This window comes from Bacteroides sp. ET225 (assembly GCF_024733745.1).
In the GTDB taxonomy this organism is placed as follows: domain Bacteria; phylum Bacteroidota; class Bacteroidia; order Bacteroidales; family Bacteroidaceae; genus Phocaeicola; species Phocaeicola excrementipullorum.
On record NZ_JANRHN010000001.1, the window covers coordinates 173,015 to 230,685 of the forward strand.

The 57,671-nt window shown below is 47.4% G+C and carries 40 protein-coding genes (1 of these 40 cut by a window edge); 21 read left to right on the plus strand and 19 right to left on the minus strand.

Annotation, left to right across the window (positions count from 1 at the left end; all coding sequences use genetic code 11):
* Positions 1 to 20: 20 nt before the first annotated feature.
* The 8 genes from NW212_RS00825 (at position 21) to NW212_RS00860 (ending at position 10,620) form a co-directional block, all read left to right on the plus strand.
* A complete protein-coding gene (locus NW212_RS00825) occupies positions 21 to 743 on the plus strand; it encodes a phosphatase (RefSeq protein WP_258336751.1) in 723 nt (240 codons plus the stop codon).
* 43 nt (positions 744 to 786) lie between these two features.
* Positions 787 to 1,263: a low molecular weight protein-tyrosine-phosphatase gene (locus NW212_RS00830; RefSeq protein ID WP_258336752.1), complete on the plus strand. Its 477-nt coding sequence runs from the start codon at positions 787 to 789 to the stop codon at positions 1,261 to 1,263.
* A gap of 61 nt (positions 1,264 to 1,324) precedes the next feature.
* The gene (locus NW212_RS00835) at positions 1,325 to 2,545 is read left to right on the plus strand and encodes an anaerobic sulfatase-maturation protein (protein WP_258336753.1); all 1,221 of its coding nucleotides are present in this window, start codon (positions 1,325 to 1,327) and stop codon (positions 2,543 to 2,545) included.
* A gap of 426 nt (positions 2,546 to 2,971) precedes the next feature.
* Entirely contained in the window at positions 2,972 to 3,490 is a 519-nt protein-coding gene (locus tag NW212_RS00840) for an RNA polymerase sigma factor (protein ID WP_258336754.1), read from the plus strand.
* Positions 3,491 to 3,568: 78 nt separating this feature from the next.
* Positions 3,569 to 4,798 (plus strand): DUF4959 domain-containing protein, encoded by a 1,230-nt coding sequence (locus tag NW212_RS00845; RefSeq protein ID WP_258336755.1) that lies wholly within the window; start codon positions 3,569 to 3,571, stop codon positions 4,796 to 4,798.
* A gap of 26 nt (positions 4,799 to 4,824) precedes the next feature.
* Positions 4,825 to 8,142: a TonB-dependent receptor gene (locus tag NW212_RS00850; protein WP_258336756.1), complete on the plus strand. Its 3,318-nt coding sequence runs from the start codon at positions 4,825 to 4,827 to the stop codon at positions 8,140 to 8,142.
* A 24-nt stretch (positions 8,143 to 8,166) separates the two neighbouring features.
* Entirely contained in the window at positions 8,167 to 10,194 is a 2,028-nt protein-coding gene (locus tag NW212_RS00855) for a RagB/SusD family nutrient uptake outer membrane protein (RefSeq protein WP_258336757.1), read from the plus strand.
* Between the two features lie 39 nt (positions 10,195 to 10,233).
* Entirely contained in the window at positions 10,234 to 10,620 is a 387-nt protein-coding gene (locus NW212_RS00860; protein WP_258336758.1) for a hypothetical protein, read from the plus strand.
* Between the two features lie 87 nt (positions 10,621 to 10,707).
* Here the strand turns inward: NW212_RS00860 and NW212_RS00865 are convergent, their stop codons facing one another.
* The 5 genes from NW212_RS00865 to NW212_RS00885 form a co-directional block, all read right to left on the minus strand.
* Complete coding sequence (locus NW212_RS00865) at positions 10,708 to 12,999, minus strand: hypothetical protein (RefSeq protein WP_258336759.1); 2,292 nt, start codon at positions 12,997 to 12,999, stop codon at positions 10,708 to 10,710.
* Positions 13,000 to 13,205: 206 nt separating this feature from the next.
* A complete protein-coding gene (locus tag NW212_RS00870) occupies positions 13,206 to 15,419 on the minus strand; it encodes a hypothetical protein (protein ID WP_258336760.1) in 2,214 nt (737 codons plus the stop codon).
* A gap of 12 nt (positions 15,420 to 15,431) precedes the next feature.
* Positions 15,432 to 17,156: a hypothetical protein gene (locus NW212_RS00875; RefSeq protein WP_258336761.1), complete on the minus strand. Its 1,725-nt coding sequence runs from the start codon at positions 17,154 to 17,156 to the stop codon at positions 15,432 to 15,434.
* Between the two features lie 341 nt (positions 17,157 to 17,497).
* Positions 17,498 to 18,484: a DUF362 domain-containing protein gene (locus NW212_RS00880; RefSeq protein ID WP_258336762.1), complete on the minus strand. Its 987-nt coding sequence runs from the start codon at positions 18,482 to 18,484 to the stop codon at positions 17,498 to 17,500.
* Positions 18,485 to 18,542: 58 nt separating this feature from the next.
* Positions 18,543 to 20,372, minus strand: coding sequence for a TonB-dependent siderophore receptor (locus tag NW212_RS00885; RefSeq protein WP_258336803.1), 1,830 nt, complete (start codon positions 20,370 to 20,372; stop codon positions 18,543 to 18,545).
* Positions 20,373 to 20,812: 440 nt separating this feature from the next.
* Between NW212_RS00885 and NW212_RS00890 the strand changes: the two genes are divergently transcribed.
* On the plus strand, positions 20,813 to 21,700 hold the full coding sequence (locus NW212_RS00890) for a helix-turn-helix domain-containing protein (RefSeq protein ID WP_375337929.1): 888 nt from the start codon (positions 20,813 to 20,815) through the stop codon (positions 21,698 to 21,700).
* A 36-nt stretch (positions 21,701 to 21,736) separates the two neighbouring features.
* Positions 21,737 to 22,246: an ECF transporter S component gene (locus NW212_RS00895; protein ID WP_258336764.1), complete on the plus strand. Its 510-nt coding sequence runs from the start codon at positions 21,737 to 21,739 to the stop codon at positions 22,244 to 22,246.
* Positions 22,247 to 22,620: 374 nt separating this feature from the next.
* On the opposite strand, the gene NW212_RS00900 is transcribed toward NW212_RS00895, so the two are convergent.
* Complete coding sequence (locus NW212_RS00900) at positions 22,621 to 24,000, minus strand: alkaline phosphatase (protein ID WP_258336765.1); 1,380 nt, start codon at positions 23,998 to 24,000, stop codon at positions 22,621 to 22,623.
* Positions 24,001 to 24,272: 272 nt separating this feature from the next.
* Between NW212_RS00900 and NW212_RS00905 the strand changes: the two genes are divergently transcribed.
* The 6 genes from NW212_RS00905 (at position 24,273) to murI (ending at position 31,188) form a co-directional block, all read left to right on the plus strand.
* Entirely contained in the window at positions 24,273 to 25,664 is a 1,392-nt protein-coding gene (locus NW212_RS00905; protein WP_258336766.1) for a DUF6242 domain-containing protein, read from the plus strand.
* Between the two features lie 28 nt (positions 25,665 to 25,692).
* Positions 25,693 to 26,424: an isoprenyl transferase gene (locus NW212_RS00910; protein WP_258336767.1), complete on the plus strand. Its 732-nt coding sequence runs from the start codon at positions 25,693 to 25,695 to the stop codon at positions 26,422 to 26,424.
* Positions 26,425 to 26,433: 9 nt separating this feature from the next.
* Positions 26,434 to 29,085 (plus strand): outer membrane protein assembly factor BamA, encoded by a 2,652-nt coding sequence (gene bamA / locus NW212_RS00915; RefSeq protein WP_258336768.1) that lies wholly within the window; start codon positions 26,434 to 26,436, stop codon positions 29,083 to 29,085.
* Positions 29,086 to 29,097: 12 nt separating this feature from the next.
* Positions 29,098 to 29,613: an OmpH family outer membrane protein gene (locus tag NW212_RS00920; RefSeq protein ID WP_258336769.1), complete on the plus strand. Its 516-nt coding sequence runs from the start codon at positions 29,098 to 29,100 to the stop codon at positions 29,611 to 29,613.
* Positions 29,614 to 29,683: 70 nt separating this feature from the next.
* Positions 29,684 to 30,250, plus strand: a complete 567-nt coding sequence (locus NW212_RS00925; RefSeq protein ID WP_258336770.1) for an OmpH family outer membrane protein — start codon at positions 29,684 to 29,686, stop codon at positions 30,248 to 30,250.
* A 92-nt stretch (positions 30,251 to 30,342) separates the two neighbouring features.
* A complete protein-coding gene (murI, locus tag NW212_RS00930; protein WP_258336771.1) occupies positions 30,343 to 31,188 on the plus strand; it encodes a glutamate racemase in 846 nt (281 codons plus the stop codon).
* A 19-nt stretch (positions 31,189 to 31,207) separates the two neighbouring features.
* Here murI and tatC read toward each other — a convergent pair whose 3' ends face one another.
* From tatC to NW212_RS00975, 9 genes are all read right to left on the minus strand, one after another.
* Positions 31,208 to 31,999 carry a twin-arginine translocase subunit TatC gene (gene tatC, locus NW212_RS00935; RefSeq protein ID WP_258336772.1) on the minus strand — a complete coding sequence of 264 codons (792 nt, stop codon included), beginning with the start codon at positions 31,997 to 31,999 and terminating at the stop codon, positions 31,208 to 31,210.
* 1 nt (position 32,000) lies between these two features.
* Positions 32,001 to 32,189 (minus strand): twin-arginine translocase TatA/TatE family subunit, encoded by a 189-nt coding sequence (locus tag NW212_RS00940; protein ID WP_258336773.1) that lies wholly within the window; start codon positions 32,187 to 32,189, stop codon positions 32,001 to 32,003.
* A gap of 297 nt (positions 32,190 to 32,486) precedes the next feature.
* Positions 32,487 to 33,512, minus strand: a complete 1,026-nt coding sequence (locus NW212_RS00945) for a BACON domain-containing protein (protein ID WP_258336774.1) — start codon at positions 33,510 to 33,512, stop codon at positions 32,487 to 32,489.
* 2 nt (positions 33,513 to 33,514) lie between these two features.
* Complete coding sequence (locus tag NW212_RS00950; protein ID WP_258336775.1) at positions 33,515 to 34,795, minus strand: DUF4302 domain-containing protein; 1,281 nt, start codon at positions 34,793 to 34,795, stop codon at positions 33,515 to 33,517.
* A gap of 14 nt (positions 34,796 to 34,809) precedes the next feature.
* On the minus strand, positions 34,810 to 35,688 hold the full coding sequence (locus tag NW212_RS00955; protein ID WP_258336776.1) for a putative zinc-binding metallopeptidase: 879 nt from the start codon (positions 35,686 to 35,688) through the stop codon (positions 34,810 to 34,812).
* Positions 35,689 to 35,705: 17 nt separating this feature from the next.
* Positions 35,706 to 37,295, minus strand: coding sequence for a RagB/SusD family nutrient uptake outer membrane protein (locus NW212_RS00960; RefSeq protein WP_258336777.1), 1,590 nt, complete (start codon positions 37,293 to 37,295; stop codon positions 35,706 to 35,708).
* A 24-nt stretch (positions 37,296 to 37,319) separates the two neighbouring features.
* Positions 37,320 to 40,637: a SusC/RagA family TonB-linked outer membrane protein gene (locus tag NW212_RS00965; protein ID WP_375337926.1), complete on the minus strand. Its 3,318-nt coding sequence runs from the start codon at positions 40,635 to 40,637 to the stop codon at positions 37,320 to 37,322.
* Between the two features lie 548 nt (positions 40,638 to 41,185).
* On the minus strand, positions 41,186 to 41,791 hold the full coding sequence (locus tag NW212_RS00970) for an SIS domain-containing protein (protein ID WP_258336778.1): 606 nt from the start codon (positions 41,789 to 41,791) through the stop codon (positions 41,186 to 41,188).
* 22 nt (positions 41,792 to 41,813) lie between these two features.
* Positions 41,814 to 42,350, minus strand: a complete 537-nt coding sequence (locus NW212_RS00975) for a TIGR00730 family Rossman fold protein (protein ID WP_258336779.1) — start codon at positions 42,348 to 42,350, stop codon at positions 41,814 to 41,816.
* A 114-nt stretch (positions 42,351 to 42,464) separates the two neighbouring features.
* On the opposite strand from NW212_RS00975, the gene NW212_RS00980 reads away from it, so the two are divergent.
* The 5 genes from NW212_RS00980 to NW212_RS01000 all read left to right on the plus strand — a co-directional run bounded on the left by NW212_RS00980 (position 42,465) and on the right by NW212_RS01000 (position 49,204).
* A complete protein-coding gene (locus tag NW212_RS00980; protein ID WP_258336780.1) occupies positions 42,465 to 43,694 on the plus strand; it encodes a pitrilysin family protein in 1,230 nt (409 codons plus the stop codon).
* A 139-nt stretch (positions 43,695 to 43,833) separates the two neighbouring features.
* Positions 43,834 to 44,181 (plus strand): AraC family transcriptional regulator, encoded by a 348-nt coding sequence (locus NW212_RS00985; protein WP_258336781.1) that lies wholly within the window; start codon positions 43,834 to 43,836, stop codon positions 44,179 to 44,181.
* A gap of 689 nt (positions 44,182 to 44,870) precedes the next feature.
* A complete protein-coding gene (argS, locus tag NW212_RS00990) occupies positions 44,871 to 46,688 on the plus strand; it encodes an arginine--tRNA ligase (protein ID WP_258336782.1) in 1,818 nt (605 codons plus the stop codon).
* 10 nt (positions 46,689 to 46,698) lie between these two features.
* Entirely contained in the window at positions 46,699 to 47,319 is a 621-nt protein-coding gene (locus tag NW212_RS00995) for a ribonuclease H family protein (RefSeq protein ID WP_258336783.1), read from the plus strand.
* Positions 47,320 to 47,386: 67 nt separating this feature from the next.
* On the plus strand, positions 47,387 to 49,204 hold the full coding sequence (locus NW212_RS01000) for an LTA synthase family protein (protein WP_258336784.1): 1,818 nt from the start codon (positions 47,387 to 47,389) through the stop codon (positions 49,202 to 49,204).
* Between the two features lie 85 nt (positions 49,205 to 49,289).
* Here NW212_RS01000 and NW212_RS01005 read toward each other — a convergent pair whose 3' ends face one another.
* From NW212_RS01005 to NW212_RS01020, 4 genes are all read right to left on the minus strand, one after another.
* Positions 49,290 to 51,515 (minus strand): polysaccharide lyase 8 family protein, encoded by a 2,226-nt coding sequence (locus NW212_RS01005; protein WP_258336785.1) that lies wholly within the window; start codon positions 51,513 to 51,515, stop codon positions 49,290 to 49,292.
* Between the two features lie 100 nt (positions 51,516 to 51,615).
* Positions 51,616 to 53,223, minus strand: a complete 1,608-nt coding sequence (locus NW212_RS01010) for a glycoside hydrolase family 16 protein (RefSeq protein ID WP_258336786.1) — start codon at positions 53,221 to 53,223, stop codon at positions 51,616 to 51,618.
* Positions 53,224 to 53,238: 15 nt separating this feature from the next.
* The gene (locus NW212_RS01015; protein WP_258336787.1) at positions 53,239 to 54,915 is read right to left on the minus strand and encodes a RagB/SusD family nutrient uptake outer membrane protein; all 1,677 of its coding nucleotides are present in this window, start codon (positions 54,913 to 54,915) and stop codon (positions 53,239 to 53,241) included.
* Positions 54,916 to 54,926: 11 nt separating this feature from the next.
* A protein-coding gene (locus tag NW212_RS01020) for a SusC/RagA family TonB-linked outer membrane protein (RefSeq protein ID WP_258336788.1) crosses the window boundary here: on the minus strand, positions 54,927 to 57,671 show its 3' portion. 249 nt of this gene lie beyond the right edge of the window; only the last 2,745 of its 2,994 coding nucleotides appear in the window; the start codon falls outside the window, past its right edge; its stop codon occupies positions 54,927 to 54,929.

Genomic DNA, 57,671 nt, shown 5'->3' on the forward strand with positions numbered 1-57,671 from the left:
GAACGCTAAAAAAGACAGATATGAAAATCGAGTTAGACGTACATACACACACCATCGCTAGCGGACATGCCTTCAGCACGATTCAGGAAATGGCGCAGGCAGCCGCAGACAAAGGACTGAAACTGCTGGGCATCACAGAGCATTCGCCCGGCATACCGGGAAGCTGTGCTCCTATTTATTTCCGCAACCTTTACATTGTTCCGCGAAACATGTACGGCATCGAACTGATGCTGGGAGCCGAAATCAACATACTCGACACGGAAGGAAATCTCGACTTTGACGAACATTACCTGAACATGCTCGATATCCGTATAGCCGGAATCCATTCGCTCTGCTATACGCCGGGCACTCCCGAAGAAAACACACAGGGGATGATAAACACTATAGCGAATCCTTATATTCACATTATCAGCCATCCGGGGGATGGTACGGCCAAACTGCTGTTTGAACCGATCGTACAGGCTGCAAAAGAGCACCATACCCTGCTTGAAATCAACAACAGCTCACTGCGCCCAAGCCGGCATAAGGTGGAGGCCAGGCCCAACAACCTGGAAATACTCCGCCTGTGCAAACAGTACGAAGTACCGGTTATCTTAGGAAGCGACGCACACATTTCGTTCGATATCGCCACATACAATTTCGCGATGGAACTGGTCAACGAGGCGGAGTTTCCTGAAGAACTGATAATAAACACGGACGTAAAGAAATTCAAAGAGTATCTGAACATGAACAATCAGGTATGACATTCCATTATTCATTATCAATTGCCAATTATTTGCTGCTTACATGAAATATAAAATACTTTTTGTCTGCCTCGGAAACATATGCCGCTCGGCATCTGCAGAAGAGATCATGAGAACGCTCCTCAAGAAGGAAGGACTGGAGAATGAAATCGGAGTAGACTCCGCAGGTATCAGCGGCTACCATGAAGGTGACCTGCCCGATGCAAGAATGCGTGCGCACGCTGCAAGAAGAGGCTATCGCCTGACTCATCGTTCACGCCCTGTACGGACCGACGACTTCTACTATTTCGACCTGATTCTGGGAATGGATGACAGCAACATTGATGCCCTGCGCGAAAAAGCTCCCGACTTTGAAACGGAGAAGAAAATAGGCCGCATGACAGATTTCTGCAAGGTCAAGATCGCTGACCATGTTCCTGATCCTTATTACGGCGGGGCACAGGGCTTCGAAAATGTGCTTGACATCCTCGAAGACGCTTGCCGGGGGCTGCTCGACAAGATAAAAGAAATGCCGGACTGACGATGCCTCTCCGAGTATGCTTAACCATTAATTACTAACGCTTAAATTCCAACTACCCCAAATGATTACTGCTCCATTTGCCAGACCGATGTATATCATGACGAAACCGATAGGTGCCGTCTGCAACCTGGCTTGCGACTATTGCTATTACCTCGAAAAATCCAACCTGTATAAAGACATCTCAAAACACATAATGAGCGATGCGCTGCTGGAGAAATTCATCCGCGAATACATTCAGTCGCAGACAATGCCGCAAGTGCTCTTCACATGGCACGGCGGAGAAACGCTGATGCGTCCGCTGAGCTTCTACAAGCGCGTTATGGAATTGCAGAAAAGATATGCGGAAGGACGGACCATCGACAACTGCATCCAGACAAACGGCACATTGCTGAACGATGAATGGTGCGAATTTTTCCGGACGAACAACTGGCTGGTAGGAGTTTCAATCGACGGTCCGCAGGAGTTCCACGACGAATACCGGAAGAACCGGCAGGGACGTCCTTCGTTTGTCAAAGTAATGCAAGGCATCCGCCTGTTGAACAAGCACGGAGTGGAATGGAACGCACTGGCGGTTGTGAACGACTTCAACGGCGATTATCCGCTTGACTTCTACCATTTCTTCAAAGAAATAAACTGCCGCTATATCCAGTTCACGCCCATCGTAGAAAGAATCAGTCCCCATGCCGACGGCAGACATCTGGCCTCTCCGCTTGAGGAAAACGAGAAGCTGGCCGATTTCTCCATCTCACCCGAACAATGGGGAAACTTTCTCTGCACCATCTTTGACGAATGGGTACGCAACGATGTGGGCAACTATTTCATCCAACTCTTCGATTCAACGCTGGCCAATTGGGTCGGAGAACAGCCGGGAGTATGTACGCTGGGAAAATGGTGCGGTCACGCCGGAGTAATGGAGTTTAACGGAGATATCTATTCGTGCGACCATTTTGTTTTCCCTGAGTTCAAGCTAGGCAACATTCACGAAAAGACGCTGGTAGAAATGATGTACGGGGAAAAGCAGCAGAGATTCGGACGGATGAAACAAGAGGGACTTCCTTCGCAGTGCCGGGAATGCGAATACCTTTTCGCCTGCAACGGGGAATGCCCGAAGAACCGTTTCATGCGGGCTGCTTCCGGAGAACCGGGACTGAACTACCTTTGCAAAGGGTATCATCAGTTTTTTAAACATGCCGCCCCCTACATGGACTACATGAAAAAAGAATATCTGGCACAGCGCGCTCCCGCAAATGTGATGGAAGCCATCAAAAAGGGAGAAATCTGAAACATAAAAAAACATCATGCCTTAACTCAAATCTCGCAAACTTTCATAAACGAAAACCAGCCTTTATTTTGTCATTAATAGCACAGCGAAGAATCTCAAAAAACATAATCAGATGTACACGAGATTCTTCGCCATACTAACTATGACTTCATTCTTTAATAGTTATTTTCTATTTTAAAATAGCCTCCCTGTCAGATATCCAGACTTTTCCGCAGACAAAAAACTCTTTCCGAAACAGTCCCCCTCTTCACCCAATAAGGCTTACGATAACACTAGAAGAGCTAGCCGAAAGAGTCCGACAGTACGTTCAAACCTGTAGGATTCAACTATTGTAGAACATTTGTTACAGATGTTATATCATCTGTTACATATATTACAACTAAGCTGAGGGTTAAATCCTAATTTTGCCGCATAATTTATAATATTATGAAAGGCAAGCACCCTGAATCCACCAAACTTATCATAATAGAAGCATACCAAAAATATCGTATGCCCATCTATCATTATATCTCAAGAAGATTAAAATGCAAGATTGACGCAGAAGACTTGACACAAGACGCATTCCTGCGCCTGATCACTCATGAGCAAAAGATTCAGGAAAAAACTGTGCATCACCTCCTTTTCACTGTAACTAAAAATCTTGTAACCGACTATTTGCGCAGAAACTATAAAAGACAGGAAATATGTGCTACTCTGACAAAAGAGATTCCAACCACAGAATCCGATGCGGGAAACGACATTGTCGCAAAGGATATACAGCGTCTGGAATTGTTTCGGGTAAACAAATTGCCTCCGAGATGCAAAATCATCTATTATAAGTCACGTTTCGAAGAAATGAGCGCAATTGAGATCGCCCAAGAAATGAATATATCACGACGCACCGTAGAAGGACATATTCTGCTGGGACGCAAACAGGTACGTCAGTACATCAGCCGTCACATCTGAATCAGCAAAACCAACATAACTAAATTTAATCACATGAAAAATGTATGTTTTATGAAAAGAAGTTCATTGAAATTAGTTATGGCAAAGAGATTTCTTGCCATAACAATTTTAGGCACCTTCCTGACAGGGATGTCTTCCTGCCTGGACGAAGCAGACAAACGGGTGGAAATAGACAATTCTGCTCCTGCCCAAGTAACGAATGTACAGACCTCTGCCGGACCAGGCGAAGTGCATCTGACATGGAACATTCCTCCCAGTCCAAGTTTTATGTATACAAAAATCGAATATCTGGATGCCAAAGGAGAACAGCAGTATGAGATTATTTCAAAAGAGCGGGCAAACGAACAAGGCGAATGCAATGCCATTATAAAAGGCTTCACATCCACCGCCCCCGTCAAGTTCTCTCTTTACGCATGTGCAGTAAAAGGTGGAAATCTAGGCCCCATTGAAACGGAAGCCGCTCCAGGAGCACCGGCTTTTACAGGTGTAGCACAAAGCGTAACCATAGATCCAGACGAAGGAGGAGTGCTTGTAAACTACAACAATGAATATAGCGTGTCTGCTTTCATCGAAATAGACTATCAGTCTGCAAATGATGCCTCAAAATCCGGGACTGCAAGTTTTGAGGCAGCCGCAAATTCTGCAGGCAGTCAATGGGTCCGCCTTTCTTACGGAAACCAGTTTATTGCGGGAGAAGAATGTATCATCAACATAAAAGGAAAAGATTCGGCAGGGAATACTTCTGAACCGAGAGAAGTAAGAGTGACGCCGCAAATGGTAGCAAAAGTCGATAGAGCATCCTGGACATTTCCCGGATATGACGACAATTCCGATGCAGAAACAATAGGATACAGCTCTCAAGAAACAAAAGGCGAAGGCGGGGGAGTATCTCCAGCAGGACGTGTAATAGCCATGATTGACGGAAACCTGAATACATTCTGGCACGCTACATGGAAAAGCCAAGGAACCAAATATCCGCACTGGTTTATCCTTGACATGGGGAAAAACGTAAAAGTCAGCAGCATCGAACTGATCCGCCGCCAAGGTAAAGACGGAGCGAAATGCCAGACCGGGCAACAGTTCTATTTGTGTTCTGGAGAAAATGCAGCCAACCCGACAACCCCAGATACATGGAGCTGGGATGACAGAGGCGAATACTCGTTCAATGCAAACCTAGAAACGCCGCAAGCCTATCGCATGACGGGCAGCCCCAATGTCCGCTACATCAAAGTCTATTTTGGAGAAAAATATAAAGGCACCGGCGATCAGGCCATGCTTGCAGAAATCAATGTGTACACAGCAGAATGAGAATCTAATGCTAAAAAATACATAATATGAAGAAGAAAGTATTATTTGCAACAGCATTGTGTCTGGCGGTATCTTTACCCCCAGCCAACGCTGCCGATGGGACAGGCTCGGCAGAAACGCAGAGCACACAACAGACCAGAAGAACCATTACCGGAAAAGTGGTTGACAGCAACGGAGAACCGGTGATAGGTGCCAGTGTCACAATTAAAGGAACTTCTAACGGTGTTATCACCGATATGGACGGAAATTTCACGCTGAACAACGCTTCGGGAACGTTGGTCGTTTCATTCATCGGTTACAGTCCCGTTGAAGTTGCGATAGGTAACAAACGCTCGTTTACTGTCACTCTAAAAGAAGATGACAAATTGCTGGACGAAGTGGTAGTCGTAGGATATGGCGTACAGAAGAAAGCATCATTGACCAGTGCAATCAGCCAGGTGCGAGGAGAAGAAGTTTTCGCCAACCGCGGCATCACCAACGCCACCACAGCCTTGCAAGGTGAAGTGCCGGGTCTGACAATCACTCGTTCTTCATCACGCCCCGGCAGTGAAGGAGCCGCCATGAAAATCCGCGGTGACATTTCTATCAATGGTGACGGAGCTCCTTTGGTAATCATTGACGGTATGTCAGGATCTTTGGACGACTTGAATGCAATGAACCCGAATGACATAGAGAACATTTCAGTCTTGAAAGATGCCTCTGCCGCCATCTACGGTGCCCGCTCCGCAAACGGCGTCGTACTGGTAACAACCAAACGCGGTAAAAAAGGAAAGGCACAGATTACCTACAACGGTTCCATAAGCCGTACGATAACAGGTATCGAGACACCTTATACCAACAATTACGAGTGGCTTGACATGTTTTTCGAGGCCCAATATTGGGACACCGCAAGCAGTAATCCAAGCTTCAAGGATCCTCGCCAGATTTACCAGAACATCAACTGGTGGATTTTCAATAATGCGGACAACGGAGGAACTGCCATTGATGGCCATATGTCGCCAGGAGGAGTACCGACATTCTACCGTGGAGCAAACCTTTTCAACGCCATGCGCAATGGAGAAGTTCTGACCCTTGACAACGGAACATTCATAGAGCGCTGGGATCCCAATGTATATCTGGAAGATGCCATGTATGGACATGCAACCTCCAACAAACATGCTATCACCATTTCCGGGGCAGACGACAAGTTCGGCTATTATGCCTCACTGAGCTATTCGAACGAACAGTCCCAACTGAAAGTTGCCGATGACGGACAAAAGAAATACGGCGGCCGCCTGAACATGGATTATCAGGCATACGATTTCTTGAAGTTTGAAGTAGGCATGTCATACGAGAAACAAGATGTATCTACTCCGTCATCAGGCGTAGGGGAAGGCTACATGGATGCCTGGTTCTGGCCTGTCTACAATGCGAACGGTGATCCGCTAGACGTATTCAGCGGCAACCGTAACCCCATCGGAAAAATCACCAAAGGTGGACAGAACACAAATACATTCAGCAACTTCCGTGGAAATGCACGGGCAATTCTCGACCTTTCGAAATGGGTGACATCCGGACTGAAATTCTCTGTAAACGGCAACTACAAAATGGCAAGAAGAGAATATCAGGAGGTAAAGCTCCCAGTCGAGTTCTACGACTGGTCAGGCGAACAGGTAATGGGAAGGTTCCAGTCGCCAGGGTCGCTGAAAGAAGAAATACAACGATGGGAAAACATCAATGTAGGCGCTCAGTTCGACTACAATCGTCTGTTTGCTGATGTACATCAGGTTTCGGCTATGATTGGTATGACAGCGGAACAAGAAACTTGGAAAAAAGTAACAGCTGCGCGCAACAAGGGAGAAATTTATCCTGGTGCAAACTTGACAGACCTTGAAGTATGGACAAACGGTGACAACAATACTGCCGGGGGAGGCCAAACCTCATGGGGATTCGTATCTTACCTGACAAGACTGAACTATATCTATGACGACAAATACTCAATCGAATTCTTGGGACGCAGGGACGGATCATCCCGTCTATCAGAGAAACAACGCTGGAAAAACTTCTTTTCGGTATCTGGCTTCTGGAGAATTTCAAGAGAGAATTTCCTCAAGAACCTGAATTGGTTAAGCGACTTGAAGGTACGTTACAATTATGGTAGAACCGGTAGTGTGACAGGCATAGGCGAATACGAACGCTATGCACTGATCAAGACAGGCAACGCATTCTTCGGAAGAGGTGACGCAACACAATACACCTCAATGTGGCTGGATGGAATCAGGTCTGACGACCGTACATGGGAAACTATCCTCAGTCACAATATCGGCGTAGACTGGGCATTCCTGAACAACCGACTGAGAGGTTCGTTCGACTATTTCATAAAAACAAACGACAATATGTTCATTCCTATCACCTATCCGGCCGTATTAGGTGCAAGTGCCCCGTTAAGCAACAACGGCAAACTGCGCACCAAAGGATGGGAAATCACCGCCGGATGGTCTGACCAGATCAACGGAATCAGATACAGCATCAGCGGTTCGCTTTCCGATGCATCCACTGAACTGTTGGAAATGAGCGGCAATACAAACATTCCAGTAGCAGGTTATAACAACAATAACAACCGCCTGATTGGAAAACCGCTGAACTCCATCTATGTTTATCAGACAGACGGACTGTTCCAAACTCAGGAAGAAGTTGATGCATATTATGAAATGTATTACTGGAACGCAGACCACACGGGACCGAAGCCCGACAATATCCTGCCGGCTCCCCAGGAAGCATCAACAAACACACTCCGCCCGGGTGCGCGCCGTTATGTAGACCGCGACGGTGACGGAGCAATCACACAATACGACCTGTATTACATCGGTGACGCAGCCCCACGCCTGACATTCGGGTTGAAAGGAACATTGGAATGGAAAGGCATTGACATATCTGCATTTTTCCAAGGTGTAGGAAAACAGATGTTGCTGCGAACCGGAAATGTTTATGCACCGTTCGTCACCAACTATGTGCGTCAGAACAGAAACTATCTGGGCAATACTTGGGCACCGGACAACACCGGAGCGGAATATCCGATTCTTTCACGCGACCAGAATTTCAACAAATTCAACTACAACAACGTAGATGCCAGCGTACAGAAGAACAGATACATCCGTCTGAAATCACTGGTTATCGGCTATACATTGCCACAGAAATGGACAGCGAAAGCAGGCATCAACAAGCTGAGAGTTTACTTCTCTGGTGACGACCTGTGGGAATGGACCAGTGTAAACGACGGTTATGACCCCGAACGCGGCGAGGCCTCAAACAACGGCTTCCCGTTCAGCCGACTGCTCACATTCGGTGTAGACGTTACATTCTAAAAAAACAATAAAAAGAAACGAAACATGAAAAAGACTATCAATAGCATATGCATGGCTTCTGTCGTTACTGCTTCCTTGCTACTGAGTGCATGCAGCGATTTTCTCGACAAGGAACCCTTGGCACAAGGAACGGAAGCCATAACCTTCCACACTCCCGAACAGTTCGAACAGGCAGCCAATGCACTATATAACACCGACGGCTGGAAAGACCTTAACGGCACAGCCTACACAAATATGGATAAAAATCTGGACATTTCGGGCCTAGGCTCGAACGGAGGAGGCTCCGCTCCGGAAGGCGACTGGCGGTGGGACAAAATCTACGGACATATCCGCACTTCAAATGTTTTGCTGGAAAAAGCGGAAGATTATGGGGATAAAGACGCAATCGCCGCATCAATAGGCACTGCATATTTTTTCCGGGCATGGCAATATTTCACGCTGCTCAAGACTTTCGGCGGCGTTCCTCTCATTGACCATGCACCCGACATGAGCGACGAGGTTCTATATGCACCCCGGAACAGCCGCTATGAGGTGGCGGAATTTATATCCTCTGACCTGGAGAAGGCCATTCCATTGCTGCCATTGGAGCAGGATATTCCCGATGCAGAAAAGGGGAAAGTAAGCCAACAGGCAGCCAAAGCATTCCTGGCCCGCGTACTTCTTTACGAAGCAACATGGGAGAAGTATGTGCCCACCATCAACTATGACCTGGACGGTGACGGCTCAGGTTCAGGTGCAGGCACAGCCAAACCGGAAGGCTACAAGACTGTTAATGACATGCTTTCGCGCGCAAAGGAACTGTCTAAAGAAGTGATTGACGATGCAGAGGCGAACGGCACCTATGCCCTGTGGCAGGAGTGCGACTCACTGAGCTACTACTATCTGTTCAACATCGACGACAAGGGCGGCAACATCTGCAATTTCAAAGGAGCCGGCAAGAATACAAACAAAGAATTCATATTCTTCAAGAAATACGATTATGACCTGAACCGTGGAGGAGTCAATCTGACACATACAGTCATCACGTGGCAGGCAACCAATATCAGTGCCAGCTTCGGCGAATCATTCCTTTGCCGTAACGGATTGCCCATCCGTATCAGTTATACAGGGAACATGGCAGATGCCCAGAACAATCCGCAGTTCTTCGGATACGGAGAATTCGCGAGCGAGTTCCGCAACCGCGACTATCGGTTTGTCGGTTGTGCATTTCTGCCCGACCGCGTAACATGGAGCAGCAGACCGGAAGACAACCGCCAGTGTACGGAACTGGGCAAGCCTTATCCTGATCCTGTATATCCCCAAAGCAACGATGTACGAAATGAGAACGATCCGGCCTACAGCAGTCCGTACCTGATTACACGCCCTACACTCCGCAACAACAGTACACATGCCAATTACGGAAGCCGCAAGTACCTGCCTGAGGGAGCCAACCGCCCCCAGAACACAGAATCAGCCGACTATCCGCTCATCCGTCTGGCCGAAGTATACCTGATTTATGCTGAAGCCACCTGCGAACTTAACAACGGAAGCATTTCGAATGAAGACCTGAACTATTCGATCAACAAAACACGCGCCCGGGCAGGAGTAGCTCCGCTGACAAACGAACTGATTGCCAATGTATGGGATGCAGGCTACTTCGATCATGCGACAGGACATACCATCTGCAAAAAGATGACAATGCTGGATGAAATCCGCCGCGAACGTGCCTGCGAACTCTTCGGTGAAGGTTTCCGTCTGGACGATCTGAAACGCTGGGGAATCGCACACATCAATCTGACCGGGCAAAAGCTGGGCCGACATGTATTGAATACGGCTTACACGAAATATACGGCAAACGACCTGAACTATTTCGGACAACCTTGCTATGATCCGGACAATTCTCCATTACTGTACGGTCTTTATGAAGGCAGCGGACCGAACGACCCGGACTACGGGCGTTCGATTGCCACCTTAGCCTCTAACCTGCTCTTCGAGAAGCGTGAATATCTGGCCCCCATTCCACTGGCACAAATTCGCCTGAACCCGCAATTGACACAGAATCCGGGATGGTAACCTGAATGAATAAAAAGTAATAACCAAACAACAAAAACAATGAAAAAGCTAAAATATATTTTTAGAATCTTATTGGGAATCCTCATTCTTGCTTCATGCGATGACGAGATCGGAAACCCGAATGTAGACTCACGTGACTTTATCAACGTACAAAACGCCAAGGCAACGGTAAGCAACGACGGGACATATTATATTCTCACCCAATATGAAGACCCGGATACGATCACAAAATACAATCTGCAAATGAGCGTATTCATCGTAGACCGTGAAGAGGACGCTAAAAAAGTAAAGGCACTGGAGAGCGCTGAGTACGTCAATTTTAGCGGCATCGGAATGAAAACCGACTACCGTCCTGAGGGTACAGACATGAACAAAGCACATTATAACATCATGCTTGTAAATATCAGTGCACGTACGGAACAATGATATTCCGCCCATAAGAAAAGAGGGTGTAGCAAAATGAAAATTGATTTGAATTTTGCCGCACCCTCTTTCTTGCTCTTCACACATATATCACTCACCGTTCCCGTAGATATATTCTACCGGCGATTTCTTAAATCGCAAAACACGCGAATTGTTTGCTCCTGCCCCGTTCTTGTTGAGATACAGGTTATCCAGGCCTCCTGCAATATACCACCCCTGCCCCGTTGCAGAACTCATCGCAAACAGGATGTTATTGTAATGGTCTGCATGCCTGATTCCGTCTGAATTCCACTGAGCAGAAGCGCCGTACCACGTAATTCCTTCATGCTCCGGAAAATCCGGGCTCGACATCCGGCAGATAATGATATTCTGCATCGGAACTGTGCCAAGCTGCAGGCCGTTACGCCAAAAACGCTCACGGTTTACAATCTCGTGGCCTTCCCAGGGGACTTTCAGCTTATGTGAGCCGTTCCACATCATCCAGATATAATCAGTGGCATCAAACACCCGGTTGAATTCTTCAAACGACGGAAGCTCATATCCCTCAGGCGACAAAGCGTTGGCCGGCAATTTGTTCAGATGAACCTTCTCTCCATTATTATATCCAGCAAGCACGAGCTTGCCGCCATCATCTACCACTTCCATTCCCATTCCGCTGTCGCCCATGTATTCCCATTTCCACAAATCCAGAAAGTCTTCTGCCGGACAAGACGCAAGGTAGTCATACACAGTCTTGCCTGCCATCTCTGCCGGATCCGACGACGACAGAATCTGGTCGTCGAATGATTTCGAATTTCCGCGGGCATTGTATTTGCACCACCATACCCCATGGAACCAGGTGACGGGAAGGCCGTAATTCCGGCGCTTGACTACATACTCTTCACGTCGTGAAGCATCCTCTTTATCGCTTATCACCAGGCGGGCCGCCTGCACACGCCCGTCGGCTGTTTTGTCGTTCGGCTTCCAGCCGGCTATTACACGGCAAGCACCCGAAGAATCTCTCCCGTCGATCTTTATCCAAGGATCCTCGCCTCTATCAAACTCAACAGAAAGCTGCTTGCCATCCGGCAACGACAGAACGCCAAGTTCATTATCGATATAACGCCCGAAATCGCAAGCGTAAGTTTCCGGATCAAAAGCCAGCAGGCCGGAAACTGTCACCGGATTCGGAGATGCTGAAAGCCTGATGCAATCTTCCGGGTATGCATTTGTCAGACCTTTGCGGCGAAACTGAAGCACGACCTCCTCCTGCGGATGATTCGGCACATACAGCGGCTTGCGCACCCTATACAGATTCGCACCTGTTTGCGGAACAGCCTCAACCTGCACGAGTGCACTTCCTTCGGCAGAAACCAGTTCAAGCTCGTTGTCGCAATCGACACCAAATACAAAATCCGTTGCCGCATGCGGAAGTTTCAGCGTGCTTCCTTCATCCGCTACTTCCACTCCCTCCGGCAAAACGGAGGCCGAAGCGATCTTCAGCCGGCTGCTCACCGACACATCCAGATCTATATGCTCTTTATTCCACTCTTCAATGCTAAGCAGCAGGCCTTGTTCTTCGTTTTTCACTTTCACCACATAAACTGAATTACGCCTGATGACCTCAGGCATTTTTTCTTCAAGACGGACCGGACTGCCGGACACTTTCGCATCGATGCAGACTTTCAGCTCCGGATTAGCCTGCTCGTAAACATGAACGACTCCCAGACTGTCGCTTGTCAAGGGCGAAGAGAAACGTACCACATGGTCGCCGTATACGGCATCTTCAGGTACAGTCACCGACTCCTGCGGAAAGCAATAGGCATCCTGAAGCGCATTCTTCAAAGTCAGCGACTCTACCTCTATCGACTGATCCGGTTCAATCTGCAAGTCAAAACGGGCAATGCCCCGCTTCAGTACAAGCGTTGAGGAGGACACGCGGCTTTCACCAGCGGACAAGTCCAAACTGCCGGTCGCAAAATGTTTCAATTCACCGCCTTTCATCTTCACCGTCGCCTTCAGCCATTCCTGCTCTGTCAAAGTTCCGACAACAGCATCCCGCATGTCCATAGCCAGACCGTCTTCTGCTGCCACGGCATACAAACGCCCTGAAACCTTATCCAGCTTCAGTTCATACCCTTCCCCCGAGAAAGGAATCTGCTCCCACACTTCCGACAGGATGCCGTTCTCAAAAAGCCAGGCCTTCACTGATGTCAAGCGGTCATCCCTTTCTGCCAGCGAATCGCCGGCAGAAGAGGCAGGAAAAGCGTAAAACTTTATCTTGACCGAAGAGGCAGCAGGAGGAGAAACTCCAGGAGCCTCCTCGTCGGCACACGACTGAAAAAGAAGAACTGCCAAAAACAGGCAAACGGTAACTTTCAGAAATAGTTTATTCAATTGCATGATTACTTGTTTTTTCGTTAATAAAAAATGACATGTCAGATAGACAAAGTACGATATGTCCGGATAATCTGTATCTCCAGGCTAGAGATATACATCTCCAGCTTAAGGATGTGTATCTCCAGCCTGAAGACATACATCTTTATCCTAAAGACAGACTTATCCACGAGGCAATCCGAAAATCATGCCTGCACAGGACAGACCGGCTGTCAGTCATAAATATACTCCACAGCATTCTTCACGCACCGGATGGTCCGTGTCTTCTGACTGTTCTGAGGCACAAACTTGAACCAGTTGTTACCCGGATTTTCACTCGAAGCATATCCTTCCATGCCCCATGTGTTCGACGAATGCCCATAAGTGGCGAACAAGATGTTCATCCGGGCGATACTTCCGGGCGTCGTATTCCACTGATGGCCCAGCCCGTACAAGACCCAATGGTTTCCATCCTGCTCAAAGTCATAAAAGGAAACAACGCCGAAATGATTTCCCAAAAACGACACATCACGTTCGGCAACCGTCACGTTCAGGCGCTGGCCCGTTTTGTTGTTGAACGGACGTGAACCGACACCGCCCAAATTCACATTATCTCCCCACGAAAAGAAAGCATAATCCTCATAACTCGGAATCCGGTAACCGTCAGGAGCCATTTCAGACGGATCCATCGTGCCAAAATTCTGTCCGGAAGACTTCATCCCGTCATAATAGAAGCTGTTTCCGTTATGCGACAGAGGCAGTCCGTCATTGTTTCCTCCCTGATATTGATGCCCCATCAAAGCCAGCAGTTCGCTCTCGCTACAGCTCATCAGGTATTGCGCCAGATTTTCTTGCGTCGCCGGATCGCTCTGGATGAGCACCTGATCCTCAAAACGCTTTACATTTCCGCGCAGATTATACTTGCACCACCATGTGCCATGGATGTTCACCACCGGCAATCCCCAGTTGACGCGCCGCACCGTATAGACTTCCCGATGCAGACCGTCTGTACCGGAAATCACAATCTTTCCTTCCTGCACACGCCCGTCCGCCTCCGGATCGTTCGGTTTCCATCCTCCCAGCAAACGCCAGGAGCCTTCCTCATTCTGATCCAGTTTCATCCAATGGGGCGAATCTCCGGCAAACTCCAGGCGGATTTCCCTGCCTTCCGGCAATGTGATCATCCCCAACTCACCGTCTATATAGCGGTTGAAGTCGCATATTCCATCCGAATCAAAACGGATCTGTCCTTCCAGTCTCACCGGACTTCCCTCAAAGACAAGCACAACTCTTGCAGCATATGTGTCCCGGCTATATACATCCAGATAAATGTACTCCTTTTTTGTGCCCGGCATACGCACTTTGCTTGAAACTGACACTTCAGCTACTTTTTGCAGAGTGCGCGCTGCAGTCTGGTTCACAATCACTCCGTCAACAGTGCCCTCCACTTTTATTCTGGCACCTTCTTCGCCCAATAAAGCCAGCCGAAAGTCAGAACCATAATAAGGAACATGCACCGTATCGTTTGTCGCATTGATCCGCACGCCGCCGGACAATTCAGATGCGGACGCATCAATCACTCCCAGCGGACGATTTTCAGAAACGGTTCCGTCACCAGACTCCCAATCTCCTGCAATGACATCCACTTTTGCCGAAGCCCCCAGACCGCTCACCTGCAAATCATAAACCGTGTTTCTTCTGATCGTTTCAGGCAGTCGCGCTTCCAAACGCTGCCAGGAACCGTTGCAGTTCAACAGAATCTCTACTGCCAGCCCCGCATTCTTCTGTTCGGCCATATAAAACAAAGGTTCGCTCCGGTTCATGAAACAGCCATCTTCAAACACTTTCTCAAAATCGGTCTTCTCGTCTGTTTCGGGCGTACGGACAACCTCCGACTCATTCATATAGCCGTTTGTCAAGACATTGCGCACCGCCACACTTTTTACAGACACTCCCTTGGCAAACGATGACAAATCAATCCGCGCCACGCTGCGTTTCATGAGTACGGATTTCGTATGCTTGCCTTCAACCGCCATGCTGCCGGTCATAGGAAGCACCTCCAGTGACAGTGAAGGGAAAGAAACCTCCAGCTCCATGAAATCGTCCAGTAAGGATACGCCCGGCTTCAGTTTATCCAGTCCTTCGGCAGCTCCGGCATTCGCAAGAAAATACAGATCTCCCTTCTCTCTTTTCGGAACGAAAGCACACATGCCTTCTTTATCCAACGCCAAGGACGGAAAGACCTCTGCCAGCACTCCATCCTCGAAACGGAATCCCTGCAAGTCCTTTATATCAACTTCTGCATCACTGCCACAAACGCCCGGCATACCGGATATTTTCAACTGGGCCGCTATTGTTCCTTGCGGCAACTCACCGGCCACATCCTCTTTCTGACTACAGCTAACCAGCAACAGCAAACTGAATATCAAATATAGATTGTATTTCATCAGGTTCATCTTTTAATATTTGTTCGGATTGTTCTTACTGTTCAAATAATCGGGAGAATCAACAGGCATCTCATGAATATGAGTCACATAAAACCTGTTCATCAGTTCTTGAGCCCAAGGCCCGTAGGTAAACGCGCTGCTGTGTGAATATCCCATCACATGTCCCAGCTCATGAAACATCACCTCACACGCATACGTATCTGTATAATGATTAAACCATCCTCCTTGCCATGCACCGAACACACTGCCGCCTCCCAGTCCGTACACATTGTTTCCCGTGTAAACCAGACCCACACTCAGCGAACGCTCCTGGCGCATTTGCTTCAGCACTACATCAGCCGTCACCTTATCACCCACTCCCCCATTGCCATAAAGGCGGTCTTCGTTGGCACGCAATATTTCCTCGTGCTCGGGCATATCAATCATATAAGTGAAATTAATGAACAGGGCAACCGCCTCCCGGCAATGCACCGGGCGAATGCCCATCCAGTTACCGGCCGGTCCGCCGTCAGCCTTGTCGGGGTCACCTCCATACAGGTTGAAAGAAACATTCCATCCGTGTTTAATCTTCTGGAGCTTATCCCAATAAGCATCGTCTGCCTCTATCCTCAATTCCATATTCCGAAGTTCCTCCTTCTCAAACCGGGACAGCGTAATATACCGTCCGGATTCTGTCTGATAGACCCCTTCGCGGAGCAGCAGAGGCATCTCCTGATAGAAATCAGCAAAAGCAGGCAACGATTCAAAGTATGCCAGATTGAAGAACTCATTTTCCGCAGATGGAATCCGTGCCTTCACCAGCACCTTACGAAGCTCCCGGGGCGAATAGAAACGTAAATGCAAACGGCCGTCCTCGGCAACATTTGCCTGAAGCGGTCGGGACGTATTGAACGAACGCTGCCGGGAATCCGCATAGACTTCTTTCGGCTCGCCATCCTGCAGAATCCGCTGATAGTCTCCTTCCCTGTATGCTTCTTCCGTAAAATACATAAGCCCCTGGCTGTCGTCGGGATGATCTACCGACGTATGAATCTGTCCGATCCGGTTTGCAGATACAGACACGCTGTCGAAGACAAAAACCCTGCGCACCTGATCGCCCCGGTAACCGCGCGTACAGACTTCTACTTCGCCCCTTAAAGAAGAGCCTGAAACAGCAGGCAGGAAAAGATAAGACGTTGCGGAACTCAAATCCAACTCCTGCGCAAATCTGCCGGTTTCGCCGACATAATTCCCATTGCCCGACAAGCCGGTATAGAAACGCCCTTCTTCCAGCCTGGCTTTTTGCGAAACGACTGCATTGCGCACATAAACATTATTAAAAGATAATGAAAAATCCACACGCCCTACGATACGGCGCAGCATCACATTCTGGGAGAAGGCGACCGTTTCCTCTTCTCCCGCCGGACCTTTCACTGCATTCACGCTGAAAGGCGTCCGTGAATAGAAGTATTCCGCAGACAAGGGCCGGCGCAAATCAGACGGAAAAGTTATCCATTCATCCGTTTCATCACGCAACCGATGAATCACAGCGCCATCTTCTTCTCCTTGTCCTCTGATTCCGAGCAACAGCAAATTATACTCTCCCTTTTTCAGTCCTTCAAGATGGAGTTCCGCCGAGGCAGGCTCATACATGCCTTTCAGATTCTCCACCACTTTCCCCTCATCATCGGTCACATACCACTCCACTCTGTCATAGTCAGTCTTCTGTACAGATAAGAAACGGCTTTTTTCTTCCACACACGCATTGTCATAACTGGCAGTTTGCAGACGGAAGACAAAACCTTCCTGCTCTGTTCTTGAAGAATCCCTCCAATCGGTTTGCTCACAGGCCACCAAAAATAAACTGCAAATAAAAGCACTCAAAAAACTTTTTTTCTCCATTTGTTTTTAGTCAGTCTAGTTATAAACCCCATTATTTCAAAGCTGCCGGCCAAATTCGCGCATCTGCGCCGACATTGCATTTAGAACAACAAAAAAATCCGCTTTGTTCTACAGACAAAACGGATTTCGGTTTTTAAACGACCTCCTGTATTTTTTGACATTCACGGCTCCCAGCGGATGTCAGAGCCTCATTCTCATCAGTCAAGCTTTACCAATTCATATTTCTGGCTGCCCATACCCAACTGCTCCGCATACTCCAGCGTATGCATGCCATGGCGTGAATCAATGCGCTCAATCAGGTGAATTTTTCCATGATCATCCGAAGCTCGGACAAGATCAGTGCAGGCACGGTCGAGAGCAACCGGATCAAGTGAAGCCAAAATGCCGATATCTCCCATTTTCGGATCTTCCGGCGAAGCATCACAATCGCAGTCTACCGACAGATTGTTTGCGACACTGATATAAAGGATATTCTCGCCACAATGGTCAGCTACGGCTTTTGCAGCCTCGGCCATCGATTCCAGAAAATCATCCTGCGCCGGAAGGTTGCTCCACACTTCGGCCGGATTCTTGCTCTTTCCGGCGGAATGAATCCAGGCTTTTCCTTTCGAGGAAGCAATGCCTATCGACATATTCTTGATAGCTCCGCCGAAACCTCCCATGGCATGCCCTTTAAAATGGGACAAGATCACCGTAAAATCATAATTCAGATAATCCTTTCCTACAAAGTCTTCCTTCAAATGCCGGCCTCCATTCACAGGAATAGCCACCTCCCCTCCGGCATCCATGATTACGACCGGAGCGATTGCCGTAAACCCGTGATCCTTAGCTGCCTTCAGATGGCTTTCCGTATCTGCGCGTCCGCCTCCATAAGCCGTATTGCATTCTACAATTGTCCCGTTCACCAGCTTCACAAGATCCTTGATCAATGACGGCTGCAGAAAATTGTGCCCGCCCGGTTCTCCGGTACTGACCTTCACGGCAACCTTTCCCTTAGCCTCACGCCCAAGCGCCTTATAGATCTTTACCAGATTCTCAGCGTTTATATCCTTATACATATACACTTTCGGAAGACCGCTTTCCGTTTTCCGAGTCCCAGCTTCTGCCGACTGGGCACATGCGCTGCCCGACACGGCCATACAAACGAAGGCCCCGCACAAAAACATTCTGAATAACTTTTTCATAAACGACATAATTAATTCATTCAACAAATGGATATTTAGTATTTCTTCAGATTCACGATTAAAGTCTGATGCTTATTCCACCCAGGAACGTAGCTTTCGGCATCGGATAGCCCAGCATGATTTCATAACGCTGCGCCAGCAGATTCTCGCCGCGTACATACAGTGAGGCCCAACGGCAAAGGCGATAGTCGGCACGAACATTCCACAGCACGAAATCTTCTGTAACCTCCGGAGAAATGGAAGTATAAAGTCCCCTGATATACTGCACCCCTGTCGAAACACCCCAACGTCCTTTGCGGAAATCCGCTCCTGCATACAGCTTATGCTCGGGTGCCGAAATTACAGGATTTTCCATATGCACCCAACTGTAATTGGCATTCACATTCCACCACGGACTGATGCGGTAAGACACATTGCCTTCCAGTCCCCAGTTTTCTATCTCCCCGCTGTTCACATTCATCGGCCTGCCATCCACACGGGTTGTCATGATCAGATTATCTCCGTTGATATAATACAAGTTGGCACCGTACCTCAAATCACCGTCCAGCAACTGGTGAGTGAATGAAAGTTCATAGTTCATCATCCGTTCAGGCATCAGATCCGGATTCTGCGGAGGGAACATATACATTTCGCGGATAGTCGGATTGCGGAAGCCTTTGCTCACCATCGCTTTCAGCTCTGCATGCCTCGGGAGATGAAAGGCAAGGCCGCCTTGCGGAACCCATTCCGTACCCACATGCGAATGATGGTCAACACGTACTCCTGCATTCAACGACAGCCACGCGCCGATATCCTGACGGAAATCCACATAGCCTGCAAATTCATCCTGCTTCTTGTCCACCCCCGGCACCCGGCTTCCGTCGGCAATCACCTCATTCCACGACTCGCCTCCGAAATGCTGATAGTCAAACCCCACGGTCAAGCGGTTTCCCTCATACAATTCTGCACTCTGATACCATGACACTCCCATCATCAGATCCTTTGAATGGAACAATGATTCCTGCGGCTGTTCGCCCGGGTGATAACCGTCGTCTATCTTGTGACGACCCCAATTATAGAAAAAGCTCAACGCTCCGGAAGTACGCCCGTAATGGTTTTCCAGCATGGCAGAAGCCATACCCCGCGTAATATGCGAATCGTTGTCAATCAGCGGAGAAGTTATTTCTCCCGGATTTGAAGCGTTGAAATGGGTTACGTTTACATCTCCCCACAGCTTCCAGCTGTCTGTGAAATCATATCCCAGTTTGGCATAGCCACCGTATTGTTCAAATCCCATATCAGCCCGATGTCCGTCAGTACGGTTATACGAAGCGGAAACCACACTGCTGAACCGTCCTTTCTTCACCCGGTTTACAGCCTCCGTCTGCAATGTTCCATACGAACCGGCACCTATATTAATATGTGTATCTGTTCCATCCTCGCGTTTCTTCTTTGTCACGATATTAATGACTCCTCCCATCGCATTCGAGCCATAAAGCACAGAAGCCGGACCGCGCAGCACCTCCACCCTATCTGCCAGCATGGTCTGATACGAATCGGAAATGGGATGGCCGAACAGCCCCATATACTGCGGATGCCCGTCAATCAGCACCAGCATCTGTGCGCTTCCCGACATTCCCCGCAAGCTGAGTCCGCCGGCGGCTCCGGTCGACACGCCATAGCCCATCACCCCACGGCTGGTAACAAACAGCCCGGGAACCTGCTCAGCCAGAGCCGGCAGGACAGAAGGCTGGTAACGGCGGGCGAGCTGGTTTTGCCCGACAACAGAAACCGTCATAGGCAGATGCCGAACATCTGCTTCATTCCGCGTGCCGGTGACAACTACCTCATCCAAAGGAAGCACCTTCTGAAAAGAAAGCGAATCAACCGGTTCTTCCGCCAACGCCATTCCCGGAAAAACGATACATACAAAAGCAAACACAACAACAGAACGTTTTTGCAAACCCATAAAATCAAATCAAATTAAATCAATGAATAATAAAAGAGAGCGTGCCAAACCATCACCTGCATCATCATACCGATGAAGTCTGGCACATCTCTCCGTCAGAGCTATGAAGAATCTGGCGGACCATTTGCGTGAGCCCGCTTTCCATTCTGGAACATTGCAAAAATAAGGCATTTGAACCAGGCGGAGCGTACATAAATTACTGAAAAAACAACCCCATTTACAGAAAATCCCGATTCCTTGCGTGAAAAAACGAGAAACTCTGTAAGCAAGGTTGTTTAATCAGTAATTCTGGTAATGCATATTCCAAAATATCCCCTTATTTTTGTAACTGCAAAATAACGATAGGGTTTTATCTGTTTGAGATGAAAACTGTGAATGATATTTTAGACATAAAAGACGTGTGCGAATGCAACCGCTGCCTCGGAAGCAAGACCTTGCATCCGCAGGCAAGCCTCATCAACCTGGAGAATCCCGATTTTGAAGAGAATTTCGTAAAGTTCGAGTTTTACGCCATTCTGCTGATCGAGGACTGCACGGACAACTGCAACTGCTGCGGACGCAGGGATTATGACTTCTCGAATGCCACAATGGTGTTCCTCACGCCCGGCGAAGTGTTTCGGATGAACACCGAAAACACATTGCCGGACAAGGGACTGCTGCTGGCATTCCACCCCGACCTGCTGTTCCGGACCACATTAAACAACCACATTGACAACTATACGTTCTTCTTCTACCGCAAGGAAGAGGCTCTTCATCTTTCACAGCGCGAAAAATCGACCGTTGCACGCTGCTTCGATGCCATCGGGCAAGAACTTCACCACGACATCGACTCGCACAGCAGTACGCTGATATCACGCCTGATCGAACTGCTGCTCGACTATTGCTCGCGCTTTTACGAACGGCAGTTCATCACCAGAGAGGAAAAGAACAAGGCCATTATAAAGAAGTTCAACAGCTTCATCGACAACTATATCGCTTCGGGGCAGATGCAGGAAGGAAAGTTCCCCACGCCGGAATACTGCGCGACTCCACTGAATCTCTCTGCCGCCTATTTCAACGACCTTCTGAAATTCGTGACAGGAAAGACATTGGACGAATATCTACAGTTCAAACGGCTGGAAGCTGCCCGACAGATGCTGGCCAAGTCTGAAAACACCCCTGCTTCGGTAGCGAAACTGCTGGGATTCCCCAACGTCAGCCGGTTCTGCTACATCTTCAAGCAGATTACGGGGATGTCACCCAACGAGTACCGGAACTCCAGGAACTGACAATTATTTTCTAACCTCCAATAAAACACTGTTATTATGGAAACAACTGTAAAACTTTATTCATTGCCTTACAACAATGTAAAAACTTACCTGACAGCATTGCTGTTCATTGCAGGCAACCTTGTTCTTCCACAACTCTTCCACCTGATACCTCAGGGAGGAACAACATGGCTGCCCATTTATTTCTTCACCCTCGTTGGAGCCTACAAATACGGATGGAAAGCCGGACTGCTGACTGCCGTTGCGTCACCGCTGCTCAATTCATGGCTGTTCGGCATGCCTATGCCTGCCGTACTTCCAGCCATTCTGCTGAAATCAGTGATCCTGGCTATTGCCGCAGGATATGCCGCCCGCCGCTTCCGGAAAATCACCCTGCCCCTTCTGCTTGCAGTCGTACTCACTTATCAAATTCTGGGAACATTAGGCGAATGGGCCATGACTGGCAATTTCTATGATGCCGTTCAGGACTTCCGAATCGGCATACCGGGGATGCTACTGCAAATTGCCGGCGGCTATGCCGTAATCAGATACCTCATACGCAAGTAAAGGCAAGCGTCTGACAAGCCCCAAACCGAAAACAAACAAAAGGCGCAAGCCCGCTGACAATCTATTCTTCAGCGGATTTGCGCCTTTCGGTTATGCCGGCATTCAAACGTTCAACACCGCACATCCGATATAAACGGGGAACGGTCTGCTCTCCCTATCAGAAAGCTTCTTTGCCCGACTCATGGAAAAAAGCGGCCATTCTCGGAGAAATCTGCATCTCTAAGCTGGAGATATAAATCTCCAGACTGAAGACGTACATCTCGAGGCTGAAGCTGCATGTATTTAACTTGAAGACCAACTTTTCTAACTAGAAATCCGGCTTTGCCTCCCGCACACAGAACAACGGCTTTCACATCGGGAAAATCCGAATCTCCTTATTTATACCCGCCGGCTTCAGCGATGCGCTTCGGAATGTCCGTATTGTCCATCTTGCCCATAAACTTCTCCGAGCCTGCCCCTACAGCATAAACGGGTACGTATTCGGCCGTATGGCTTCCCGTGGTCCAGCCCAATCTGGCAATCTGGCTCATCACTTTACGGGCAACAGCTGCCAAAGACTCAGAGCGGGCATACAACGTTTCGGTAAATTCTACCTTATGCTGCACAAACGACTTTTCGTATTCATCACGCAATGCACGCTCCTGCGACCAGTTCAGCGGCAGTTCCGTCCAGAATCCCATCGTTTCAGAAAGGAGTGCCTTCACCTGCTCCCAACTGACATCCTTGTTTCGGCGGAGATCCGTAATGCGCCGCGAAAGTTCTTCTTGAGATACCTTTTGATTTTCAAGCGCCTTCAAATTCAGAGTATATCCGCTTATGCCCATTCCCAGTCCGCCGGTTTCATGGTCGGCAGAAATCACGATCAATGTTTCTTTCGGATGTTTCTTATAGAACTCATATGCCACTTTCACGGCATTGTCAAAGTCAATCACTTCCTTTACAACCGTAGCCAAATCATTATTATGGCATGCCCAGTCGATCTTTCCGCCTTCCGCCATCAGGAAAAAGCCTTTGTTCTTCTCCTTCATCAGAAAGCCGACGGCAGCCTCAGTCATCTGCGCCAGCGTCATATCCCCATTCTTCCGGTCTATCGCATAAGGCAGGCTGTTCACATCATCTCCGGATTCCTGCAAAAGAAGGATTTTATCCGACTGAACCGATTTTGCCGCATATTCATCCATACCGTGCGCAATGGCATATCCGCCCTCCTCAATGACAGGCTCCAGCGAAACAGCCTTATCGCCCGACCTCAAGATTCCGGCTCCCGCAAAAAAGTCGAAATTGCTGGCCGGCAGCTCTTTCGCAAGCTCATCATACATGCCGCGGTCGGGCTGATGCCCGTAGAAAGCCGCCGGAGTGGCGTGGTTGATTCCCACCGTAGTCAGAACAGCCACCTTCTTTCCGCTCGCCTTCGCGCGCGTGGCAATGCTCCGGAGCGAACGCTTGCCGGCATCCACGCCGATCGCTCCGTTATAAGTTTTCGAGCCTGTGGCCAGAGCGGTGCCTCCGGCTGCGGAATCCGTTATGGGGTTCGAGGCCGAAAAGGATGTGGCGATACCTGCAACGGGGAAGCTTCCAAACATCAGCTTCTCAACTCCGATACGCCCCTGACCTGCCGCCAGATACATTTCGGTCGTATTCACCTGATTCACCCCCATTCCATCTCCGATAAAGAAGAACACATACTTGGCCTGCTGGGCATAAGTGCAGACACCTGCCAGCAGAAACAAAAACACATAAAAAATCCGTTTCATAAAAGTTATTGTTAAAGATTAATCGTCTGATGCAAATCTCTACAAAGATAAAGGAAATATAAAGTCTGTCCAAGCAAAGGAAACGAACACTTGAAGAACAAACGCATCTTGATTTTATCATAAACACAGAAAACGAATGAAAAAAAGTTTCGCAATACCTCATGAAACCATCTTCTACAATATAATTTTATATAAAACTTGCCTTAAAAGTACCAATCAGAGAAAAAACTTTCTACTTTTGCAACTTGTAAATAATTAGAACTCATTTGCAAATGAAAATAAGACTCTTGCCATTGATTGCGGCATTCATTGCGGCAACTCCCTTAGTGACTTCATGTCTTGACAGCGAGGAGCAACAAATCTTGTACGACCCGGAAAGCAGCATCACAGGATTTTCTGTGGGTACGCTCCATATTGACCGGATGGGTAAAGACAGCAACGGAGAGGACAGTGCATATATAGACACGATCAACTGTTCCGAATATCCGTTTACAATCGACCAAATAAACCGCACTATCGAGAATAAAGATTCTTTTCCCGTTGGAACATATATAGATAAGGTAGTGACAAGCATCACTTACGATAGCGGAACGGGAATTCTGGTATACCGCCCGAAAGGTTCTTCCAATGATACGATCTGGTCTTCGACCGACTCAATCGACTTTACCGAGCCTCTGCAGTTTAAAGTATATATGTACAGTGGTTCGATGGGAAGACCTTACACTGTCAAGCTCAACGTGCATCAGATGGAACCGGATACCATCGCATGGAAAGACTTTACCGGCTTGTCATTCGGCGAGGGCGTAAATCTGTCTAATCAGAATGCTTTGTCCATTAACAAAAACATCTATGTTTTTGGAGAAAGGAATGGAAACTCATCTGTTTGGTATACAACAACAAGCAATGGAAACCCAAGCCAATGGAGTGAGCTGACATCATTGACATCATCCGTTCCTGCCGATATAATAACCGAATCGGCAAAAGTGTGGAAAGAGAAAATTTATTTCTTAAGCGGAAACGAATTGTACAGCCTCGACCCGGAAACTAATCTGTGCGCACCAGCAACGGACATCACAGGCATTACGAGTCTAATCGCCCCAGATGACAAGCTGGAAAGACTTTATGCGGCTAAGGACGGCGAAGTGGGATACTTCAACAGCAGCATGGAATGGACAAGCGACAGCCCCGCAACTGCAATATTCGGAAATGCGGAAGGCCGGATTTCATCTTATTCCGAACCGCTCTCATACAACGACGGAATCACACGCACAACCATTCTCGTAAACAGCAAGGTTGAAACAGATTCTGCACTTGTGTTCCAACGCCTGTCAAGCGAAAGCGCATGGACTGAAATAAAGCAGAATCAGGCAATGCCCAATCTGGAAAATATCTCTATGATACACTATGACGGCAAACTATATGCATTTGGAGGAGCAAACAGTTCACATACGGCTTTCGACTTCTTCTATAATTCAACCGACAACGGACTTACGTGGTGGAAGACAACAGAATGCATGTATTTTCCTGAAACATTCAAAGGATATTATGACTACGGAAGCTACTCGGCGACCGCAGACTCCGACAACTTCATCTGGATTGTCTGGGGCAATGGAAACATGAGCCGCGGACGGATCAACCGCTTAGGATTCGCTCCCAAATGGTAACTGAACGCAACTGAAAACTGAATGAACAATGTCATATAAGGATCAACTAGACATGAACCGCATCCCAACGCACATAGCCATCATCATGGACGGCAACGGACGCTGGGCAAAAGCACGCGGAGAGGCACGCACCGTCGGCCACCAGGCCGGAGCAGAAACTGTGCATGTCATCACCGAAGAAGCTGCGCGGCTGGGAGTGAAATACCTTACGCTCTATACTTTCTCGACTGAGAACTGGAACCGCCCGGTCGATGAAGTGGCGGCGCTGATGAGCCTGCTCATGGACTCGATAGAAGAAGAAACGTTCATGAAAAACAACGTCAGCTTCCGCATCATCGGAGAAAAAGAAAAGCTCCCCCAGAATGTGCGCACAAGGCTGGAGCAATGTATAGAACGCACAGGAAGAAACACGGGCATGTGCCTCACGCTGGCTCTGAGCTATTCGTCCAAATGGGAGCTGACAGAAGCTGCCCGACAGATAGCCAAAGAGGTGCAGGAAGGAAAAATGAAACCTGAAGACATCTCAGACAAAACCATCGACGCACATCTGAGCACCAGCTATATGCCGGATCCCGACCTGCTGATACGCACGGGAGGAGAAATCAGGCTCAGCAACTACCTGCTGTGGCAATGCGCCTACTCAGAGCTGTACTTCTGCAACACATTCTGGCCAGACTTCGGCAAAGAAGAATTATATAAAGCAATCTGTGACTACCAGAAAAGAGAACGCCGATTCGGCAAAATCAGTGAACAAATATAAAACAAAACAATGCGATACCGTCTTTTATTCATCTTATTGATTTTTACCTGCATCTCCTCGTTCACGGCAAAAGGATTTGCGCAAGATAATGATTCTACGGAAGTCGGACAGAAACCGGTAATCCTCTACAACGGAACTCCAAAGAAATACGAAATTGCCGACATCAAGGTCAGCGGAGTCAAGAACTATGAAGATTATGTGCTGATAGGCATTTCCGGACTGGCTGTCGGACAAACCATCACTGTGCCGGGAGATGATATCACATCAGCCGTAAAAAGATACTGGCGCCACGGACTCTTTTCTGACGTGAAGATTCTGGCAGACAAAATAGAAGACAACAAAATTTATCTGTCAATCCAGCTGAAACAGCGTCCGCGCATCACCGACATCGTAATTCATGGAGTGAAAAAGAGCGAACGGGAAGATCTGATGGCAAAGCTGGGCATGGCAAAGGGAACGCAGATTACGCCGAACCTGGTGGACCGCGCAAAAATCCTCATCAAGAAACACTTCGACGAAAAGGGATTCAAGAATGCGGAAGTCAACATCGTGGAGCGCGAAGACCCGGAAAACGCAGAACAGGTTTACGTTGACGTGAACATCGACAAGAAAGCCAAAGTGAAGGTACACAAGATTACCATCGACGGCAACATGGTGCTTACTGACAAGAAACTGAAGCGCACCATGAAGAAAACCAACGAAAAAGGAAAGCTCATCAACTTGTTCCGCCCGAAGAAGTTCATCGAGGAACGTTATGAAGAAGACAAACAGAAGATCATTGAAAAATACAATGAGCTGGGATACCGTGATGCGCAAATCATGGAAGACAGCGTTTCGCAATACGATGAAAAGACCGTTGACGTATACATGAAGATTTATGAAGGACAGAAATACTACCTCCGCAACATCACATGGGTAGGAAATAAGGTCTATCCGTCAGACTTGCTGAACGAGCAGCTGCGCATGAAGAGCGGCGACGTATACAACCAGAAGCTGCTCAACGACCGTATTTCAAATGATGAAGACGCCATCGGAAACAACTACTATAACCGCGGTTATGTGTTCTATCACCTCGACCCGGTGGAAGTGAATATCGACGGCGACTCCATCGATCTGGAAATGCGTATAACCGAAGGACCGCAGGCAAGCATCAGTCACGTGAGAATCAACGGAAACGACCGGCTGTATGAAAACATCGTCCGCCGTGAGCTGCGTACCCGTCCGGGAGACCTGTTCAGCAAAGAAGCGCTGGAACGTTCCTACCGCGAAATCGCGCAGATGGGACACTTCAACCCTGAAAATATCCAGCCCGACGTGCAGCCGAACTATCAGGACGGTACGGTAGACATCAACTGGGGACTGGAATCGAAAGCGAACGACCAGGTAGAATTCTCTGCCGGATGGGGACAGACCGGTGTCATCGGCAAGCTGAGCCTGAAGTTCACCAACTTCTCGTTCGCCAACCTGTTCAGGAAGAACAACAACTTCAGAGGCATTCTTCCGCAAGGCGACGGACAGACACTGACCATTAGCGGACAGACCAACGGACGCTACTACCAGTCGTACAGCGTTTCGTTCTTCGACCCCTGGTTCGGAGGAAAACGGCCGAACTCGTTCTCCGTTTCTGCCTTCTATTCAATCCAGACTGACGTAAGCAGCCAGTATTACAACTCTGCATACATGAACAACTACTATAATATGCTGAGCGGATACGGCTACTACGGAGGCTACGGAAACTATTACGACAACTACGAATCGTATTACGACCCCGACAAATCAATTAAGATGTTCGGCATTTCGGTTGGCTGGGGAAAACGTCTGCGCTGGCCAGACGACTACTTCACCCTGTCGGCAGAACTTTCTTATCAACGCTTTATGCTGAAAGACTGGAGCTATCTCTATATCCGCCTGAACAACGGCGACTATATGAACACAGGCAACTGCAACAACCTGAGCCTGAACCTGACACTGGCGCGCAACTCTACAGACAACCCGATCTTCCCGCGCCGCGGTTCCGAGTTCTCGGCTTCGCTGCAGATTACGCCGCCGTATTCGCTCTTCAGCAAGAAAGACTATTCGACTTACGGAAGAGATAACTACGAAGAGGCAGCCAGCATGTTCAAATGGATTGAATACCACAAATGGAAATTCAAAGCCAAAACGTATACTGCGCTGATGGATATCCAGAAATGCCCGGTCATCATGACCCGCACGGAATTCGGACTTTTGGGACACTTCAACAAGTACAAACGCTCTCCGTTTGAAACGTTCTATGTGGGAGGTGACGGTATGACGGGCTACAGCTACAACTACGCATCCGAAACGATAGCCCTGAGAGGTTATGAAAACGGCGCGCTCACACCCTACGGCGATGAGGGATATGCCTACATCCGCCTGGGAGCAGAACTCCGCTACCCGCTTATGCTCGAAAATTCCACCAGCATCTATGCTCTGGGATTTGTAGAAGCAGGTAACGCATGGAACAACGTAACCGACTTCAACCCGTTCAAGCTCAAACGTTCGGCCGGATTCGGTGTCCGCATCTTCCTCCCGATGATCGGTATGATGGGTATTGACTGGGCATACGGTTTCGACAAAATCAACGGTTCGATGCAGTATAGCGGAAGCCAGTTCCACTTCATCATCGGACAAGAATTCTAAAATGATATGATAATGAAACGATGTATCTTTTCAGCCTTGCTCCTGATTGCCTGCATGGCAACGGCAATGGCACAAAAATTCGCACTGGTAGACATGGAGTTTATCTCCAGACAGATCCCTGCGTTCAGCCAGGCTAACCAGCAGATGGAAGCCTTGTCAAAAGAATGGCAGAAGCAGATTGACGCCAAAGCCGATGAAGCGAAAAAGCTTTATGAGGAATATCAGAATACGGCCGACAAGCTGACCGCTGCACAGCGCACGGCAAAAGAAGAAGCGATAGTGGCCAAAGAAAAGGAAGCCGCCGAACTGCGCCAGCAATATTTCGGCCCGCAGGGAGAAATGATGAAAAAGCAGAAAGAGCTCCTTGGCCCGTTGCAGGACAACGTATACAATGCCATAAAAGCCATAGCTACGGAAAAAGGCTATGACGCTGTGATTGACCGTGCATCGGCTCAAAGCATGATTTTCGCTTCGCCGCGCATTGACATCAGCAATGAAGTGCTGGCCAGATTAGGATATTCAAATTAATTTTATAAATTTGCAGGCGGTACTTTGCTACATGCAATTAATTAAATAACAAAATAGAAAACTTAGAATTATGTTGAAGAGAATTGCTTTTTTACTTTTGCTTGTCGCACCGATGAGCGTATTTGCACAGAAATTTGCGTGCTATAAATCGATGGATGTAATTTCTGTCATGCCGGAGTTTGCAAAAGCGCAAACTGACATCCAGGCTATGCAGAAAACGTATGAAGATGAAATCAAAAGAACCTCAGACGAATTCAATAAAAAGTATGCCGAATATCAGGAAGAACAGAAGAACCTGCCTCAGAATATTCAGGAACGCCGCCAGAAAGAGTTGCAGGAACTGAGCGAAAAAGGCATGCAGTTCCAGCAGGATGCTCAGCAGCAGCTGCAGAAAGCATACACTGACATGATGGACCCGATCTACAAGAAGCTGGAAGATGCCGTAAAGGAAGTCGGAAAGTCAGGAGCATACACGCTGGTGTTCGACCTGAACCGCACAGATATTCCTTATATCAACGAAACGGAAGTAAAAGACATTACAAACGATATCAAGACTAAATTGGGCATCAGCCTGACAGCCGTTCCGTATACACCGGCTACACCGGCCGCTGCTACGACAACAGCTCCGGCAAACTAAAGACGGATTTGTAATACAGCATAAATGTCATTTCGAGTCTTACCCCTCGAAATGACATTCTTTTTATCCATTACACCTCAGATACACTGCCCATGTTTCCCCTATCTGCTCAGAAGACCGGCCCCATCGGCGTATTCGACTCCGGCTATGGAGGACTTACCATACTCGGAAAATTCCGCGAACTTCTTCCCCAATATGACTATTTGTATCTGGGCGACAATGCACGCACTCCCTACGGGACACGCTCGTATGAGATTGTATACGAATTCACACTCGAAGCGGTGAAGAAACTCTTCGAACTGGGATGCCCGCTGGTAATACTTGCCTGCAACACAGCCTCAGCCAAAGCACTTCGAAGCATCCAGCAAAACGACCTGCCTCATCTGGACCCGACAAGAAGGGTACTGGGAGTCATACGTCCGACAGCAGAATATATAGGGAATGTCACAAACACCCGTCATGTAGGCCTCCTGGCAACCGCCGGCACCGTAAAGTCCGAATCATATCCGCTGGAGATAAAGAAGATATTTCCCGACATACATGTGACAGGCGTTCCATGTCCCATGTGGGTACCGCTGGTGGAGAACAACGAATACAGTTCGGAAGGGGCGGATTTCTTCGTGCGCAAGTATATTGAAATGCTTCTGAACGAGGACCCGCAGATAGACACAATTATCTTGGGATGCACGCACTATCCGCTGCTGAAAGATAAGATCCGGCAGTATACGCCAGCGCATATCCGGCTGATATCGCAAGGGGAACTGGTTGCCGAGAGCCTGAAAGACTACCTGCACCGCCACGCAGACATGAATGCCCGTTGCTCGCACAACGGCCGTTGCGAGTTCCTTACAACCGAGTCAGTAGAGAAATTCCGCGAATCGGCATCTGTGTTTCTGCACGATACGGATGTGAACGTAAGAAGCGTGGTGCTGGAATGACATGCAGCAGTGCCCGCGCCTACGCCTTTCGCTTCCGCACCAGAAACGCACTCAGCTCCCACAAGATATAAATCGGCACAAACACCACCATCAGCGTAAACGGATCGGTAGAAGGAGTGATGACGGCAGACAGTATCATAATGGCAACAATCGCATGACGGCGGTATTTCGAAAAAAAAGAGCGGTAAAGAATCCCCAAACGCGAAAGCAGCATCGACACGAGCGGAAGTTCAAATACGATCCCCATCATGAAAATCAGCATCAGAAAGTTGTCCATGTATGAATCAAGAGCCAGCTGATTGGATATGTCAGGGCTTAACTGATAAGTATAGAGAAAGCGCAGAGTCATCGGAAAAACGATGGCATATCCCACTGCACAGCCGATGAAGAACATGACAGTCCCGAAAAGGAATGCCGCACGGATACCTCGTTTCTCGTTGCTGTAGAGTGCCGGACAAATGAACTTCCACACCTCGTAAACCAGGTATGGAAAGGTGCAAAGGAATGCCAGCCAGAACGAAAGGGTAAAGTGCATGAACAACTGTGACGACAGCTTGATATTGATCACCTCAACATGAAACGGCTTGTTCAGAAATTCCGGAACCACAGACGTATGCAAAGCCAGACCGGCAATCGCCCTGTATAAAAAGAAATCATCCCGGCAGGGAGCCATCACCACGTGCTCGAAAAGATAAGGCATAAAAAAGAAGCCGGCCGCCAGAAAAATAGCCAAAGCGATCAGGCAGCGAAGAATCATCCATCGAAGAGCCTCCAGATGGTCCCAAAAAGTCATTTCCGTTTGCTCCTCCATCTTATTCGTCCTTCGTATGCTTGTCCGTATGCTTTTCTCCCTCCTGTATTTCATCCCTGAAGCCTTTTATGCCTTTTCCTATGCCGCGCATCAGTTCAGGGATCTTCCGTCCACCGAACAGAAGAAGTATTATAAGCACAATGACCAGTATTTCGGTCAGCCCGAGACCAAAAACAAGTAAATTTCCCATCTTTCAAACTAAATTTTAAGCACAATCAAATGATGTTGCAAATGTAATCATTTCTTCATTTCTGACAAGAAAAAGTTATGAATATGAAACGCATCTCTCCTCTTACACTCTCATTTTCAGAAATACCAGCACAGACTCTACAGTCCAAGTAGCTGGAACATAAAATCTGTGCCGGCAACTTCATCAGTTATCCGGCTTATCCTCCTGTCTTTCCCAAAGCACACAAAAAACGCAGCCGATTTTTCACAAGACCGACTGCGCCCAAAGTTTTATGTCAAACTTTTAAGAGAGGTTATTTTATTGCATTTGTTTGCTGAGAATGAAATCAATATATTGTTCTAAATATCCAGCACTTTGCATTGTACTTGGATTGATTGCCCATAGACCAAAGTAAGAAAAAGAATCACCAACCTTTATCACTACTCTTCCATCATCAACCGAAAAATCAGCCACACATTGTCCACCAAATATCAGATCCCCATTCTGTACGGTTCCCGTTATAACATAATACATTCCATATGTTCCAATGAGTTGTCCGCCAAGAACAGCAAACTGCCCATTCGAAAAAGCTACAGGAATGAAAGTACCCATAGACAATTCACTCATCATCATAAGGCCATCCTGAGACTTAACTATTTCCACCTTTCCGCTATGTTCTCCATCAGCCGGACTTGTATACGAACAATCCCAAGTACCCAACAAATCAGCCTCTTCCATCTCCAACACAACGAAAGAAGTTTCCTTTCCTCCGGTACTGAACAGAATTTTCGCTCCACGGAGCGTTCCCGTCGCATTCACACTTGCAGTAAATACCAACCGTGTCCATCCGTCAGCCTCTTCCTCCGTGTCTTCTACATAAGAAATCCAACTCTTAGCATCCTCAGGAATTTCCACCGTATAGCCCACATTCGATTTAAAGGAATACTCGAAAGTACCACCGTCATAACCAAAAACATGCAATGTCGGCTCATTCCCCAAAGTTGCAAGCGCACCGGACTGAACAACGGGAACTTCTCTAGAATCCGTTCCAGTCGAAATTGTGATTAAAGCCGTACGACTTGTGATTTCTTGCGATTCGGCTACGGTAACATGTATAGTCATACCATCCACACTGACCGTACACCAATCTTTATCGGATGCAGCCGATATTGTACCATATCCGTCCACTATAATGCTTCCCTCACCGCCTACTGCCGTAAAGTCCAAATCCGCACTCTTTATATTCAATATACTCTCCCCTACCGGAGAATCATCGTCATTACATCCAACCAATCCCATACACAAGAAAGGCATCAAAAAGTATAATATCTTTTTCATAATCATTTTTAATCTGTTTGTTTAGTGAATATTGGTGATGTCCAAAGATCCAAATAACCGGCAGAAGGATTCAGCAAGAACCACGAATCAGCTCCAACTGCTCCGTATTCGTCTATCACGAATGAGATGTTCATTCCATTCTCTTCAATCTTTGTTGTCCCTGAAATCACAATGTCTGTAGTCCCATAATATGCTCCATCAGCTGTTCCAGGATAAATATAGAAAGGATAACCGCTGAAAACACCGATCTGCTGCCCTCTCACTTCTATGTCATCGCGAGATACATTATAAGTAAATACCAATTGTAAATTTCCGCTGACACCCACAATCTTAGAAATGTCCGCCACATAAGTGCGACTTTCTTTTTGTACCTCCAAAGTTATTGGGAGCACTCGCGGTTCTTCGAAGAATCTGTTCGCTTCCAAGCTTAAAGTATAAGTTCCTGGATATCGATTATATCCTTCTGGACAATAATAGACAATGCTTGCATCCACCCCATCATCAGTACAGATAAAAGCTCTTGCATCGTTATCCCACTTAAAGTTTTGCATCTGAATCCCATTATAAGTCAATGGCTCTAACATACGAAGACCTTCAGACGTAACAACAAACGGATAATAGGTCATCACCGATTGACCTTCAACCAATTCGTTTATAGTAAAAGCACGGTCATCACGCACTACACTTTCCACAGCCTGCCCGTTTACATTAATTTCAAAAGTGGCAAAATCTGAGTTTTCAGAGATTTCAGCCACATTCTGCAGATACGTCGCCCAGTCCACATCCTCGCTCAAGCGGGTCATTACCATCTCCACACCATACTTCTTTCCGGTCAGTGTTATCGAGTTCGACGTTGTGTCACGCACCACAAACTCATAGTCACCTATCAGCCCCGGCGCATTATACCCCTCCGGTTCACAAAACGAATGAAGAATCTCATTATAAGAATCGAAGCTTATTTCAGTACCCTGATAGGCCTGAACTGTATAAAGTGACTGACATTCTTCACCCACTGCATAATTGCTCGTAGCATAATCGGAAGCCATGGTCACGTTTGTTTCATCGAACTTCATAAAAATGTTGCTGACCCCCCAATCGCCGTCTTCTCCGTAACGATACTCCAGATTCCACCCGTTCGGAGAACTCATCAGCAGTTCCTTTATCCCTGCCACCGATGCATTATCCCTTTCAGCCGATGACTGCTCGAACACATCGTCCTCGCTGAAAAGACACGACTGCATCGTCCAGCTGACACATGCCAGCAAACCATATAAAAATATCCTTTTCATCTCTATTTCCAAACTTAGTTAAACAACAATTCTATCTCATTCTGACGGCGCTGTACCACCTCGCGCAGTTCATCCAAATCAACGCCCCATGAGTCCCGCATGTAATTATATACAATCTCGAACTTCTGTTCCAATATCGGGCGTCCTGTTTCTCCCGCCTGCTGCATGAAAGCCTCCCATGTGTCTGCCGTATTTGTCACGTAAATCGAAACCATCTCGGCAAAATCTTCCGATCCGCGGTCCATCGCATACGCCGAGATGAATCCCTCCTGTCTGGCTTCCTCGTCCTGCATCTGGTACCAGTCAGAACCTATGTAATCAGCTTCCGTTATCCGGTCATAGGCCGGATCATAGGCTTTAGTCTGATTAAGGATATGAGTAAACTCATGATGCATCGTTTTGAAGTAAAACTCGTTCATCATGTCCATATCCAGATTGTTCACATCCAAACCGTTTACCATATAAAGCATCACTTTCATCCCCTGTTCAGCCTGGCCAAGAATCATGCCGGATTCCGTATAAGCCACATTACCGATCATCTGAATAACCTTCGGCACATAAGTGCGGGTCGTTTCGATTCCCCAGATTTCATCATAAGCTTCCATCCAGACATACTTCACGATTCTAGCCAGTGCAAAAGCCTTGTCGTATTCAGCAGGCACCAAGTCATAGTCTACATCGGTTTCATTGTCATCCAGACGGTATTTTACCTCGATATTATACGGATACACGTAATTCTCCAGCAGCCACTGGTCAAACTCGTTCATTTCCGCATCTTCGCCAGTGTCTTCAAAGATACTGTTGTTCTTGTCCACTTCGTTGTCATCGTTGCTGCAAGACACCCATACTCCCGGCAACAGAAACATACACAGATATATCAAAAACTTTTTCATGATTTGTCCTCCTTCCATTAATTGTTTCTAGGGTTAGGCTCCATCCCCGCACTGATTACATCACTCGGAATCTGGATGGCACGTCGCAAGTCGGAAGCATCCATCTGATCCGTCACTTCAACTCTTCCGTCATCCCTCATAAAACGCCGGTATACTGTAATTCCGAAACGCTTGATGTCCAGCCAGCGAAGCCCTTCATGCAGCGTCATGATACGGCGCGCATGCAACACGCAATGAATCATATTCTCCTGAGTGCCCTGCTCCACGGCAAAGTCGGGATGCAGTTCTTTCTTCACCGTAGGCGACGTCGGCGTATAATAGGACAGCGCATTATAGAAGTCATTGATGCTGGTTTCGGTCAGCGGAGTTGTAGTTTTCGTATAGGCACCTTGCCAATTGTTCAGGTCGTTCAAGGCATTTGCATAATCCTTTTTCATTATATAAGCCTCAGCACGGCTCAGCAACAGTTCATCTGTTGTGAATGCAGCATTGACTATATACCCATAACCCGTACCGGCAACGACATCAGTTATCTGGAAATATTGCGCCACCTTCATCGAAATGACTTTGGTTGGGAGAGCAGAAGAATTGCTCCACACATCAGTATAATATACATTGTTATCGGGATTTGCATTAAAACTTCCCCACGGACCGTTTGAACGGTTCGTTTCATAAGAAACTACCGGTCCATGTGCATAACGCTCGCCCAATCCGTAAGGTCCGTTGATATACCCCCAATAAGACTGCACGCTTATCAGCAACAGATTGGCGGAATTTTCCACGTTCACATATTCATTCGGCTGAACCTCACCGTTCACCGAAAGTGTACCCAAATATTCCCAATTACGCAGACTATTCGACGGATTTGCCCCAAGTACCCTTGTTGCATATTCTATCACCTTATCATAATTGCTCAGATCAGCCTGTGTATAATTCAAATAGAAACGCGCAGCGAACGCATAGGCTGCGTTTCTGGTAAAACGATACTTAGGTACTGAATACTTGCTGTCGTCCAGCAAAGGAATTCCCTCCAGCAAGTCGGCTTCTATATTCTTATAAGTGTCTGCAAGCGTGCCTCTTTCATACGACGGGGAAACCGTAGTTTCCAGTTCTTTCATATAAGGTATGCCCAAATCCGTAGAAGCCGTGGAAGTATAGGCCTTGCAGAAAGTTGTGGCCAACAGAAAATGATTGTATGCGCGGCACAGCAACGCCTCCCCTTTCTGTGCATCCATTGAGGAAGGATCCTCCATGTTATCAATCAGATTCAATACCTGATTGGCCGCCGCTATGGATTTGTAACAGTTTTCCCACAAAGCCGCAGGCGAATCCTGATCATTCTGGGAAGTATCTTCCCATCTATATAAGTCCTCCTGCAAACGGTCCATGGCTGCAAAGCGGTCAGGATAAGCATCCGTATTGTCGCTATACATTTCATACATCTCGCATGGTACAGTCAGCGGATATGCTGATACCAGCAAATAATCGGCATTTTCTTCTGTGATTTCGGTCCGAGAATCAGGCATTTCATCCAAAAAATCGCTGCATCCGCTCAGCCCGATTGAAATTCCGATCAATCCTATCGTAAATATATTCTTATTTTTCATACTCAACATTTCCTTTCTTTATCATTATAACCCTAATCTCAAAGTGAACGTAAACTGACGGGGAACGGGCGAAGCCACACCGCCGGCATTAAAGAACTCAGGATCCTGACCATTCAGTTTCTTGTCTGCATAAATCAAGAACAGATTCGTTGCCTGAACTTTCAGTGACAAACTCGAAATCTTAAGCGGACTGATCCATGCTTTCGGGAAATCATACGACAATGAAATCTCTTTCATGCGGATGAAATCACCTTTTGCCACACGCACATCCGAGTAGTTATAGGCATTATATGCATACCGATAATCCGTATTTTCATTATACATACGTGCAGAAATGATAGCCGGAATATTCGTACGGTTCTCATCTCCCGCCAAGGTCCAACGGTTCTTAAACTCTCTGGTCATCGCGCTCAGATCAGAATATTGTGCACTAAACACCGGATTCAGACGAACCACATTACCAAAAGAGTAAGTCATGAAGATGTTAAGACGAAATCCCTTATAAGTAAATTCGTTTCCAAAACTACCAGTAATTGTCGGGTCTGTCGGTCCTTCGTAGATCAAGAAGTCGGTATTATCACGCTCTTGGAAGTTTATGCTTGTACTTGTAATCTCGCCCTGTTCGTTCTCAATCAAAGGAATACCGTTCTCATCAAGCCCTTTAAAAGGTATCGAGAACAAGCCACGCACCGGATAGCCCTGCTTTGCAAAGCCCACCCCGGATATCAGATCCATAACATTGGCGTTCTGCTCCAGTTCGGTCACTTCATTCTTTGCATTCGAAAAGATGAAGTTCGTGTGCCAGTTGAAGTCCTCAGTTTTGATGTTATGAGTAGATAAAGTAAACTCCACGCCATGCGACTTCATGCTCGCCACATTGGCTAACTTCAGGATTGTACCTCCCACACCCTGGGTGTTCACTGCACCGATCAAATCGTAGTTGTTACGCTTGTACCAGTCCAAAGCCAGATTAATCCGATTATCCAAAAAACCAACATCAAGTCCGATATTAAGTTCATGCTTCTTCTCGTATGTTAATTCGCTATTCTCCAGATCTACAATCTGCAATCCCGGCTCTTGAATATCCGCAAACGGACGGTAGGGAATATAGCTGTTGATGATGATATTAGAGTTGGTCACATCAGCCGGACCACGATCGGCAGTCAGCGAATAAGAAGCCTTGAATGTCAAATGAGACAAGGCGGGCTGAATCGGTTTGAAGAAATTCTCTTCATGCACATTCCATGCACCTGAAATGTTCCATGTGGGCAGCCAACGTGCAGAACGGCTCTTCCCCATTCTGTTCGTACCTTCATAACGGATTGTTCCGTTCAAAGAATACCTTCCCTTATAAGAATAGTTAGCGTTCGCAAAGAACGCTACGCTGCGTACAGCCGTATTATCCAAACTGAAATACTGATCTCCATCTTCAATTCCCTTCTTAAAATATTGGTATATGTAATAAGGAGTTTCCCCATTAGCGTATTGCATACCCCATCCTTGGAAGTTAGAGCGTGTACGGTCTATCGAATTGAGCTCCATACCCCCAAACAGATTGACTAAATGAATATCATTGAACATATGGTTCCAGTTTACCGTACCTCGAAAATCATAGCTTAACATCTTGTAATCCGTCCGCCTGTAAATACCTCCTTCCGGAAGAATGGAAATTGGGAGTGCATACGGATTGTCAGGATCTGTGTACAGCAACGGGTTCATGTCCATGATTGTTTTGTCATCCAATCCCGCACGATAGGCTTCTGCCTGATTAGAATTATCCTTGATATTATGTTCTTGAGATGTACCCTGATACTTCACAGCTCCCAATGCGCTGAATTCCAGTCCGGCAATCGGCTTCCATTTCAGTTCACCCTGGAATTTCACATCTACGATGTTCAAATCCATATAGTTGTTCTCCAATTCGTTCAGAATGTTGAACGGTGCATAGTTGCTGGTATAATACTCATTCGGGTCCAGTGTTCTGGAAGTATTCAACGCATATGAATAAGGGTTGATATCGAAATCACGCTTCACTTCTCCGTTTACCGGGTCCACATCTTGGCTCAAGGTTCCCGGAGCTTCCTGCTTACGGTAAGAAGCATTTGCAATCATATTGAAACTTAAATGTTTGGAGATATTATAGGTAGTATTCAAGTTGGCAGTATAGCGCTCCACCTTGCTTCTTTTGTACCACCCCGGATCATACATAGCACTGATTGAAGCATAAAACGAAGCCTTTTCCGTACCGCTGCTGATGCTTACCGAATGATTCTGGCTCAGACTCGGGGAAAACAACTCATCAAACCAGTCTGTGTTCCGCATCTCCGCCTGACGCAAATAAGCGTTCTTATTGCTTTCCGTATTCAGCAGCATGGGAAGTCCCGTATTAGAATCAAATGTGTTCATCAACTGATACATTTTTCCATATACGCCACTTTCCGCAGCTCGGATCGTTTCAGAGAAATTCAGCCATCCCTTTTCTTCCATCTGCTTATAGATGCCCATCTGATCCTGCGAGTTCATGATATTAAAATCATTATAGCTCGGAACCAGACGAGTGGTAAACTCACCCGTATAGTTGACACGGCTTACACCTGCTTTACCTTTCTTAGTGGTCACAACAATCACACCGGCCATTGCACGCGCACCATAGATAGAAGTCGCAGAACCGTCCTTCAGTATTTGGAAACTTTCAATATCGTCCGCATTCAAACCTGCAATGGCAGAACTGATCAGGGTTTCCGCATCACCCGAGGACAACTGGTCGGCACTTACTTCAATAGCATCTTCCATAATCACGCCGTCAACCACCCACAGCGGCTTAGAACTACCATAAATAGACGTAGCACCACGGACACGTATTTTAGGAGCCGTACCGAACGTTCCTGATACATTCTGCACGGATACACCAGCAGCCTTGCCTTCAAGACCGCGACTGATATCAGCCAATCCATCCATCTTCACATCATCACCGGAGAGTTGAACCGCAGCTCCACTAAACAAACGCTTGTCCACCCGCTGCATACCTGTAACGACCACTTCGCCCAGCACTTCCGAATCGGACTCCATCTTGACTACCATATTTTTTTTTGCTTTCACGACCGTAGTCTTCATTCCGATGTAGCTTATCTGCAACTTCACCCCTTCCGCCACATTCAAGGTAAAACGTCCGTCAATGTCTGTAATCGTACCCGTCTTGGTCCCTTCTACCATGATTGAGGCACCTACTATCGGCTCATTGTCTTCCGAAGATACAACAATCCCCGAAATTTTTGAGGACTGAGCCATCGCCCACCCAATTCCTATCAACAGATAGAAATAAAAAATTAAACATCTTCTCATAAACTCTATAAATATTAACATTCAATCAGCTGCGAATATATATACTAAAATTTATAAAAACAAGGAAAATACAAAAAATATGTCATTTCATAAACAAATTCCCATTTCTACAAATAAAGCAGAAATATATAACGAATCAACAAACAAAACGCGGTTAAACTTATTTTTAATAGTAAAATATACACTATATCCAGTGATTTAAAACAATAAAAAGCCATAGATTCGGACTTAAACGAAAAACAAATCATTTACATTTTTCAATAAAATAAAGATATAACAATCAAAATGTCATAACAACCATCCACCGCCAAAAGCTAAAATATATATACAAGTTGCAAAAATATATTCATCAAGCATTGCCCTTTCATTTCCCCATCCGCTAAACCTGCAACGCAAGGCACCCTTTTTTCATTGTATAACAGCCAAAGTGGAAGCACAAAAAAAGAAGGATATGACAGGAATGCATCCACAGACTGCTGCCCGAACTGAGAACAGTCCATGATGCACCTCCCGGCACATCCTTCCCTATATATACCTCTAATATTTTATTATCTGCTCAGCTCGCGCGAACGCTCGCCCAGATAACCGCCGTGATGGCGCTTGCTGTACTCCTCGATCGTAAATCCAGTACGCCTCATGGTTTCTACCACCAGAATGTCACCGATTACGGTCATTACCGTGGTCGATGTGGTGGGAGTCATGCCCAACAAACAAACCTCATCAGGATGTCCCGTTGCCAGACAGATATCCGCAACGTGCGCCAACGGACTTTCCGGATTTCCGGTAATAACGATTTTACGCAATGACGGATCCAGCTTTGCCGCCAATTCGGTCAGCTCCACAATTTCGCGCGTCTTCCCCGAATTAGAAATCAACAGCAAGAGATCATTCTTCTGCAGAATGCCCAGATCTCCATGCTGAGCTTCACTGGGATGCAAAAAGACAGAAGGGATTCCGGTAGAACAGAAAGTGGTAGCAATATTCATCGCTATCTGACCGGCCTTTCCCATGCCGCTAGTCACAAGCTTTCCACCCTTCTCATGCACTTGCTCCACAATCAGCGACACCGCTTTTTCATATGCGTCGGTCACCGGTATATTCAACACAGCCTGAGCTTCCTCCTGCAACAGTTCCTTAATAGTAGTTTGAATCATAAGCCAGATTATATAAATTACATTATTTGTCAAGCATGGCAACCAGTTCGTCAAAAGAGCCGGCCACCAGAATATAGTTATCAATGGAACGGTGAGTGAAATGAAGCCTCCCGAGTTTCTCAAAGAAACGCAGCATTTCATCCCAGAACCCGTCTACATTATATAATATTACCTTCTTGTTGTGGTATCCGATCGAAGCAGAAGCAGCCACATGAAAAATTTCATCCAGCGTGCCGATTCCCCCGGGAAGAGCCACCATCACATCAGACTCCTGCAGCATCAGATCCTTCCGGTCGCTCAAGTTCACGGCATGAAAGTTAATGTCGAGCAAATCGCTCACCCTCCCCGAGTCTTCCAGCTTTGTAGGAACAATTCCCATCAGCATCGCCCCGTTCGCTTTCGCCGCCTGCGCAACAACTTCCATCAGCCCCGTGTTTGACCCGCCATAAATCACCCGCTTCTTGTGCTGCCCAAGCCAGACGCCCAATTCTTCAGCCTTTTCCTTATACACTGGTGCTATCAGGTCGGAAGCGGAGCAGAATATGCCAATCTTATCCATTCTTGTTCTTCTTTCAATTTATCAATACAATGCAAATATCTGTATTTTTTTGAGGAAAGACAATAACTATTGTTGTAATTTTGCCAAGTCAAACCGAATAAGCAAAAAAGAACAATGCCAGTTTCAACATTCATACTGCCCAACGGACTGCAAATCATCCATTCATCAAGCCCTACAGATGTGGCCTATTGCGGATACGCAGTAGATGCGGGCACACGCGACGAATTGCCTCAAGAACAAGGCATGGCACATTTTGTGGAACACCTCATTTTCAAAGGGACAAAAAAACGCCACGCCTGGCACATACTCAACCGAATGGAAGTTGTGGGAGGTGATCTGAACGCCTATACCAACAAGGAAGAAACTGTTATCTACAGCGCATTTCTAAAGGAACATTTCAGCCGGGCAGCCGAACTGCTGACAGACATTGTCTTCAACAGCACTTTCCCTCAAAATGAGATAGACAAGGAGGTGGAAGTCATCATCGATGAAATCCAAAGCTACGAAGACAGTCCCTCGGAGCTGATTTTCGACGACTTCGAGGAACTGATATTCCCCGACCATCCGTTGGGAAGAAACATTCTCGGGAAGCCCGACTTGCTGCGTGAATTTACCAGCAGCGATGCGCTGAACTTTATCGGCAGGTACTACAGGCCCGACAACATGGTGTTCTTTGTCCAAGGAAACATCCCGTTCGACAAAGTCGTGCAGACGATGGAAAAGATAATGACACTGGCCGGAATACAGCCTCAACCGGGAGAAAGAGTCAAGCGCACGGCACCGCACCCTTATTCCCCCTGCCAGCGCATACTGAACAAAGACACCCACCAGTCGCACGTCATGATTGGCGGCAGAGGATATGACGCACACAACGAACGGCGTACAGGCCTGTATCTGCTGAACAACATTCTGGGAGGCCCCGGGATGAACAGCAAACTGAACATCGCGCTAAGAGAGCAGCGGGGACTGGTTTATAACGTAGAGTCAAATCTTACCTCCTACACTGACACCGGAGCATTCTGCATTTATTTCGGCTGCGACAGGAAAGATGAAGAAAAATGCATAAAGCTGGTTCATAAGGAACTTCAGAAAATATGCGAGAAGCCTATGACTTCCTACCAGCTGAACGCAGCGAAAAAGCAAATCATCGGCCAGATAGGCGTATCAGGCGACAACTTCGAGAACAACGCCCTTGACATGGGAAAATGCTTTCTTCATTACAAAAGATACGAAGAAAAAGAAGAAGTGTTCAGGCGCATCGAAGCACTTACTCCGGAAGAACTGCAGGATATAGCGAATGAAATGTTCTCTGACGGATACCTGTCAACGCTCATCTATCACTGAAACATAAAATAACACCAAATAAATACATTTTTCGCCCACTTAGTACAATATAAAAACACAATATCCACAAACGTGTTTTTCTGTCTTTTCACAAAAGGTTTAAAGTTTGTAACTTGGAACTGTTTTTAATGAAAGGACGATGATACATAACACTGCAACAAACAAAAAGATAGAAGAGAAGCTGGCAGAATGGAAAAAACAAAAGCACTACCTTCGCCCAAGAATCACAATCATGCATCTCAGCAAGGCTATAGGCATCAACCGGACATATGTATCCAACTTCATCAATAATACCTACGGACTGAACTTCAACACATGGATCAACCACCTCCGGATAGAAGAAGCCAAAATCAAAATGTCGCTCTCCAACCGGAGAAATCTTGCGGAAATTGCCGAACAGGTGGGATTCACCGACCTCGCGCATTTCAGCAAACAGTTCAAGAGCAAGGAGGGCATGTCCCCCTCCGAATGGAGAAAAAATGCATAAGGCCTTTATACATGGAGCGAACATGAGCAGAACCGGCAAGCAGCCTGTCGGTTTCCACAGGGTATCTGAGCTCCAAAAGACACAAACAGGCGACTGCACGATACTCTCTGTATCCGACACCATGCCGGCTCGAACGGAATTGCTGATGCAAGAGCCTGCCGTTTTAGAAACTGTTTTGAATTTCTCCAAAAAGTTTTTCTTGGCTTGATGTATTCGTTTTCGTGTGTGCTTTGGGCTATTTTTTGGTCTTTTCCGCTTCTGTTTTTCGTCAGATAGCCCGCTATCTTCCTCATCACACAAACGGAAATGCCTCAAAAACTCATCCCAAATCAGCACACGATAAATTCAAAACAGTTTCTTAATTTTCCAATAAAGTAATGTTCATCAGGCTCTGAAAGCTGCCGATTCTAGCAAAACAGTCTGTCTTCAGGCTAAAGACATGCATCTTCAGGCTGAAGATATATATATCCAGACTGGAGATCTGCATCTCTAGACTGGAGATTGAATTTTCCACAAAAAATCCCCTTTTTCATCGGATGAACAAAAAAGACACTCCCTCCTTCCAACAGGATAGGCCAACAATTTCGCTTCACATGCAATTAATGAACGGCAAGGGGAGGTCGGGAAACTAAAAATTAGTATCTTTGCTCTCTCTAAAAACAAGCAGACAAACAAATTATATAACTACGATGAAAATAGAAGACAGACTGGCTGCCGCTGCCGCGGATGCCGTGAAAGCACTTTACGGATGCGAAGCCGCTCCGGGAACGCTGCAACTGCAAAAGACGAAAAAAGAATTTGAAGGACATCTTACGCTGGTGGTTTTCCCTTTCCTGAAGATGTCAAGAAAGAGCCCTGAACAGACCGCTCAGGAAATCGGCGAGTACCTGAAACAACACGAACCTGCCGTAGCGGCATATAACGTGATAAAGGGATTCCTGAATCTTACCATTGCACCGCAAATATGGATTGAAATGCTGAACCATATTGACGCCGATGCAGAATGGGGAATCACGAAGGCGGGGGCAAACGCTCCGCTGGTCATGATCGAATATTCATCGCCCAACACCAACAAGCCGCTGCACCTGGGACACATGCGCAACAACTTGCTGGGCAATGCTTTGGCAAACGTAATGGCCGCCAATGGGAACAAAGTGGTAAAGACAAACATCGTGAACGACCGGGGCATCCATATCTGCAAATCAATGCTGGCATGGCTGAAATACGGCAACGGAGAAACGCCGGAATCCTCAGGCAAGAAAGGCGACCACCTCATCGGCGACTATTACGTGGCTTTCGACAAGCACTACAAAGCAGAGGTGAAAGAACTTCAAGCTAAATACGAAGCGGAAGGAATGGACGCCGAACAGGCTAAAGCCAAAGCCGAAGAAGAAGCGCCGCTGATGAAAGAGGCGCGCGAAATGCTGCGCAAATGGGAAGCGAATGATCCGGAAGTGCGTGCGCTCTGGGAGAAGATGAACAACTGGGTATACGCCGGATTCGACGAAACCTACAAGATGATGGGAGTCAGCTTCGACAAGATCTACTATGAATCGCAGACGTATCTGGAAGGTAAAGAAAAAGTGCTTGAAGGACTTGAAAAGGGACTGTTCTACCGCAAGGAGGACGGATCGGTATGGGCCGACCTCACTCCGGAAGGACTTGACCAGAAGCTGCTGCTGAGAAGCGACGGCACATCGGTCTATATGACGCAGGACATCGGAACAGCCAAGATGCGCTTCGAAGACTATCCTATCGACAAGATGATCTACGTAGTAGGAAACGAACAGAACTACCACTTTCAGGTATTGTCAATCCTGCTCGACAAATTGGGATTCAAATGGGGAAAAGACCTCATCCACTTCTCCTACGGAATGGTAGAACTGCCGGAAGGCAAAATGAAGAGCCGTGAAGGTACAGTTGTCGACGCAGACGACCTGATGGAAACGATGATCGAAACGGCGCGCGAAACCAGTGCCGAGCTGGGCAAGCTGGACGGACTGAGCAAGGAAGAAGCAGAAAACGTGGCACGCATCGTAGGACTCGGAGCGTTGAAATATTTCATCCTGAAAGTGGACGCACGCAAAAACATGACTTTCAACCCGAAGGAATCGATCGACTTCAACGGGAATACAGGTCCGTTCATCCAATATACCTACGCACGTATCCGTTCCATTCTGCGCAAAGCTGCCGAAGCAGGAATCAGCCTGCCCGAAACGCTTCCCGCTGACATAGAGCTTAATACAAAAGAAGAGGAACTGATACAGAAACTGGCTGATTTCCGTGCCATCGTAAAGCAGGCCGGAACAGACTACAATCCGTCTATCCTTGCCAACTATGCATATGATCTGGTGAAAGAATACAACCAGTTCTACCACGACTTCAGCATCCTGCGTGAAGAAAACGAGGCACGCAAGATTTTCCGCCTCGTGCTGAGCAAGAACGTAGGGAAAGTGGTGAAGCTGGCCATGGGACTGCTGGGAATCGAAGTTCCCGAACGCATGTAATCCGCAAACAATGGCAAAGCCCAAATTTTATACTGTCTGGAAAGGCGTCTGCCCGGGGGTATACTCCTCGTGGCAGGACTGCCAACAGCAGATCAAAGGCTTCAAGGGAGCCATGTACAAGTCTTTCAGCACGAAGGAAGAGGCCGAACGGGCGTTGGAAGAACCTGCCCATCTGCATTGGGGAGCTCAAGCCCAGACGCCGCCTCTCGCCGACAGGCTTCCTGAAGGATTCAACACCAACTGCCTGGCTGTAGACGCTGCATGCAGCGGCAATCCGGGACCCATGGAGTATCGGGGTGTTTATCTAGCCACCGGCGAACAGATTTTTCACTACGGACCGGTTTACGGGACAAACAACATCGGCGAATTTCTGGCCATTGTCCACGGACTCGCCCTGCTGAAACAGAAGAATCTGCAGATGCCCGTCTATTCGGACAGCAGAAACGCCTTAAACTGGGTGAAACAGAAGCAATGCAAGACCAAGCTGGAACGTACAGACAAAACCGAAGCCTTGTTCCAGCTCATCGGACGGGCGGAGAAATGGCTTAAGGAAAACAGCACCAACTGTCCGGTATTGAAATGGGAAACTGACCGGTGGGGAGAAATACCCGCAGACTTCGGAAGAAAATAACTGCCCCTCCAATCTCCTTCAAGGGGAAGTTGAGGGGAGTTCCTTTTTTTAATTGTATAGTATCTATATGAAAAAGAGATTCCTTTATCTGGGCCTGTTCTTCGCAACAGCCCTCTTGCTGTTCATCTTCCAGAAACCGCTCTTTATGCTCTACAACGACAGCGTGGGAAGAGGAGTGCCGTTGGCCGAATACTTCCGGGTCATGTGGCACGGAGCAAGCCTGGACGCAGCCGTAACCGGCTACCTGATTGCGCTTCCATGGCTCGTCACACTGATCAGCGTGTGGTTCAAGAAGTTCCCGCTCCGGAAAATACTGACAGGATATTATGCACTGATTGCCTTGCTCATATCACTCATCTTCATGGGCGACATGTCCCTCTATCCGTTCTGGAACTTCAAGCTGGACGCTTCGGTGTTCTTCTATCTCGAATCTCCACAAAACGCAATGGCCAGCGTTTCCGCCGGATTCGTCATCCTGAGAATCCTCTGCATCCTGCTGCTTTCGGGACTGGGCACATGGATTCTGTACCGGATTACACCGCGTATGCTTCCTTCCGCCAAAAAGAAACTGTTGGGAAGCCTCGGACTGATACTCACAGGAGGTATCATCTTCCTCATCATTCGCGGCGGAGTGACCGAGTCGACTTCAAATATCGGACAGGTATATTATTGCAACGACGAGTTTCTGAACCATTCCGCCGTCAACCCGGCTTTCAGCCTGCTGGCGTCGGTCAGCAAAACCAAAGACTATGCAGAACAGTTCAATTACTTCGGAGAAGCAGAACGCAATTCACTGTTCAACGGACTGTATCCGGTCAAAGGTGAAAACACGGCGGAACTGCTCAAGACCAAACGCCCCAACATACTGATCATACTGATGGAAGGGTTCGGAGGAGCAATGGTGGAATCGCTGGGAGGAGTGAAAGGCGCCAGTCCGAACATCGACCGGCTTTCCAAGGAAGGGATCTGGTTTTCCCGATGCTACGCAAACAGTTTCCGGACAGACAGAGGCACTATCTGTACGTTCAGCGGATACCAAAGCTTCCCGGATCTGTCTGTCATGAAAATACCGGCAAAAAGCCGCACGCTTCCTTCCATTGCCGAAAAGTTGGCGAAGGAAGGCTACCGCACGGATTTTCTGTATGGAGGCGACATCAACTTTACCAACATGAAAAGCTACCTGCTGGGAAGCGGCTACCAGCATCTGACAGCTGACATCGATTTTCCGTCCAGCCAGCGGCAAAATGCTTGGGGAGTAAACGACGACATCACATTCGATTATCTGTATGACCAGCTCATCGGGCGCAAGGAATCTCCCTGGCACACGGCATTCCTCACCCTGAGCAGCCACGAACCGTTTGAGGTGCCTTTTCACAAGCTGGAAGAAGCACGTCCGAACGCATTCGCTTTCACCGATGACTGTCTGGGGAGGTTTGTTGAACGCATCCGCAAAACTCCGGTATGGGACAACCTGCTGATAGTCTGCCTGCCCGATCATGGCTTCTATTATCCGGAAGAAGGACATCCGCAGGACGAACGTATTCACCGCATCCCGATGCTCTGGCTGGGAGGCGCGATAAAGCAGCCGATGGTTGTAAACAAGATCATGAACCAGACAGACATGGCCGCCACATTGCTGGCTCAAATGGGAATCAGCCACGAAGAATTCAGTTTCAGCCGGAACGTGCTGGGAGAAGAATACACCTATCCTTTTGCCTACTGGACTTTCGGAGGAGGGTTTGCCTTTGCGGACAGTACGGGAGTCACGCTATTCGACGTGAATGCCGACCGCCCGATACTGGAGCGTCCGGCAGCCGACAAGAACCGTATACTCCGCGGCAAGGCAATACTGCAAAGCTCGTACGATGACTTGGGGGCAAGATAAAAAGAAAGACAAAGGCACAGAGAATGAAAGCAGACGCTTATATCTCCGTGCCCTTTTCAAAAGACGCTATAAAACCTCAATGCTGTCAATCAAGCACAATCTGTGCAGTATGTGTCCGCCCACGATAAGCTCTCTCCTCATTGAGCGAAGTGAATGTATATGACTGAGATTTGCGGTTCTTTTCTACCGTTACGGTCAATGTGGAAAGATTGCGTGCCGGATCCGAAACAGAAACGTCAAACGCTGTTTCACCCGATTTCTTTATCATCAGTGCACACGGATTGTCCACCGTAATGAGCAGCCCGTCCAGACTTATCTCTCCTTTCTTATAGAATATGGCCTCAACCGTTCCGTCACGAGAGTCACTCACCGCCTGCACATCCGCCGTATTGCTGATAATGTCCACATTACAGTTATACGTTTGCATAGCCGACTTTCCGATGCCAGGAACAAGTATATAAGCATACGTAGCCGGAGCCTCAGCTGTAGGGTTCTCGTGATTAATCCAGATAGTGCATACATCCTCGCTTACAGCATTCTTGCTCTGCGATTCGTTGATGTCGAACCATGAGCCGGAACGGCTTCCTTTCGTTATGTTTACTTTCTGTTCAACAGGGAAGAAATAACCTACATTCCGATGCCAGATATAATCTACAGGCTGATCTGTAACATCGGAAGCGACCATTGTTTCCGCTCCTCCGACAGAATATACCGCATCTCCCTCTGCAAGGCATTGTTCAACCGCCGTATTGATCGGATCTGACATCGCAGCCTGAATATCGCTTCCCAGACATACGATACGGCCATCAAGGAAGAAATATCCCTTGCGCGCTGACATATCCAGCCCGTCATTCTTATAAATGGAGCGGAATCCGGCCAGTCCGGTCTTTCCGTCGGACAATCCTCCGCAGAAGTCGGCTTCTCCCCGTACGCCCCATTCGGCAGCCAAAGGTATTTCGCTAACCTGCGGACAAGTGACTCCTGGCACACGTGTCCAGTTCCACACAGGAAAGATATTGTAATATTCATCCCCTTCTACACCCAGCGAAAGCGAACCGTCGCTCATAAAATATCCTTTCAGATTCTCCAGATTACCGTTCTCGCAACGGGAAGTACGGTTAGACGAAAGACGCAATCCCACAGAATAGTCAGGACCTTGATAAGCAAGATAGTCACCAATATAATGATAGACAAGGCGGCCGGACTGAGAAGTGTAATCCGCACTTCCGTTCAGCAGAGCAATTCCCTGCTCGTAATCAGCCGCATGCTCCGGATCAATCTGTTTCAATTTTTCCAAAGTGCGGGTAAAGGTAGTACAATTGAGCGCATTTGCACGGCTCACGCTTCTTCCCACGACGTTGAAAAACTGTACATGTCCGCGAATACTCGGAAGATAAGTGTCGCACACGAAGCTATGGAGCGTACGCAACTGGTTAGCCGTGGGAGGATAGTCAGTACCTACAGTATAAGTTGCCAAACGAGTCACCCCACTAAGCATTACAGGAGCATAACCTCCGATGTAAAGCTGTGCTCCGTGCTGGAAGTAAGAATAGTCGTATTGTACTCCTTCCTCACCCGGATTCACCTGATCTAACGGGCGGAATGTATGAAACACTGCATAATCTACTGTTTCCTTATCCGACTGCAAGCATCCGCGATAGAACCAGTGCAGGGCGACATCCGACTTGTTGGCTCCTGTCTGTTCCGACGGGTTTCCCCCATCTTCTACAAACCATTCGAGCAAGTCACTCTCCAAATCTTCAGGAAGAGCTGTTGCTCCATAGCGCATCAATATAAGAAGCACGCATACATCTTGCGGAACGGAAATCTGATTGTGATACCAGTTATCACTTGCAGGACGCACCACATTCCAATAAGTCAGACCGTTTACTATTGCATTATACAAATCCTCGTTGCCATAGAGCGAACTTCCTTCTGTCACATAAGCCTGTACCATCGGTTTGAGCCGGCTCACATGCTGCAAGGGAACCCATTCGGGAGTATAGGCGGTGGAAGAATAGTCTATATCTGAAAACGAACCGTTTTCCGTGATCTGCCCCATCCACTTCTGCGCATTCGCATCGGCTCCCGTGGGAGTAGAAGGAAGGTTTTCATCCTTCACTCTTCCCATCATCTTCTGACACATTTCTACAAAAGCAGGGTCTGGAGTTTCGGGTTCTTCCCCCTCGTCGGGAAGAGGAGTTTCCTGCGTTATAGGGTCTTCATCGCTGCATGAAACAAGCGTCTGCGAAAGTCCGCCCAAAAGAAAGGCAGAGCCGCAGAGGATACACAAATATCTCAATCGCATCATATTCTTTTGTTCTTAAAGTTTTCACTATAAAGTTAATGTTTTTTCCCGGCCCATTTCCCCGGAGATATCAGTACATCTCCGGAAAAATGAGCGGTCAAATTTATTCTTCTGACGGGTCAACTGTTTTCAGGGAAACGTCATCAAGCCAGAAGCTAACCGGTTTTGTATCCTTGCCAACGAAGCTCGACTTGTTCGTGCTGGCATCAGACTCTTCGTACTTCCATACCTCATGCATATAGACACCAACCATAACCAACTGATTTTCCGGAATATCTACATCCACACTATAATAGGTCCATTCCGTTCCGGCTTCTCCTGTCAAGACAGGCCACAAAGTCTTTGCCTGACCGTCTGCTATTGCATTTGTTTTAGTTATTACAAACTGCGTGCCATTTTCATCAATATAAATGCAATCCAACAAATCCGGACATTTGTTATTAGTTGCAAAAGCAAGATTATCTTCCGTGCTTGCAAAAGCGACATAAGCATAAAATGGCGATTTCTCAGTTCGGTCACTCTTAGCATAAAAACCCAAGCGATACTTGCCAGCCGACACATTCTGCATCGGATAACGCAAGAATGTCTGCCATTTATTAGGAGCTGTTGTAGCGTATTTCAAGGAATGCCCTCCATCTTCTTCCACAACTTCCAGCGTTGTATTATTCTTAGGCCCCTTAACCGACCATGTGTTTGCACGAGCGTAAAAATCCGTCCACAAATTATCTTGTACGATTGCCGGCTCCTTCCCTGCATCAAATGCACTTTCAAAACCGCCATTCTTTACAACTTCAACAGGGACGAAGATTTCTTCTTCCTCTTCCTCATCAGGCTCATCACCTGCAAGCTGGTAATAGTTCACATAGTCAATCTTCATCTCAGCAGGAAAAACCGATGTGTCCACGCCCCAGTTTCCACCTTCAGTTCCGCCTACAGCCAAACTGATTGCCAAATAGAAAGGCTGGTCGAAAGGCCATACATCTGCTCCGGCATCCATATCCTCCTTTGCATAGGAAACTACCACATTGTCGTCAATCAGAAGATCCATCTGACGCTTGGTCCATACCAATGAATAAAGATGATACTGTTCGTCCAAGGCATCCATCGCCGTACTTGCCTCCGGCAATGTTTCCAAAGCGCCGCTTTCGGTCTGCGAAGTATGGAAGGCAGACTTTACCGTAGAATGCGCCGCGTCATCACCCCATACATATTCCATCAAATCAATAGCCGCATATTCACCCGGGAACTCATCGGTAGCCGGAAGCAGACGGATGGAGGGCCACAAGCCTCTTCCAACGGGAATCTTTGCTGATATATCGATCCGTCCGCGCTCGAATGAAACTTTGTCGCGCGTAATGACCGATCCCGAAGAATAATCAAAATGATAAGCTCCGCCTGTATAGGCATTCGTTCCGTCATGGGGATCAGCAAATGCTCTCAACACAAGTTTTCCGCTATCCAATTTCACCGCAGACACATCATTGAGATAGTCCTGCAGTTCGCTGTTCCTCTGATATCCCTCTTCGGCTGTCCAGGAAGAAGCGGACGGAAGGCCTTCACCCAAAAAGTCCTCCGACCACACCAGCTGATAGCCCTCGTATACGTTTTCTTTCACATGGGTCACATAAATCCTGTCCATGTTCAAATCATCGTCCTTGCACCCGATAACAAGCGTGCACAGGAACAGTCCGAGAATTATTCTGTTTTTCATACGCTACTTTCTTTTTTATTCCGCAACTTCCCATCCCGGATTCTGGGTGAGATTTCTGTTCACAAACACCTCATTCTGAGGTATCGGATAGAGATACATCTTGTCCTCCCAGGTACGGGTCTGCACCTGTACACGGGTATAAGCGTTGTTCAGTTTTTCAATACCATAGATGTTACGCACCACCTCACCTATTTTCCACCGGCGGATGTCCCAGAAACGATGGTCTTCGAAAGCCAGTTCAATGCGTCTTTCCTTTCGCACCTTTTCACGGAACTCCGCCTGGCCGGAAGCCACTACCGCAGGCATTCCTGCTGCCGCACGCACTTCATTAAGTGCCTGACGCGCAGACTTCACACAATACTCATCCGTATAGTCCGGACCCTGCCATTCGTTCATTGCTTCTGCATAGTTGAGCAACACTTCCGCATAACGGTAACCCGGATAATGGTGATATTTCTTCACGGGCGTAACAGGATCGAGCGATACATTCTCGTTCATCAGTTTTTTCAGATAATATCCCGTCAGAGTTCCTCCATCTATCGAAGCACTATTCCTTCCGCCTGCAAGTGGTTCAACCGGCACACCCATCCAAGTCATCCCGTCACCGATAACAGTCAGATACAGACGAGGGTCGCGAGTGGGATTGCCTGCATTGTCATAATACATGTTCGCCACATGCGAAGGATTGTTCCAGTCGAACGGTGTGCCATCCTTCATCTCAAAATCATCTACCAGGTTCTGTGTCGGAGTTGTTCCTCCTTCAGCCCCCTCAAATCCTATAGGCATATTGTTCGCCTCGAACGTGTTGTCCTCATTGTTTTCCGTCCAGAAAATCAGCTGCGGACTGTTCAGCACAATGTTTCCTCCTTCTGCATTGTAAAGCGGGTCGGAAGCAATGGAAGGCAGGGAATATTTGCCCAGCCCAATGACATCGTACGCAGCCTTGGCCGCCGCCTCCCATTTTGCGGAAGCGTCGCCCGTTCCGGCAAAGAGCGGACTTGCCGCATACAGCAATGCGCGAGCACGGATAGCTAATGCAGCCCCGCGGGTCACACGCCCTGTTTCATTAAAGAAGTCCGCCTGGTCTAAAGGCAATTCCGGCGCCACGGCCGCACATTCTTCAGCAACAAAGGCTATCACATCCTGAAAAGATGTTTTTGTAACCGAATTTATCTCATCAAGAGAATAAGTGCGAGTAAGCAAAGGCACATCTCCGTAACGTTTGGCCAGTTCAAAATAATACAGCGCACGCAAGACTCTCACTTCATGCTTGTACATCTCGGTCTTTGCCAGATTGTCTTCATAGTTGGGATCCCACTCAAAACGTTTCAGATTGTCCTCCGAATAATTTTCAAGAAACGAATTGGCATCATGAATCACCCCATAATACGTTCCCCACTTGTCATCTACCAGATTGATAGGACTCCAGGCATTCGAATAAATCTTATATACGGCATTGCTGCTCCAAGTGTATACAGCATTGTCCGTAGCCGATTCGCGAAGTGCATTACTGATCACTCCATAATCTTCCGGAACCTCACGGTAAACAGCCGAAGCCAGCCGGGTAACATTGTTAAAGTAGCCGTAAGCGTCCGACTTGTCCATTCCCTGCGACTCATCAAAATCGAGATAGTTGCAGGAAACGAGGCCGACGGAAGACATCAGTATATAAATCAATTGTTTTCTTAACATAGCATTGTTCTTTAGAAGTTAATGTTCAATCCGAAATAGACGGAAGTCATATCGGGATAGTTTATCGTCAGGTCCTCGCAGTTCATATACTTTATATGATCGATCGAGAACAGATTATTGGCTCTGACATATACCTGGCATTTATCCATTTTCATCGCTTTAGCCCACTTGTCCGGCAAATTGTAATAGATATTCAGGTTGCGCAGCTTAAAATAAGAACCGTTTTCAAGCCACTGCGTACTGTTGCGGAAATTGTTCGCATTGTCAAGCGTTGTCAGACGAGGCACCGTAGCAATATCCTTTGTGTCTTCGGTCCAGCGTATATTGTCTTCCAGATACCACTGTGTCAAATTACTGTTACCATTGCGCATGGGCCAATATACACTCCGCACATTAAGCATCTTGCTGAACTGGCCTACTCCCTGAAATACCATGTCCATTCCAAAGCCACGATACTCAAATCCAAGGTTGATGCCATAATAGATTCCCGGAACCGTAGTAGAGTATCCGATAGGCACAACATCATAGTCATCAATGCGTCCGTCACCGTTCTGGTCCTTGTATTTGATATCACCAGGACGCACATCTGAGAACAGTTGCGAAGGACTGTTGTTGATGTCCTCCCAATCATTAAAGTAACCGATAGCCTCCAGTCCATAGCACTGGCCCACGCGGTCACCTTTCTTAGAAAGATAGTCGTAGGGCTGGTATCCTTCTCCATTTTCTTCTACCTCAGTCTTCAGCCAGGAGAATGTACCTCCCACATAATAATTGAAATCACGTCCGGCCTTGTCCGCCCATTTTACGCCCAGGTCAATGCCTTTCGCATTCATTTGTCCAATGTTCTGCTGGGGAATTCCGGTTCCGATTACGGCTGAATACATGTTGGTCCCGTCTACAAGCATATCCTTTCTCTTGTCATAATAACCGTCGAAAGTTAACGACAGGCGATTGTTCAGCATACCCAAATCCAAGCCTACATTATATTTGTCAGACATCTCAATAGTCAGATCTGTTATCGGAAGCGTTCCTGCGATTATTCCTCCGAAACCCACTGGCGGATTCTGGAACTGTGCACCTCCCGCGGTAATCCAGAAGCGTTCGTCCAAGTCATATGCAATGTCATCGTTTCCGGAACGTCCCCATGAAGCACGCAACTTCAGAAAGTCAAATACAGACTGGTTCTTCATAAAGTTTTCATTGGAGATTATCCAACCGGCAGATACCGCAGGATAAGTGCGGAACTTATCTCCATCACTCAGCACACTGGTGCCGCTACGGTTCACCACAACATCAAGCATATACTTTCCAGCATAATTATATCCTCCTGTAAAGATATACGACTGACGCTTGCGTGTATTGTTGCGTCCCATAGGAGTATAAGACTCCTGACGGTATTGCAAAGTTCCGGTCACACCATGCAAGCCGAACGCACGATCATAACCAACCTTCGCATCAATTACCAGACGGATGAACTGGCTGTTCAGCCCAGTGTTCGATACAGACAAGGCACTGTTATCACCCCTCACCTCTTTGCGGGACGTATAATCGCCGGTAGCCGGCAAACGGACTGGTGTATTGATTTCATAATCATAGTTCTTGCTTCCTGTTTCCTGAAACACTGCATCATTATCGTATGCAATCCCGACTTCAGCCTTCAGCCCTTCTGTCCACATCGACAAATCCTGAAGAATCCGCAAGTCAGATTGCAGCAGGCGGCGGTTTGTCTTATAATATCCCACATCCGCAATCTGCGCAATGGGATTCTTTCCGAACATCTCATCGCCTCCCCATAAATTCGTAGTCGTACGGATAGGAAATGCCGATGCTGGCGTGTGATACAGAGATGCATAAATATTCTCTTCCGTAATGTTCGGACGATTCTCTTCACGCAACAGTCCGAACATAGATAAAGCCACCTTCGTATACCGGGTTACATCAACATCCAGATTCATCCGCACGTTCAGATCATATTTACGCATCTGCGAATTATAACGTTCCGTAAATGATTTGCTCCATGATTTGCTTAAGATGCCATAATCATTCTTGTAGTTGATCAGTGTATAATAGCGCAGTTTGTCACCTCCTCCGCGGAAAGAAATATTGAACTGATTGTTTACCGAATGCTTGCGTTGTGCAGCATCCAGCCAGTCCACGTTAGGATACAAGTCCGGGTTAGATCCATTACGGAAAGCGGTAAGAGCGGCCTGGTCATATTGCAAAGTCAATCCGTCATAATACAAAGCCTCGTTCTTCATCAGGGCATATGTATAACCGTCTACAAATTCCGGCTCATTGACAGGAATTCCCATGCCGTATGTATAGCTTACATCAATATCACGCTCCTTATATTGTCCGCGTTTCGTTGTCACCATAATTACTCCGCTGGCACCTCTTGTTCCCCAAAGCGCTGTAGCCGCTCCATCTTTCAATACGGATACGCTTTCTATTTCCAGCGAATTCAGATATTCCAGATTACGGGGAATCCCATCAACAACAATAAGAGGTGACCGCCCCATCTGACCATGAATGGACAAACTGGCCCCTCCACTTGAATAGCTTGTATTCTGCTGTACAGTCAGTCCCGGAATCAATCCGTATAAGGCATTGCTTATGTCTGGGGTAGAATTCCTCCAGATATCTTCTCCTGACAGGGTCGCAATCGACTGTGTCTGGTTTTCCGCTGTACGTAAGACTCCCCGGTTCTCAATGGCCGCATCCCGTGATTCAAGACTGACATTCACCACAGGCGAATC

Excerpts from the sequence above, each read along its gene's own strand:
- NW212_RS00900 (WP_258336765.1), bottom strand. The coding sequence starts at position 24,000 with ATGAAACGGATTTTTTATGTGTTTTTGTTTCTGCTGGCAGGTGTCTGC.
- murI (WP_258336771.1), top strand. The coding sequence starts at position 30,343 with ATGTTTCCCCTATCTGCTCAGAAGACCGGCCCCATCGGCGTATTCGAC.
- NW212_RS00855 (WP_258336757.1), top strand. The coding sequence starts at position 8,167 with ATGAAAAAGACTATCAATAGCATATGCATGGCTTCTGTCGTTACTGCT.
- NW212_RS00840 (WP_258336754.1), top strand. The coding sequence starts at position 2,972 with ATGAAAGGCAAGCACCCTGAATCCACCAAACTTATCATAATAGAAGCA.
- NW212_RS00845 (WP_258336755.1), top strand. The coding sequence starts at position 3,569 with ATGGCAAAGAGATTTCTTGCCATAACAATTTTAGGCACCTTCCTGACA.
- NW212_RS00860 (WP_258336758.1), top strand. The coding sequence starts at position 10,234 with ATGAAAAAGCTAAAATATATTTTTAGAATCTTATTGGGAATCCTCATT.
- NW212_RS00975 (WP_258336779.1), bottom strand. The coding sequence starts at position 42,350 with ATGGATAAGATTGGCATATTCTGCTCCGCTTCCGACCTGATAGCACCA.
- NW212_RS00850 (WP_258336756.1), top strand. The coding sequence starts at position 4,825 with ATGAAGAAGAAAGTATTATTTGCAACAGCATTGTGTCTGGCGGTATCT.
- NW212_RS00910 (WP_258336767.1), top strand. The coding sequence starts at position 25,693 with ATGTCATATAAGGATCAACTAGACATGAACCGCATCCCAACGCACATA.
- NW212_RS00825 (WP_258336751.1), top strand. The coding sequence starts at position 21 with ATGAAAATCGAGTTAGACGTACATACACACACCATCGCTAGCGGACAT.
- NW212_RS01010 (WP_258336786.1), bottom strand. The coding sequence starts at position 53,223 with ATGAAAAACAGAATAATTCTCGGACTGTTCCTGTGCACGCTTGTTATC.
- NW212_RS00995 (WP_258336783.1), top strand. The coding sequence starts at position 46,699 with ATGGCAAAGCCCAAATTTTATACTGTCTGGAAAGGCGTCTGCCCGGGG.
- NW212_RS00870 (WP_258336760.1), bottom strand. The coding sequence starts at position 15,419 with ATGAAATACAATCTATATTTGATATTCAGTTTGCTGTTGCTGGTTAGC.
- NW212_RS00980 (WP_258336780.1), top strand. The coding sequence starts at position 42,465 with ATGCCAGTTTCAACATTCATACTGCCCAACGGACTGCAAATCATCCAT.
- NW212_RS00920 (WP_258336769.1), top strand. The coding sequence starts at position 29,098 with ATGAAACGATGTATCTTTTCAGCCTTGCTCCTGATTGCCTGCATGGCA.
- NW212_RS00940 (WP_258336773.1), bottom strand. The coding sequence starts at position 32,189 with ATGGGAAATTTACTTGTTTTTGGTCTCGGGCTGACCGAAATACTGGTC.
- NW212_RS00830 (WP_258336752.1), top strand. The coding sequence starts at position 787 with ATGAAATATAAAATACTTTTTGTCTGCCTCGGAAACATATGCCGCTCG.
- NW212_RS00865 (WP_258336759.1), bottom strand. The coding sequence starts at position 12,999 with ATGCAATTGAATAAACTATTTCTGAAAGTTACCGTTTGCCTGTTTTTG.
- NW212_RS00905 (WP_258336766.1), top strand. The coding sequence starts at position 24,273 with ATGAAAATAAGACTCTTGCCATTGATTGCGGCATTCATTGCGGCAACT.
- NW212_RS01000 (WP_258336784.1), top strand. The coding sequence starts at position 47,387 with ATGAAAAAGAGATTCCTTTATCTGGGCCTGTTCTTCGCAACAGCCCTC.
- NW212_RS00925 (WP_258336770.1), top strand. The coding sequence starts at position 29,684 with ATGTTGAAGAGAATTGCTTTTTTACTTTTGCTTGTCGCACCGATGAGC.
- argS (WP_258336782.1), top strand. The coding sequence starts at position 44,871 with ATGAAAATAGAAGACAGACTGGCTGCCGCTGCCGCGGATGCCGTGAAA.
- bamA (WP_258336768.1), top strand. The coding sequence starts at position 26,434 with ATGCGATACCGTCTTTTATTCATCTTATTGATTTTTACCTGCATCTCC.
- NW212_RS00970 (WP_258336778.1), bottom strand. The coding sequence starts at position 41,791 with ATGATTCAAACTACTATTAAGGAACTGTTGCAGGAGGAAGCTCAGGCT.
- tatC (WP_258336772.1), bottom strand. The coding sequence starts at position 31,999 with ATGGAGGAGCAAACGGAAATGACTTTTTGGGACCATCTGGAGGCTCTT.
- NW212_RS00895 (WP_258336764.1), top strand. The coding sequence starts at position 21,737 with ATGGAAACAACTGTAAAACTTTATTCATTGCCTTACAACAATGTAAAA.
- NW212_RS01005 (WP_258336785.1), bottom strand. The coding sequence starts at position 51,515 with ATGATGCGATTGAGATATTTGTGTATCCTCTGCGGCTCTGCCTTTCTT.
- NW212_RS00955 (WP_258336776.1), bottom strand. The coding sequence starts at position 35,688 with ATGAAAAAGTTTTTGATATATCTGTGTATGTTTCTGTTGCCGGGAGTA.
- NW212_RS00985 (WP_258336781.1), top strand. The coding sequence starts at position 43,834 with ATGATACATAACACTGCAACAAACAAAAAGATAGAAGAGAAGCTGGCA.
- NW212_RS01015 (WP_258336787.1), bottom strand. The coding sequence starts at position 54,915 with ATGTTAAGAAAACAATTGATTTATATACTGATGTCTTCCGTCGGCCTC.
- NW212_RS00880 (WP_258336762.1), bottom strand. The coding sequence starts at position 18,484 with ATGAAAAAGTTATTCAGAATGTTTTTGTGCGGGGCCTTCGTTTGTATG.
- NW212_RS00885 (WP_258336803.1), bottom strand. The coding sequence starts at position 20,372 with ATGGCGTTGGCGGAAGAACCGGTTGATTCGCTTTCTTTTCAGAAGGTG.
- NW212_RS00950 (WP_258336775.1), bottom strand. The coding sequence starts at position 34,795 with ATGAAAAGGATATTTTTATATGGTTTGCTGGCATGTGTCAGCTGGACG.
- NW212_RS00965 (WP_375337926.1), bottom strand. The coding sequence starts at position 40,637 with ATGAGAAGATGTTTAATTTTTTATTTCTATCTGTTGATAGGAATTGGG.
- NW212_RS00945 (WP_258336774.1), bottom strand. The coding sequence starts at position 33,512 with ATGATTATGAAAAAGATATTATACTTTTTGATGCCTTTCTTGTGTATG.
- NW212_RS00835 (WP_258336753.1), top strand. The coding sequence starts at position 1,325 with ATGATTACTGCTCCATTTGCCAGACCGATGTATATCATGACGAAACCG.
- NW212_RS00960 (WP_258336777.1), bottom strand. The coding sequence starts at position 37,295 with ATGAAAAATAAGAATATATTTACGATAGGATTGATCGGAATTTCAATC.